Source organism: Sphingomonas sp. Ant20, assembly GCF_000783375.1.
Classification (GTDB): Bacteria; Pseudomonadota; Alphaproteobacteria; order Sphingomonadales; family Sphingomonadaceae; genus Sphingomonas; species Sphingomonas aerolata.
The window spans coordinates 1-57,671 of record NZ_JRVI01000087.1; the positions used below are offsets into that span (position 1 = coordinate 1).

A 57,671-nucleotide genomic window follows, 5' to 3' on the forward strand; every position below is an offset into this window, starting at 1 on the left:
GCGGCAAGGTCGGACATCGCGCGTCACTGCCCAGTCGTGGAGCAGCGCGGCCACCGCCCCCGTGGCGCAACCGGCGCGCTCCGAACCGGACAGGATCTCCAGCGCGTTGCGCACGCCGGCGAGGGCGGCCTCGGTCGCCGCCTGACCCGGTGTCGAGGGCAACGGCCCCACGGCCGCGGTCAGCTGGGCGAGATAGCCGCGTTCGATCGCGAACCCGGTCGCTGCGGTTTCGAGCCAGGGCAGCGAACCCAACTGTGCGCCGCGCAGCAAGGCGTCGTCGATCATCCCGGGGTGCCGTCCATAGACGTCGCAGAACGCGTGCACCGCATCTGACAGGTTGCGCTGGGCGGGGGCGGATTGGATCAGCCGCGTCGCGTGAGGGTGCGCGACAGCACCGTCGACGGCGCCAAGGCGCGCGACGACGTCCCAGGCGCCGGGCCGTGTTTCGTCAATGGATGCCGTCGTCGAAGCCATTAGTCCCCGGTCATGTCTGGGATGCCCGCGCACCATATCCGTGCGGACGTCCGGTCGCAGGTCCTTGCACGCGACCTGTAAAGACGGCGTGCACATGACGTTAACCGGCTGCTAACCATCCGCAGGCGGGTCCGGTCGGCTTGGGCTTGACGACTTGGCCGCGGGCGAGCGCATCACGCGGGGTTTACGGCTTTACGGGGGCGGGACGCGCCGCGATACGCGCGCGGCACCGGCGCCGCGCTGGAGCCCGTCCATCGGAGACTATAGGATGCGTACATGGTTGCTTGGGCTTGCACTTGCTTCGGTCGGAACCGCCGCGATGGCTGCTGACGGCGCGTCCGCGCAAACGGCAGGCGGCGCCGACGGCGTTGCAACGCCGAGCGATCCGGCAGCGGCTCCCGTGGCAGCTGCAGCCCCGGCCGGCGATCTGACGCTGGCGCGGGTGTTCGGCAATCCCGACCTGTCGGGCCCGCAGCCGCGCGCGGTACGGCTGTCGCCCGACGGCGCGCTGTTGACCTCGCTGCGCAACCGGGCGGACGAGAAGGAGCGGTTCGACCTGTGGGCGGTCGACACCGCCACGGGCCAGGAGCGGATGCTCGTCGATTCGAAGAGCGTCGCACCGGCGCCGAGCTGAGCGAAGCCGAGAAGATGCAGCGCGAGCGCGCGCGGATCGCCGGGTCGAAGGGTATCGTCGCCTATGACTGGGCGCCCGATGGCAAGTCGATCCTCGTACCGCTCGACGGCGACCTGTACATCGCGACGCTCGACGGCAAGGTCCGGCGGCTGACTGATACACCGGGTGGCCAGCTCAACCCCGTGATCAGCCCCAAGGGCGGGTTCGTGTCCTATGTCCGCGACCAGAATCTCGTCGTTCAGCCGCTGGCGGGTGGCGAGGCGCGCGCGGTCACCAAGGGCGGGGGCGGCACCGTCCATTTCGGCGAGGCGGAGTTCGTCGCGCAGGAGGAAATGGATCGCCGCACGGGCTATTGGTGGTCGCCCGACGAGCGCTATGTCGCGGTCGAGCGGTTCGACGAGGCGCCGGTGCGCATCTTCACGCGTGCCTCGATCGGCGCGACGGGGACCAAGGTCTATGATCAGCGCTATCCCGCCGCGGGCACGCCCAACGCACTGGTCGACCTGTACGTGATGAAGCCCGACGGGTCGGGCCAGGTGAAGGTCGATCTGGGCACCAATCCCGACATCTATCTGGCGCGGGTCGACTGGACGCCCGACGGGACGATGTTGCTCGTCCAGCGCCAGAGCCGCGACCAGAAGCTGCTCGAGATGCTGCGCGTCGACCCGGCAACGGGCAAGTCGACGATCCTGTTCACGGAGAAGTCGGGGGTGAAGAGCTGGCTGAACCTGTCGGACGCCTACCGCGTGCTGAAGGACGGCAGCCTGATCTGGCGGTCGGAGCGCAGCGGCTATGGCCATCTCTACCGGTTCGCGGCAGGCCGCTGGACGCAGCTGACCAAGGGCGATTGGGTCGTGACCGGGCTGGTCGGCGTCGACCAGGCCAAGGGGCGGTTGTTCTTCACGGGCAACAAGGACGACGTGCTGGAGCAGCAGCTCTATTCGGTCGATATCGCCAAGCCGAACGCGATCACCAAGCTGACCGAGAGCGGCTGGTGGAACAGCGCGTCGATGGACGGTGCCGGCACGCGGTTCATCGTCTCGCGCTCGAACCCGTCACAGCCGACCCAGGTCTATCTGGCGGATGCGACCGGCAAGCGGATTTCGTGGATCAACGAGAATGCGGTGAAGGAGGGGCATCCCTATCATCCCTATGCCGCCAGCCATCAGCAGACCAAGTTCGGCACGCTGAAGGCCAAGGACGGCACGACGCTCTATTACGAGATGATCACCCCGCCGATCGAGCCGGGCAAGAAATATCCCGTCTTCTTCCAGCATTATGGCGGCCCGGGCACCGGCCAGCAGGTCACGCGCGGCTGGCAGGGGCCGCTGCCGCAATATCTGGTCGATCAGGCTGGATCTTCTTCCAGATCGACAATCGCGGCTCGTACAACCGCGGCAAGAAGTTCGAGGACGCGATCTATCATGCGATGGGCACGGTCGAGGTCGAGGACCAGCTGGCCGGGGCGGAGTATCTGAAGACGCTGCCGTTCGTCGAGCCGAGCAAGATCGCGACCTATGGCTGGTCCTATGGCGGGTACATGTCGCTGAAGATGCTGGAGAAGACGCCGGGGGTCTATGCTGCCGCAGTGTCGGGCGCGCCGGTCACCGACTGGCAGCTCTACGACACGCATTATACCGAGCGCTATCTGGGCGATCCCAAGACCGATCCGGCGAGCTATGCGACGTCGGCCGCGGTCGAGGATGCGGCGCTGATCAAGGATCCGCTGCTGCTGATCCACGGCATGGCGGACGATAACGTGTTCCTCGACAATTCGACCAAGGTCGCGGCCAAGATGCAGGCGACCGCGACACCGTTCGAGATGATGTTCTACCCGGGCTATACGCACCGCGTTGCGGGGCCGGGGATCAGCGAGCATGTCTGGGGGACGATCCTCAACTTCCTCGACCGGACGGTGAAGGACAAACCGGTTACCGGCGAAGGGACGAGCTTGCCTGCGACGAAATAAAGTTATCTGGCAGGGTGCGTCGGAGACGTATACGGACGCGCCCGAATGAAAATCAGCAATGTCGCGATCGTTTCGCGGCGGCATCAAGGGACGACATAATGGGTTATCGGATCGTGGTTGCAGGGGCGACCGGCAATGTCGGGCGCGAAATGCTCAACATCCTGGCGGAGCGTGAATTTCCGGCGGACGAGATCGCCTGCGTCGCATCGTCGCGCAGCCAGGGCGAGATGGTCGATTTCGGTGACACCGGCAAGCAGATCAAATGCCAGAATATCGAGAATTTCGACCCCACCGGCTGGGACATGGCGCTGTTCGCGATCGGGTCGGAGGCGACCGCGGTCTATGCGCCGAAGTTCGCCGCGGCGGGCTGCACCGTGATCGACAATTCGTCGCTGTACCGGATGGATCCGGACGTGCCGCTGATCGTGCCCGAAGTGAATGCGGACGCGATCGACGGCTACAAGGTCCGCAACATCATCGCCAACCCGAACTGCTCGACCGCGCAGATGGTCGTCGCGCTCAAGCCGCTGCATGACGCGGCCAAGATCAAGCGCGTCGTCGTCGCGACCTATCAGTCGGTGTCGGGCGCGGGCAAGCAGGGCATGGACGAGCTGTTCGAGCAGAGCCGCAACATCTTCGTCGGCGACCCGGCCGAGGCCAAGAAGTTCACCAAGCAGATCGCGTTCAACGTGATCCCGCACATCGACAGCTTCCTCGACGACGGATCGACCAAGGAAGAGTGGAAGATGGTGGTCGAGACCAAGAAGATCCTCGACCCGAAGATCAAGGTCACCGCGACCTGCGTCCGGGTGCCGGTTTTCGTCGGTCATTCGGAAGCGATCAACATCGAGTTCGAGAACGAGATCTCGGCCGAGGAGGCGCAGAACATCCTGCGCGAGGCGCCCGGGGTCATGCTGATCGATAAGCGCGAGGATGGCGGCTACATCACGCCGATCGAATGCGTCGGCGAGTTCGCGACCTTCATCAGCCGCGTGCGCGAGGATTCGACCGTCGAGAACGGCATCAACCTGTGGTGCGTGTCGGACAATCTGCGCAAGGGCGCGGCGCTGAACGCGGTGCAGATCGCCGAGCTGCTCGGGCGACGGCATCTGAAGAAGGACGCGTAAGGGACTGATCTGGGGGGAGGCTGTGCCGCCCTCCCGTCATCCCGGGCTCGACCCGGGACCCAGGGCCACGGCTGTCGCCCTTGATACTCTGGGTCCCGGGTCGAGCCCGGGATGACGAAGAGGGTCGGTGGCGATCAGTGCCCAATATACCGTCCCGGCCTATGCCAGGCGATCAGGATCAGGCTGATCGCCGCCGCGCTGAGTACCGACCAGAGAAGCTGGCCCGTGCTCACCACGGGAATCGCCGCGGCGAGGATCACCACGTCGAGCGCGATCTGTGTGCGGCCCGCATTCCAGCCGCGCGTGCGCTGCAGCCACAGCGTCACGACCCCGGTGCCGCCGACCCCGGCCTGATGCCGCGCGAGGACGAGGATGCCGAGCCCGATCACCGTGCCGCCGACGATCGCGGCAAAGAACGGGTGCATCTGATCGACGTGCATCGATCCGCCCGCGAAGGTCGAGAAGGCGGCGATCCCGGCATTCACCAGCATCGTCTTGATCGCGAAACGGCGGCCCATCGCGTAATGCGCGAACAGGAAGAAGGGCAGGTTGATCAGCGTGAACAGGACGCCGGTCGGCAAGGGCACCAGATAGGACAGCAGCAGCGCGATCCCGGCGATCCCGCCGGTGACAAGCCCTGCCGCCTTCAGGAAGACCAGCCCGATCACCAGCAGGATACAGCCGATGACGAGCGCGTAGAAATCCTCCGCGATGCTGTGCGGGCGTCCCAGGGGAAGGGTGGCTGAGGGGAAGGTGGCGTCGGCAGATGGCGGCATTGCGGGTCCTTGGTCGGGCCCTTCGCGCATCCTCAATGGATCGTTCGACGCAATCCTTGTCCCTTAGCTAAAGGAGTTTGCGCGTCACACTACCCCTTTTTGTGATGGCGTCGTGCGGCGGGGCCATAACGATGGGCGCTCGTCATCCTGACGAAAGTCAGGATCCAGGATACCAAGCGCCGCATCCGTGGCTCTGGATCCTGACTTTCGTCAGGATGACGTAGCGGTGGGTCGCGGATACTCCTCGGAGCGCGTCTCTTCGTGCCGGTTGACAGCACGGTGTCGTGTGTCGGACGGGGGCAGCAACATCCTAAGATTATAGGGATCTGGATCCGTGGCACATTCCCCGACCGAGACGCAGTATTTCGAGAGCTTCGACGGCACGCGGATTGCGTGGCGCGAGGTCGGCGAGGGGCGACCGGTGGTGCTGATCCACGGCTATTTCTCCGACGCGAACACCAACTGGATCCGATACGGCCATGCCGCCAAGATCGCGGCCAAGGGGTTCCGCGTGATCATGCCCGACCTGCGCGCGCACGGCGAGAGCGGCAAGCCGCATGGGCTGGAATTCTACCCCGCGGATGCGCTGACGCTCGACGGCCATGCGCTGGTCGATCATCTCGGGCTGACCGATTATGATCTTGGCGGCTATTCGCTGGGCGCGCGGACGACGTCGCGAATGCTGGCGACGGGCGCGACCCCCGGGCGCGTGATATTTTCGGGGATGGGGCTCGCGGGGCTGACCGAGACGTCGCGGCGCGCGGGGCATTTCCGCAATATCCTCACCAATTTGGGCAAGCATGTCCAGGGTACGCCCGAGTGGCTGGCCGAGGCGTTTCTGAAGACCACGGGCGGCGATCCGGTCGCATTGCTCGGGATCCTAGAGACCTTTGCGGATACACCGATCGAGGCGGTCAAGGCGATCGAGCAGCCGGCGCTGGTGGTGTGCGGCGCGGAGGACGAGGATAACGGGTCGGCACCGGACCTCGCCGCGGTGCTGCCGCATGGCCAGTATGTCGCGACGCCGGGCGGGCATATGAGCGCGGTGGTGAAGCCCGAGCTTGGCCAGGCGATCGCGGACTTTCTTGCTGCATAGCGCCCGGTCATCCTGACGAACGTCAGGACCCGGAGCCAAGCAGCGCCGCCCCCCGTGACCCTGGGTCCTGACTTTCGTCAGCATGACGGGAGGGGGCATGGCTGGCGGGTTGACCATCCGGCGGCGGATCATCCATCAGGGCCTCACGATAAGGGGATGATGATGGTTCGGTTCAGCGTTTCGATGTTTGCTCTCGCCGGCGCGCTGTGCGCCGTGCCGTCGGTGGCCGGTGCCCAGGCCACCGCTGCCGCGTCCAGCCCGACCGCCGCGCAGGCGGATGCGTTCGTCGCCGAGGCGGAAAAGATATTTGCGGCCAAGTCGGTCGACGCAGCGCGCGTGGCGTGGGTGAACGCGACCTACATCACCGACGATACCGATGCGCTCGCGGCGAAGTCGGGGGCGGAGATGACCGATCTCGGCGTCAAATACGCGCTGGGTGCGGCAAAATACGCCAATGTCCCGGGCCTGTCGGTCGACACGAAGCGCAAGCTCGACCTGCTCCGCGGGGGGCTGACGCTGCCCGCGCCGACGCGGCCGGGCGCATCGGACGAGCTGTCGATGCTGACGACGAAGATGTCGTCCTCCTACGGCAAGGGCATGGGGACGCTCGACGGCAAGCCGATCAACGGCTCCGACATCGAGGCGGCGATGGGCGAGAGCCGCGATCCCGCCAAGCTGCAGGAGATGTGGACGAGCTGGAACGACGCGGTCGGTGCGCCGATGCGCGGCGACTATGCCAAGATGACCGCGATCTCGAACGAGGGCGCGCGCGAGCTCGGCTACAAGGATGTGGGCGCGCTCTGGCGGTCGGGCTACGACATGAGCCCCGAGCAGTTCGCCGCGCTGACCGACAAGATCTGGAAAGAGGTCGAGCCGCTCTACATGTCGCTGCACACCTATACGCGGTGGAAGCTCAACGAGAAATATGGCGATGCGGTCCAGGCGAAGACCGGGCCGATCCGCAGCGATCTGCTCGGCAATATGTGGGCGCAGGAATGGGGCAATATCTATGACATCGTCGCCCCCAAGGGGGCTGGCGATCTCGGCTTCGACACGGGCGAGCTGCTGAAGGCCAAGGGCTATGACGCGGTAAAGATGGTGAAGCAGGGTGAAGGCTTCTACTCGTCGCTGGGCTTTGCGCCGCTCCCCGAGACCTTCTGGAAGCGGTCGCAAATCACCAAGCCCGCGGACCGCGACGTGATCTGTCATGCCTCGGCCTGGGATATCGACAACCAGGACGATATCCGCATCAAGATGTGCACCAAGGTGAATGCGGACGACTTCGTCACGATCCACCATGAGCTCGGCCACAATTACTATCAGCGCGCGTACAAGGCGCAGCCGATGCTGTACAAGAATGGCGCGAACGATGGCTTCCATGAGGCGATCGGGGATACCGTCGCGCTCTCGATCACGCCGGATTATCTGGTGAAGATCGGACTGCTCGATCAGGCGCGGGTGCCGAGCGCGGACAAGGATATCGGCCTGTTGCTGCGTCAGGCGATGGACAAGGTCGCGTTCCTGCCGTTCGGGTTGCTGATCGACAAATGGCGCTGGGGCGTGTTCTCGGGACAGATTCCGACGACCGGCTATCAGGCGGCGTGGGACCAGATGCGGCTGCAATATCAGGGGATCAAGCCGCCGGTCGCGCGCGACGAGACGAAGTTCGACGCGGGCGCGAAATACCATATCCCGGCGGCGGTGCCCTACACGCGCTACTTCCTCGCGCGCGTGCTGCAGTTCCAGTTCTACAAGGCGGCGTGTGAGCAGTCGGGGTGGACGGGGCCGCTGCATCGCTGCTCGTTCTACGGCAACAAGGCGGTAGGCACGAAGCTGAACGCGATGCTGAGCATGGGGCAATCCAAGCCCTGGCCCGACGCGCTGCAGGTGTTCACGGGCAGCCGCGAGATGTCGGGCGCGGCGCTGGTCGAGTATTTCAGGCCGCTGAAGGCGTGGCTCGACGTGCAGAACAAGGGCAAGCCGACCGGCTGGTGAGCTTCAGGAAATTGGCGGCGATCCTGTTTCCCCGCGAAGGCGGGGATCCACGGCTGCAAGCGCGCTTTGGGTCTAGCTGGGCCCCCGCATCCGCGGGGGCCCAGTGGGGGCCAGGGACGATTATTCCGGGATCGTTCCTTCGTCGGCAATCCCGGCTTCGAACGACTTAGACGAATCCGTACCGTCCGCCTGATGCGCGTGTTTGCCAGCGGGTTTGGGCGTCTTCGGCGTGCTGCCGCGCAACGTCAGCAGCGCGGCGGCAGCGCCAAGTACCGCGACGCCGCCCGCGATCGCGGCGGCACCCCATTTGCCGCCGACCTTGTCGATCGGCTTGGCAACGGGCGGCGGCGTCTTGCGCGCCGATATCGGTCGCGGCGTGCTGCGCTTGGTCGAGCGCGGCTTGGGGGCGGGTTTGGGCTTGCGGGAGACGGGGACCGCCTTTTCGGGTGTCGGCTTGTCGAGTGCCGGCGCGGCCGGCGCAACCACGGGCTTGGCAGGCTTGGGTGCACTGCTTGCGCGGCGCGCGGCGGCGCGTGACGACGGGCTTCTTGGCGTCCGTTTCAGGCGGGTCGGTGTCGGCCACGGCTATGCTCCCTCACAAAATGATCCCGCGGGCGTAACGCATCGGCATGCGATGCGCTCCGAAAATCGCGCGGCAGGCCTTACCGGAACGGCGGCTCGTCGAACGCCCGCAGCTTGCGGCTGTGGAGCTTGGCACCCTCCTGGCGAAGCTGCTCACAGGTTTCGATCCCGATCCGCAGATGCTCGCTGATCGCGCGTTCGTAGAAGCGGTTGGCCTGACCCGGCAGCTTCAGCTCGCCGTGGAGCGGCTTGTCCGAGACGCAGAGCAACGTGCCGTAGGGAACGCGGAAGCGATAGCCCTGCGCGGCGATCGTCGCCGATTCCATGTCGATGCCGACCGCGCGCGACAGCGAGAACCGCAGCGCCGATTTCGAATAGCGCAGCTCCCAGTTGCGGTCGTCGGTGGTGACGATCGTCCCCGTACGCAGCCGGCGCTTCAGGTCCTCGCCCGACTGGCCCGAGACGATCTCGGCGGCCTTGGCCATCGCCACCTGGACTTCGGCGATCGCGGGGACGGGAATCTCGGGCGGGAGCACGTCGTCCAGCACATGGTCGTCACGCAGATAGGCATGCGCGAGCACATAGTCGCCGATCCGCTGGCTGGGTCGCAGACCGCCGCAATGCCCAATCATCAGCCAGGCCTCGGGACGCAGCACCGCAAGATGGTCGCAGATCGTCTTGGCGTTGGACGGGCCGACGCCGATGTTGACGAGCGTGATCCCGGTGCGGTCGTCCGCCATCAGGTGATAAGCGGGCATCTGATGCCGCCGCCATGCGCTGTCCGAGATGATCTTGTCGATATCGTCCCCTGACGTGATCGTGATCCCGCCTGCGCCCGACAGCGTCGTGAAGCGGCTGCCTTCGCCAAGCTGGGTACCCGCCCAGCGAACGAATTCATCGACATAGCGGTGATAGTTCGTAAACAATACGAAGCGCTGCGCGTGTTCGGCGGGTGTGCCCATGTAATGGCGCAGCCGTGCGAGACTGAAATCGGTGCGCAAGCCATCGAACAGCGCGAGCGGGCGGGTGTCGTCCTGCGCGACCCACAGTCCGTCGGCGATCTCGTCACCGATATGCGCGAGCTCGGTGGCGGGAAAGAACCGTGCGAGCTCGGTCGCGGAGACTTCGTCGAGGCTCAGCGCGTGGCCGGGATCGATGACGTACGGGAAGGGGATCTCCTGCCGCCCTTCGACGGCTTCGACCTCCACGTCATAGTCCTCGATCAGCAGGGTGAGCTGTTCGGTCAGATAATCGGCGAAGATCGCGGGTTTGGTCGCGCTGATCCGGTATTCTCCGGGATTCACCATCCGCCCGAAGGAGCGGAGCGGGGTCGGGCGGTCAATGCCGCCTTTGTAGATCAGCCGGATTTCGGGATAGGCGAACGAGCCATCGCTGCGGCTTGCCGGATCGGGCACGGTGCCGTCGGCGATATACGCACTCATGGCGGACTGGAGCCGCGCGACGGAGGCGCGGTAGAGGCGGTCGAGTTCGGCGACCAGGTCGGATGCGATTGTCATCGCCCAGTGTTACGCGGGCGAGATTACGGAGGCAAGACTGGCGCGCGTGCGGCGCCAGCTCCGTCATTCCCGCGTGCGCGGGGATGACGGAGCGCGACGCGATCAGATCTCGCTAAGCAGGTACTCGGCGGAGCTCACCTTGAACTCACCGGGGGCCTCGACGTTGAGCTGCTCAACGACGCCGTCATTGACGATCATCGAATAACGCTGGCTGCGCGTGCCCATGCCGAAGCCCGAGCCGTCCATCGTCAGTCCGACCGCCTTGGCGAAATCGCAATTGCCGTCCGCGAGCAGCGTAATGTCGCCGGCACCGGCCGACTTGCCCCATGCATCCATCACGAACGCGTCATTGACCGATGTGCAGGCGACCTCGTCGATGCTCTTGGCCTTCAGCGCGGCTTCCTTTTCAACGAAGCCCGGCAGGTGCTTGGCAGAGCAGGTCGGGGTGAAGGCGCCGGGGACCGCGAAGAGCGCGACCCTGCGGCCCGCGAAGAAGGTCTCGGACTCGACCTGATCGGGGCCGTCCGCGGTGGCCTTGACGAGAGTGGTGTTGGGAAGCCGGTCGCCGACGCTGATCGTCATGGAAATTCTCCTGTCGCCGCGAGATCGTCCCGGGCGGACGGTACCTCGTATGGGAGGCGCGCGATTTCAAGCGTGGCGGCGGAGCCGTCGCGACGCTATGGTCTAGGGCATGGACAAGACGGCTTTTCTTTCCGGGCAACTCCTTCTGGCAATGCCGGGGATGAGCGATCCGCGGTTCGCCCGTGCGGTCATTGCAATGTGCAGTCATGATGAAAACGGCGCGCTCGGGATTGGCCTTGGGGCCACCGTCGACGGGCTTGGCTTCCACGACCTGCTCGACCAGTTCGAGATCGCACCCGGTGACGCGCCCAACGCCCCGGTGCATTTCGGCGGCCCGGTCGAACCCCGTCGCGGCTTCGTCATCCACTCGTGCGACTGGGGGGGGCAGGACACTATCGAGGTCGCAGGCCTCTGGGCCTTGTCGAGCACGATCGACGTGCTCCGCGCGATCGCGGAGGGGAAGGGACCGTCGCGATGGGTCGTCGCGCTCGGCTATGCGGGATGGGACAGCGGACAGATCGAGGGCGAACTCGCGCGTCCCGGCTGGTTCAACGTCGCCGGCGCCGCCGATCTGGTGTTCGACACGAACGCGGATGAGCGCTGGAGCAGGGCGTTCGAGCGGGCCGGCGTCGACCCGCGGCTGCTGGTGGCGGATACCGGTACGGCCTGACCAACGAGGCGCGCATCCGCGGGTCAAGATGACATTCTAGCGCGGCGAGGACCGTCCCGGGCGTCATATAAAGATATCTTTATATTTGATTTGGGCGGTCCGTTCCTCTATGCGGCCCTGCATCCGGCACGGGCATGAGGCCCGCCGATCAAAGATTTCCAGGAGATATCCTCGTGGCCACCACGCTCGCGCCCCAGAAGACGGACGGCAAGACCGATTACGTCGTCGCCGACATCAGCCTTGCCGATTTCGGCCGCGCCGAGATCAACATCGCCGAAACCGAGATGCCGGGCCTGATGTCGCTCCGCGAGGAATTCGGCGCAGCGCAGCCGCTCAAGGGCGCGCGCATCACCGGTTCGCTGCACATGACGATCCAGACCGCGGTGCTGATCGAGACGCTGACCGCACTCGGCGCCGACGTCCGCTGGGCGACGTGCAACATTTTCTCGACGCAGGACCATGCCGCCGCCGCGATCGCCGCGTCGGGCGTGCCGGTGTTCGCGATCAAGGGCGAGACGCTCGCCGACTACTGGAACTATGTCGGCGACATCTTCTCGTGGGATCGCGACGTCGAGGGCCAGACCGCCAACATCATCCTCGATGACGGTGGCGACGCGACGATGTTCGCACTCTGGGGCGCCAAGCTCGAAGCCGGCCACACGATGCCCGAGCCCGAGAATGAGGAAGAGGTCGAGATGCAGCGTGCGCTCAAGGCGTATGTCGCAAAGAACCCTGGCTATCTGACCGAGACCGTGAAGAACCTGAAGGGCGTTTCGGAAGAGACCACCACCGGCGTTCACCGCCTGTACGAGATCGCCAAGAAGGGCGAGCTGCCGTTCCCCGCGATCAACGTCAACGACTCGGTCACCAAGTCGAAGTTCGACAACCTCTACGGCTGCAAGGAATCGCTGGTCGACGCGATCCGTCGCGCGACCGACGTCATGCTCGCGGGCAAGGTCGCCTGCGTCGCCGGTTTCGGTGACGTCGGCAAGGGTTCGGCCCAGTCGCTCCGCAACGGCGGCGCACGCGTGATGGTTACCGAAGTCGATCCAATCTGCGCACTGCAGGCGGCGATGGAGGGCTTCGAGGTCGTGACGATGGAAGACGCCGTGAAGCGCGCGGACATCTTCTGCACCGCGACCGGCAACGCCGACGTCATCACCGCCGATCACATGAAGGCGATGAAGCCGATGTCGATCGTCTGCAACATCGGTCACTTCGACTCGGAGATCCAGATCGCCGCGCTGTCGAACTATGACTGGACCGAAGTGAAGCCCGGCACCGACCTGGTGAAGTTCCCGGACGGCAAGCAGATCATCATCCTGGCGAAGGGTCGCCTCGTGAACCTGGGTTGCGCCACCGGCCATCCGTCGTTCGTGATGTCGGCCTCGTTCACCAACCAGACGCTCGCGCAGATCGAGCTCTGGACCAAGGGCGAGAACTACAAGAACGAAGTCTATGTCCTGCCGAAGCATCTCGACGAGAAGGTCGCAGCGCTGCATCTCGAAAAGCTGGGCGTGAAGTTGTCGCAGCTTACCCCGAAGCAGGCCGGTTACATCGGCGTGCCCGTCGAAGGCCCGTTCAAGCCGGATCACTATCGCTACTGATCGCCCAGGCAATCTGAAGCGGAAAAAGGCCGCGTCTACCGAAGGGTGGACGCGGCCTTTTTCTTTTGGATCTAACTGTTGCGCGGCGACTGATATGCCAGTCTTTCCGTTACATCTCGGTCGCTTGCGGTGCTTTCCTGACGTCCGGCTTCAACGCCGGGGCTGTGGCCGCCGCTGGCGTGGCGGGCGTCTTGCGCCGCACACCGTCGAGTTCCTGTGGCGCATCCGCCGGGGATGCAGCCTTGTCCGCTGCCGCGGGGGCCGCGCGCAGCGTCTGTCGCGCGCGCATGCACTGCGACGGATCGGGCCGGCGGACCTGCTGGCAGTTCCACAGCGCCTTTTCGTAATCGGCCGAGCGATCGCGCAGATAGCTGAACGTGATCGCCGCGCTCTGTGCCGGCGTCAGCGGCGTGGACGTTGCGGCCTTGGTTTTGTCGGCCCATGCCATGAACCGGCAAAAGGCGCGATCGCCGCACGCGATCGTCGCAAGCGTCGGGTAGGCGTTGGGGAGAACGCCCGGCGAGAAGGTCATCAGCACCGTATCGCCCTCGGCCGTCGCGAAGGGCGTCGAGGCGGCGTTCGCGCCGTCACCGGCGACCGCATCGTCGCCCAACACGAAGCCGAGCGCGGCGGATGCTTCGGCAATCGCGGCATCGGCTTCGGACAGCGCGGCGGCGGTGCGGTGCGCCTCCGAAATGGGCGCGAGCTGCGCGATGACCGGCTCGCCCTGCTCGAGCGCACGCCGGAAGGCTGGGGGCGTGCCCCACCAGCCCGACCAGCGGAAGAACAGGTGCGACCCGACCGCGACGATCTTGTCGAGGCTCGACTGCCAATAGGGAACGACCCAGTCGGTGTGGTAATGCGTGGCATAGCCGACCGGTCGATAGACATTGCCCGACAGCGCGGCGGCCGCGACGCTGTGCGCCCGGCGCCATGCGTCCTCGGAGGGCTTCCAACGAAGCAGCGCGCCGTCGCAACTGAAGCTGAACTGGCAACCCGTCGCCCGCGTCTCACCTTCGAACACCACCCCGCAGACGGTTTTCGGGAAGGCGGGATGCCGTAGACGGTTGAGCACGACCTGCGCGACGGCGCGTTCGCCGACCGTGTCGTCCCCCGCCTCGTACAGCGTGCCGGCGGCGAGGCAGTCGGTCGCGCGTGCGAGGTCGTCGGCGGCGCCGGCGAAGCGGAACGGCCGTGCAGCTGGGTTCGGATCGGTCGAGAACGGCACCGTGGCGTTGAACGCTCGCGCATCCTCGGGCGCGAGGTCGACGAACCGGACCGGCTCGACCGGGGGCAGCTCTGCCTGGGGCACGACGCGCTGCTTCGGCATCGCGGCGCGCGCCGGGTGGGGCAGCGCCGGGGGATTGGTCACGACGAGCGTCGGTCCGACGATCGCCGCAGCCGCGATCGCGAGTACCGACACGCGCAGATAAACGGCGCCACGCGCATCGGTCATCGTCGTCACTGCTCCGGAAGGAAGTCCGGCACGGACAGATAGCGCTCGCCGGTATCATAGTTGAAGCCGAGGACGCGGACGTCGTCGGGAAGATCAGGGAGCTTCTGCAGGATCGCGGCCAGCGTCGCGCCCGAACTGATCCCGACCAGCATGCCCTCTTCGGCCGCCGATCGGCGTGCCATGTCCTTGGCGACCGCGGCATCGACCTCGATCACGCCGTCGATCGCCTGGGTGTGGAGATTGGCGGGGATGAAGCCTGCGCCGATGCCCTGGATCGGATGCGGGCCCGGCTGGCCACCGGCGATCACGGGCGAGGCGGCGGGCTCGACCGCATAGACCTTCAACTCGGGCCAGTGCGCCTTCAGCGCCTCGGCGACGCCCGTGATGTGGCCGCCGGTGCCGACGCCCGTGATGATCACGTCGATCGGCGTATCCCGGAAATCTTCGAGGATTTCTTGTGCCGTCGTGCGGACATGCACGTCGATGTTCGCAGGATTTTCGAACTGCTGCGGCATCCAGGCGCCGAGCGTTTCGGCGACGCGCTCGCGCGCGCGTTCGATCGCGCCCTTCATGCCCTTCTCGCGCGGGGTGAGGTCGAAGGTCGCACCATAAGCGAGCATCAGACGCCGACGCTCGACGCTCATGCTCTCTGGCATCACGAGGATCAGCTTATAGCCCTTGACCGCTGCCACCATCGCCAGGCCGACGCCGGTGTTGCCGCTGGTCGGCTCGATGATCGTGCCGCCGGGCTTGAGGTCGCCGGCCTTTTTCGGCGGCCTCGATCATCGCCAGCGCGATACGGTCCTTGATCGAACCACCCGGGTTCGACCGTTCGGATTTCACCCAGACTTCGGAATCGGGGAAGAGCTTCGACAGGCGGACGTGCGGCGTGTTGCCGATCGTGTCCAGGATCGAGGAGGCTTTCATGGCTTGGCTTCTCCGTGCTGTGGTTCGGTCTCTAGGATCTCGGGGGGATCAAAGGTCTTCGCCGCCCCGAGTTCCGGGAACAGGCGCGCCCAGCCGATCGTGACGGCAATAGCACCAACCCCGCCGAACACCACTGCGCCGACGGGGCCGAGCAGCGACGCCATCACCCCGCTTTCGAATTCGCCGAGCTCGTTCGAGGCCGAGATCGTCAGCTGCGACACCGCGCTGACGCGGCCGCGCATCACGTCGGGCGTGTGCAGCTGGATCAGCGACTGGCGGACATAGACCGAGATCATGTCCGCCCCACCCGCGACGATCAGCGCGACGAAGCTGAGGACGAAGGCGGGGTGGATGGGGAACCCCGCAATCGTGCTGGGGGTGAGCCCGATCAGCTCGACGATCGGCGTCGCGACCCCGAAGGTGAGGATCGCGATGCCGAACACGATCACCGCGACCAGCATCTTGACCCCGACATTGCGGCTCATCGGCCGAATCGAGAACCAGATCGCGGTGACCGCGGCACCGATCCCCATGCCCGCGGCGAGCACGCCGAGCCCCTGCGACCCGACATGCAGGATATCGCGGGCATAGACCGGCAACAGCGACGTGGCACCCGCCAGCAGCACTGCGAACAGGTCGAGCGTGATCGTCGCGAGCACGAGCCGGTTGCGGCGGACATAGGTAAACCCCTCGATGATCCGCGCGAGGGGGCGATGGTCGGTCTGCGCGGCGGGCTGTGCCACCGGGCCGATCAGGAACATGAACACCAGCGCGACGAGGAAGAGCAGCGTCGCCACGCCGTACGCGACCTCGGGATGGATCGCGTAGAGCAGCCCGCCGACGCTGGGGCCTGCGATCGTTCCGACCTGCCACGCGATCGAACTGATCGCGATCGCGGTGGGGAGCACCGCCCGCGGAACCAGATTCGGCGCCAGGGCCGAATAGGCTGGGCCGGAAAATGCGCGCGCGACGCCGAAGGCGACGGCCGCGGCGAACAACGCCCCGAGCGTGAGATGGCCGGACCATGTCAGCAGCCAGAGCGTCGCGGCGGTGAGCACCAGCAGCGTGGTCGTGCCGCGGACGATCCAGCGCCGGTCGAAGCTGTCCGCGACGAGCCCGGTGATCGGGGTCAGCAGGAACAGCGGCACGAACTGCGCAAAGCCGATCATCCCGAGCATGAACGCCGCCTGGCGGATGTCCATCGTTTCGCGCGCCAGGTTGTAGACCTGCCAGCCGATGACGATCGACATCGCGCTGACCGCGATCGTGCCGGCGAACCGCGACAGCCAATAGGCGCGAAAATTGGCGATCCGGAAGGGATGCTGATGCGGGTCGATCGTCGGGTTCATTGTCCCGGGCTTTAGGGGGTCGAGCGCGTGAAGGGCAACCGGAGCTTTGCTTGGGTTGGGGATAGGGGCGGGGGCGACGGCCCGCGTGTCGGGCACGACGGATCGAAGCTCGCGGGACAGTCGCAGAATCGCATACCCCAGACGGGAATTGATGTTCGGCCCCGTCCGCGCCTATAGGCTGCGGCAACTCCCCTACGGAAAACGAGGTTTCCCACATCGTGGCCAAAGCCCCCCCAGCACGTGCAATCGCCGAGCCCCCGATCACCAACCGTGAACGGCCGGCCGAACCCAAGCCCTATGAGGCCAGCAAGGACGAGCTGCTCGCCTTCTACAAGCAGATGCTGCTGATCCGGCGTTTCGAGGAAAAGGCGGGCCAGCTTTACGGTCTCGGCCTGATCGGCGGCTTCTGCCATCTGTACATCGGCCAGGAAGCCGTTGCGGTCGGCCTGCAGTCCGCGCTCGACGGCGAGACCGATTCGGTCATCACCGGCTATCGCGACCACGGCCACATGCTCGCCTACGGGATCGACCCGAAGGTGATCATGGCCGAGCTGACCGGGCGCGGCTCGGGCATCTCGAAGGGCAAGGGCGGGTCGATGCACATGTTCTCGACCGAGCATAAATTCTACGGCGGGCACGGCATCGTCGGTGCTCAGGTGTCGCTGGGCACCGGCCTCGCGTTCAAGCATAAATATTCGAACGACGGCGGCATCTGCATGGCCTATTTCGGCGACGGCGCCGCAAACCAGGGCCAGGTGTATGAGAGCTTCAACATGGCCGAGCTGTGGAAGCTCCCGATCATCTTCGTGATCGAGAACAACCAGTACGCCATGGGCACGAGCGTCAATCGCGCCTCGGCCGAGGACCAGCTCTATCGCCGCGGCGAATCGTTCCGCATTCCCGGCATCCAGGTCGACGGCATGGACGTGCTGGCGTGCCGCGGGGCCGCTGAAGAGGCAATCGCCTGGGTCCGCGCGGGCAAGGGCCCGGTCATCCTCGAGATGAAGACCTATCGCTATCGTGGCCACTCGATGTCCGATCCGGCGAAATACCGTACGCGGGATGAGGTCCAGGCGGTCCGCGACAAGTCCGACCCGATCGATCACATCAAGAAGCTGCTCGACGAGCAGGGCGTGACCGAGGCGGACCTGAAGTCCATCGAACAAGAGATCAGGAAGACCGTGAACGAAGCCGCCGATTTCGCCGAGCAGACCCCCGAGCCGGATGTCGCCGAGCTCTACACCGACGTTCTGGTGGAGTCGTACTGATGGCGATCGAGATCAAGATGCCCGCGCTCTCCCCGACGATGGAAGAGGGCACGCTCGCGAAGTGGCTCGTCAAGGAAGGCGATAGCGTCAAGTCCGGCGACATCATGGCCGAGATCGAGACCGACAAGGCGACGATGGAGTTCGAGGCGGTCGACGAAGGCACGATCGGCAAGATCATGGTTGCCGAAGGTACCGACAATGTGAAGGTCGGCACCGTCATCGCGACGCTGCTCGAAGAGGGCGAAAGCGCTGACAGCGCGCCGACCGAGGCACGCGCGGGCGAGGCCGCCAACGCCGCACCGAAGGAAACGCCGTCGGACGACAAGGCGCCGCCGGTTCCCGAAGGCGCGTCGCCTGCCAAGGCCGAGAGCGGGACGCAGCAGCTCGTCGCGTCGGCGGAGAAGGTCGGCAAGACCGATCCGGCGATCCCGGAGGGTACCGAGATGGTCAAGACGACCGTCCGCGAGGCGCTACGCGATGCGATGGCCGAGGAAATGCGCGAGGACGACCGCGTCTTCGTGATGGGCGAGGAAGTCGCGCAGTATCAGGGCGCGTACAAGGTCACGCAGGGGCTGCTCGACGAGTTTGGCGAGCGTCGCGTGATCGACACGCCGATTACCGAATACGGCTTTGCCGGCATCGGTGCAGGCGCGGCGATGGGTGGCCTCCGCCCGATCGTCGAGTTCATGACCTTCAACTTCGCGTTGCAGGCGATCGATCACATCATCAACTCGGCGGCCAAGACCAACTACATGTCGGGTGGCCAGATGCGTTGCCCGATCGTGTTTCGTGGTCCCAACGGCGCGGCGTCGCGCGTGGGTGCGCAGCATTCGCACAACTTCGCGGCATGGTATGCGAGCGTCCCCGGCCTGATCGTGATCGCGCCCTATGACGCGGCGGATGCCAAGGGCCTGCTGAAGGCGGCGATCCGTACCGACGATCCGGTCGTGTTCCTCGAGAACGAGCTGATGTACGGCCGCAGCTTCGACGTTCCCAAGCTCGACGACCATGTCCTGCCGATCGGCAAGGCGCGCATCGTCCGCGAGGGCAAGGACGTGACGATCGTGAGCTATTCGATCGGCGTGGGCATCAGCCTCGAAGCCGCCGAGAAGCTCGCCGAGGAGGGCATCGAGGCGGAGGTCATCGACCTGCGCACGCTGCGCCCGCTCGACACCGACACGGTGCTGAAAAGCCTCGCCAAGACCAACCGCATGATCATCGTCGAGGAAAACTGGGCAACCTGCTCGATCGCGTCCGAGATCGTGTCGGTGGTGATGGAGCACGGCTTCGACGACCTCGACGCGCCAGTGCTGCGCGTGACCAACGAAGACGTGCCGATGCCCTATGCGGCGAACCTCGAAAAGCTGATGCTGGTCGATGTCGCCAAGGTCGTCGATGCGGCGAAGAAGGTGACGTACCGGTAATCGGTGAGCTGTTGCTGATCGCTCCGACCGGGTTCACCGGTCGGAGCGATCATGCTGCGTAGGTCGAGCACAGACTCGGCGTGACTCCTGCAACGGCGGCCAGGGTCTGGTCGTTGCGTTCTCGCACATTGTACACCGCTTCGGCGCGCAGGACCGGAGCGCCGAAAAATCGCTGCGAGACGAGCGGCTGATATTTGTAGGTCACCTCGATGAAGATCAGCGCGGTTCCGGCGGCCGCCGTAATCTTGCGACTGGCCAGTCCCATATATTGCAGGCTTGCATCGGCCTTGCCCTTGTCCTGCAGGCCATAAGCCGGCTGCGAGGCACTGGTGTTCAGCGCCCCCGTGCACCGCTGCCAACGGATCCACTGCCCCGCCTTCGTGCCGGTCTGACCATTGGGTTCGACGCTCGAGATCACGACGCGGCCGTTATCGGCAAAGTCGATATCGGTCCCTAACAACTTCGGGCTGAGGAGGACCTCGTTGACATCGGCCTCGTTGATCGAATCCCGCACGCGGGCGACGTTGTCGGACGCGGTCGTGGCGATCTGGTTGACGCGCATCTTGGCGATCGACATGTGCGTCAGTTCGGCACCGGCGAGACCCAGTGTCAGAAGGAACGGCGCAACGATCGCGAATTCGATCATTGCGAGGCCGCGCGTGTCGGCAAGAACCCCTGGCCTTGCGGTGCTGTCGATCCTCGTCATGGCTTGGTACATACGACCGTCGGTGCCGCACGCGAGGTAAAGGGCTGGTTACGTACCAGCGTCGTTTCCGTAACTGTCCGGGTGCGCGTCCAGCCCATCAGCGGTCCGACCGGCGTCAGATTGGGGTATCTCACCGTCGCCGTGTAGAAGATGACGTCGTCCGCGCTACCGACACCGTCATCGCCCGGCGTCGCGTCGTAAATGCCATTGTTGTTCGCATCTTCGAAACAGTCCCCGAGATTGAACGTGCCCCGCGGGTCCGTGTCCGACGTGATCTTCTCGGGCTTGCCGACATTCGAGAAGTTGTAATAGCGGCGCGTCGACACGGTGACATATTCTGCCGGGACGACGGCGCGGACCTCGGCCTTGATCGTTGCGCTCACGTTGGCAGCGGTCGTGTTGCCGACCGTGGTCAGCCGTGATGCCTTTGCGAGCGCGCCCTGTACCATGGCCTCGACATAATTCTGATACCCGACCTCCAGGATCATCATCAGCAACCCGATCAGTAACGGTACGATCAGAGCGAATTCGACGATCGTTGCGCCCGCGACATCTGCCGCAATGCGCCGCCTTGCCGGCGCTAATTGCGCGATCACTGGCTCACCCGTAGCGATCCGACCTTGGTGCCGATTTCCTTGAACTTCTGGATGAGCGCGGCGGAGGTGGTGATGCCCGACGCATGGAGGGCTGTGTCGCGCAATCCCGCATGTCGTTGGTCAGCGTGGTCGAAAACGCAATGACGTACAGCTGGATACCCTGCGCCCTGGCAGCATTGCAGGCCATGCGAAATCGCTGGAGATGGCGCGACAGCTGCGCTGCGGCGAGCTGGGTGGTATTGCCCGTCGTCGTTCCCAGCACGCGCTTGTCGCGCTCCTCCGCGCCATAGGTCGTATAGACGTCCAGGTAAGGCGACAGGTCGCCGTCGGTCATGAAGATCATGAACTTCCTGACCGAGAAGCCGCGAAGCTTTCTTGGATTGTCCGGATCGCTCTGATTGTTCGTTTCGGGCGTTGCCGATGCGAAGATGCCGTCCGACGAGATAAACCGGGCGCCCCATATCATGCCGATATCATGATAGGTGCCGCCAAGCGGTTGCAGATCATTAAGGTATCTCATGAAGCCAGCCTTGTCGCCGTAATATTCCTTCAGGCGGCTGGCCTCGCTGGCGCAGTATTTCGGGTCGGTATAGATGGCGCGCCGGTCGGGATCGAATTCCGTCTCGGGCCACCACGGCGCCCAACGGCTGGCGTCCGAGTTCGGCAACCGGTTGATGTCGAGGTCCCACGCGTCCGACGGTGCCGTCGTCAGCGATCCGCCGTCGATGGTCGTGTTGTTGGTCTGGCGCTCCTCGATGCACCCGGCCCATTTCGATGTCGCCGTGCTGGGCGATCCGCCAGGCGTCGGTACCGATGCGCCCGTCTTGAACGTCGCGGTGTTCAGCGTCGCCTGCTGGTAGGTCCAGTAGTTCGAGCAGACCCCCCAATAGCTTGAATAGCTGCCGTCATACGCGTTGCACCAGTTCAGCGAGCTGTAGACAGGTCCGCCGGTTCGGGCCCGCGTCTGATAGGGTGCGCTGTTGCGGATATAGCTCGCATCCTTGGCATAGACGAGCCTGCCGACATTGACCGTCGCATTATAGGGCACAAAGCCATAGCGAAGCCTCAGGTTGTTGTTGTGCAGCTGGTTCTGTGCAGACTCCAGGGTGTCGTAGAGGGACTCGGACGCATCGCGCAGCGCCTGCATCTTCGATCCGGATTGTTCGATCTCGCCGCAGGCGTCATTGGGGCGGCTCGTCGGGCAGTTCATCGATCCCGACATGTCGAGGACGAGCACGACGTCCGTGCGACGAAATCCTGCGTCGCCGCGCAGGTGATCGACAGGGGCAAGGTGTTGAACCCGAAGATCTTCATCACCGTGGTCGGTATCGCGGTCGTCGCGGTGATCCGGACGGTACCAACGGCGGGAACGGTGACCACGGGAGTGAACGGGGTCGTGTCGAAGGCCCCGCTGGGGAAGTTGAAGTTAAAATAGTTTCTGGCTTCGGTTTCGACGTCGCTCGTCAGCGTCGGGCCCGCCAGCAGGCGCCGCGCCGCCAGCGAGCCCGCGTCGCAGGCCTGCTGCAGCCGGTCACGCGCGACATAGGCGCGTGACATGTCCAGCCCGGACCCGACCATGGCCAGCAGCGGCATGATCGCGAAGGCGACGATCACCAAAGTGTTGCCTTTGACGTTCCGTCGCAGACGCGCGAGGAACGTCAGCGCTGCAAATTTCGGGGCAATCGTCTTGGCCATGGATGTCCCAGTGGATCTTGATCGCGCACCCATGCCCGGCAATCCGGTAAGCCCGGCTCAAGAGATATGGTTAACGAGAGCGGGGGCGTGCCCTGCGGCGCGTTCGCAGCTATGGCGGCGCGATGGTCGACCCTGCCAACTTACCCAATCCCGAGCGCGCGCTTGCCCTGAGCTACGCCCCGGCCCTCGACCCGGCCCGGGCTCGAGGCGCTGTTCGCGCTCGATACGGCGCTCGGCACGATCCTCAAAACGACGCGCGAGCCGATCGTCGGGCAGATGCGGCTGACCTGGTGGTATGAGGCGCTCGGCCGGCTCGACACCGCGCCGCCGCCGGCCGAGCCCGTGTTGCAGGCGCTCGCACGCCATGTCGTGCCGCAGGTCGGCAGCGCCACGCTCGCGACGATCGCCGAGGGGTGGGAGGCACTGCTTGAAACGCCGCTCGACGATGCAGCGGTCGAACGCTTTGCCCGCCTGCGCGGCGGACAGCTGTTCGCGGCGGCGGCATCTTGCTGGCGGTGTCGGACGATCGCATCGCGGCGGCGGGCGAGGGATGGGCGCTTGCGGATCTGTCGCTGCGGCTGTCGAATCCGCAACGCGCGGCAGGCGTGGCTGCGATCGCGCGCGGGCGGCTCGACATGGCGCTCCACGGTCGCTGGCCACGACGCGCACGAGCGCTTGGCGCACTAGCATTGCTGGCGCGGGCCGATCTTACCGCGCCGGAGCAACCGGCCGGCAGCCCGAAGCGGGTCGGCCGCCTGCTGCTGCACAGACTGGTCGGATACTGACCGGTTCGTTTGAGATCGGCGCGCGGCGGGATTAGCCTTGCGCCTGGACGGGGGACGTCCGGGGGTGGGGGAGACCGGGGATGTGGCGATACCTGACGGGTGGCGCGGCGCTGATCGCGCTGATCGGTGCGGCGATACTGGGTTTTGGCGGCAAGGTGCGATCCGGGCCAGTGCTGGCGCCACAACCGACCGCGCAGGCGCAGACCAAGGCACAGGCGGATGGCGGGACCGATCCTTTGCCGAGCATGGCACCGCGTGCGACCGATGCAACGCGCGAACAGCGGCGATTTCAACGGTATGACAAGGATCGCGACGGCGCGGTGACACGCGACGAATATCTGGTCGCGCGGCGCAAGGCCTATACGAAGCTCGACGTCGATGGCGACGGGCGGCTGTCGTTCGACGAATGGGCGGTCAAGGCGACGACCAAGTTCGCCGGTGCGGATGCGGACAAATCGGGCGCGATGACCGCGCCCGAATTCGCCACCACCGCGGTCAGGCGGAAGCCGTCGTCTCGGGCTGCCTGTCCGCCGGTTCCGCCGTCGTCTGAGGAGAGTTGAGCCACGCCGCCAGCGCCGCGCGGCCACGATCGGTGTACATCCGCTTGCGATCGGTCTTTTTAGTGCGGCCGGGGATCGGCGGGAACAGCCCGAAATTGACGTTCATCGGCTGATAGGTCTCGGCCTCCGCCCCACCGGTGATGTGGCCGAGCAACGCGCCGAGCGCGGTCGCAAAGGGTGGCGGCGTCAGCGTCTGGCCGGTCAGTTCGGCGGCGGCGAACCGGCCCGCGAGCAGGCCGATGCCGCAGCTTTCAATATAGCCCTCGCAGCCCGTGATCTGCCCGGCGAAGCGGATGTTCGGCCGCGATTTCAGCCGCAGCGTCGCGTCGAGCAGCTCGGGCGAGCGGATGAAGGTGTTGCGGTGCAGGCCACCCAGCCGTGCGAACTCGGCATTCTCCAGGCCGGGGATCGTGCGGAACAGCCGGACCTGATCGGCATGCTTCAGCTTGGTCTGGAAGCCGACGATGTTCCACAGCGTGCCCTGCGCATTGTCCTGGCGCAGCTGGACGACCGCATAGGGCCAGCGCCCGGTCTTGGGATTGTCGAGCCCGACGGGCTTCATCGGGCCATAGCGCAGCGTGTCGACGCCGCGCTCCGCCATCACCTCGATCGGCATGCAGCCATCGAAATAGGGCGTGTCCTTCTCCCAGTCCTTGAACGGCGTCTTCTCGCCATCGACCAAGCCCTGATGGAAGGCGAGATACTGGTCCTTGTCCATCGGGCAGTTGATGTAATCTTTGCCCTCGCCCTTGTCCCAGCGCGAGGCGAACCACGCCGTCTCCATGTCGATCGAGTCGCGGTGGACGATCGGGGCAAGCGCGTCGAAAAAGGCGAGCGCCTCGCGGCCGGTTTCGGCGCCGATCCCGGCGGCGAGCGAGGCGGCGGTGAGCGGGCCGGTGGCGATGATCGTCGGGCCGTCGGGCAGCGCGTCGATACGTTCGCGGACGAGCGTGATGTTCGGATGCTGGTCGATCGCCTCCGTCACGCTGTTCGAGAAATTGTCGCGGTCGACCGCGAGCGCGGAGCCCGCGGGGACGCGGTGGATATCGGCCTGGCGCATGATCAGCGAGCCGAGCGTCCGGAGTTCCTGGTGGAGCAGGCCGACTGCGTTGCTCTCCGCATCGTCCGAGCGGAAGCTGTTCGAGCAGACGAGCTCGGCGAGGCCGTCGGTCTGGTGCGCGGGCGTGGCTTCGCCGCTGCCGCGCATTTCGGAGAGGCGGACCTTGAGGCCGGCTTCGGCAAGCTGCCAGGCGGCTTCGGATCCGGCGAGGCCGCCGCCGATAACATGGATGTCGTGGGTCATTCCCGCCAGATAGCGCCGGACGCTTGCCGTGTCAGCGGTCCAATCCCACTTCGTTCTTATGAAGATCTTCACGATCGGCTATGAAGCCACCACGATGACGGACTTTCTTGCGGCGCTGACGCGGGCCGGGGTCGAGCGGGTGATCGACGTCCGCGCGCTGCCGCTGTCGCGTCGGCCGGGATTTTCAAAGACGTCGCTTGCGGCATCGTTGCGCGAGGCGGGGATCGATTACACGCATCTGAAGGCGCTCGGGACGCCGAAGCGCGGGCGCGACGCGGCCAAGAAGGGTGACGTCGCAACGCTGACCGCGGTGTATGACGAACAGCTGGAACTGCCCGAGGCGCAGGCGCAGGCGGCGATCATGCTCGCGCTCGCGGCGGAGAAGCCGAGCGCGCTGCTGTGTTACGAGCGCGACCCCTGCCATTGCCACCGGACCCTGCTGTTGCAGGCGGTGGGCGAGGGGGCCGAGGTGGTGGACCTGTTTACGTGATTTTCGGGAACCTCATTTATTCGCCATCCTGACGAAAGTCAGGATCTAGAGCCAGGAACGGCGCGGTTTAGTAACTCTGGATCCTGACTTTCGTCAGGATGACGGGGTTGTGGAGGAAGAGTGGCAGACCGTGTTGCAATGCAGCACCTGATCCGCTAGCAGGCCCGCATTCGCTTGGACCCGGTGCAATTCCGGGTGGCTATTCCGGCCGCCGATCCGCCGGACAACGCAACGACGCCATTTTGAACACCCGCGACCGACAGGGTCGCCGCGGTTCGTGCGTCCTATGCGGACACATCCATGACAATTTCTGCTTTTTCTCGTTACCGCGCCGAGTGGTATAGCGGCCCGACGGCCGCGCGGCGTGACATTCTCGCCGGCATGGTGGGTACTTTCGCGCTGATCCCCGAGGTCATCGCCTTTTCCTTCGTCGCCGGCATCGATCCCGAGGTCGGCCTGTTCGCCTCGTTCGTGATCGGCATCGTCATCTCCTTTGCGGGCGGTCGCCCCGCGATGATATCGGGGGCTGCGGGGTCCGTCGCGCTGGTCGCCGCCGCGCTCGTTCATGCGCACGGGCTGCAATATCTCCTCGTCGCGACGATCCTCGCGGGCATGCTGCAGATCGCGTTCGGGCTCGCCAAGCTCGATGTGCTGATGCGGTTCGTCTCGCGCTCGGTCCATGCGGGGTTCGTCAACGCACTCGCGATCCTGATCTTCTCGGCTCAGGTGCCGCAGATGGTGGGGGTCAGCTGGCAAGCCTATGCGATGATCGCGGGCGGGCTTGCGATCATCTATCTCGTGCCGCGGGTCTCGAGTGCGATCCCGTCGCCGCTGATCTGCATCGTCGTGCTGACCGCAATCGCGATGTGGTTTCCGATGCCGCTGAAGACGGTCGGCGATCTCGGGCGGCTGCCCGATTCGCTGCCGTCGTTCGGCTTGCCCGACGTGCCGCTCAGCTGGGATACGCTGCGCATCGTTGCCCCCTATGCGCTTGCGATGGCGGCGGTTGGGCTGCTCGAATCGATGATGACCGCCAATGTCGTCGACGAGCTGACCGAGACGCGCAGCTCGAAGGCGCGCGAATGCACCGGGCTCGGGCTCGCCAACATCGCCGCGGGCGCGTTCGGCGGGATCGCCGGGTGCGGGATGATCGGCCAGACGGTCGGCAATGTCCGCTATGGCGGCACCGGACGGCTTTCGACGATGGTCGCCGGCGTGTTCCTGCTCGTCGTGATGGTGCCGTTGCGTCCCTGGGTCGCGCAGGTGCCGGTCGCGGCGCTGGTCGCGATCATGATCATGGTGTCGATCAGCACCTTCTCCTGGGGGTCGCTGCGCGATCTGGTGCGGCATCCCAAGGTGTCGAGCGTCGTCATGCTGGCGACGGTCGTCGTCACCGTTGCGACCCACGACCTGTCGCTCGGCGTCGGGGGTGGGCGTGCTACTGAGCGGCGTGTTCTTCGCGTGGAAGGTCACGCGGATGATGGACGTGGCGGTCGAGTACGACGCGGCGAGCGATACGCGCATCTACAGCGTGACGGGGCAGGTGTTCTTTGCCAGCGCGGATATCTTCGCGGACCGTTTCGACCTGCGCGAGGAGGCCAAGCATGTGCGGATCGACCTGACGGGGGCGCATCTCTGGGACGTCACCGCGGTCGGCGTGCTCGACGATGTGGTCGCCAAGCTGCGGCGGCATGGTGCGGTGGTCGAGGTCGTCGGGCTGAACCAGGCGAGTGCGGTGCTCGTCGACCGACATGCGCCGTTGATGCGCGATCTGGCGGCGTGATCGGGTAGCGGGGGCGGATAAATGACGGTCGTCGTTGCCGCCCCCTCCGTCAGGCTCTGCCTGCCACCTCCCCCGGGCGGGGGAGGATGGTCACGGCTTCAGCCGGCTACGGGCAGCTTAACCTGGCCGGCATCGTCGCGTTCGAGCGGGCTGTAGGACAGCACCGTCTCGAGCAGCAGTGGACCGTTATAGATGTGCGGGAAGAGCTGGCCGCCGCGCGACTCTTCCCATGTCACGTCGTCGCCGATCGCTTCGAGATCGACTGCGGCGACGTACAGGTCGGACTGGCCGGTGAAATGCTTGTCGACCGTCTCGGTCAGCTGCGCCGCGGTCGACAGGTGGATATAGCCATCGGCCAGATCGACCGGCGCGCCCGCGAAGCTGCCGCTTTCCAGCGACGCCAGCTGCTCGCCCGTCAGCACCTTGTAGGCGATAGGGTCGCGGCTCATTCGCCGTCCCCCTGGCCTTCGGTCGGATCGCCCGCCGCCGTGTCCTCGCCGATCGTCGCGCCGGTGTCGGGCGCCAGCTCTGGCGTTGCGTCAGCCAGGTTCACTTCGGCGTCTTCCTCGGTCTCCTCGATCCGCGCGGCCGAGACCACATGCTCGCCCTTCGCCACGTCGAACAGCTTCACGCCCGCCGAGTTGCGGCTGATGACGCGCAGTGACGCGAGCGTCGTGCGGATCAGCTTGGCCTGGTTGGTCACCAGCATCAGCTGATGGCCCTTGGCCGCGGCGAAGCTCGCCACGACCTGACCGTTGCGCGCGATGTTGTCGATGTTGGTGATACCCTGACCACCACGCCCCGTGCGACGATAGTCGTACGCGCTCGACAGCTTGCCATAGCCGTTCTCGCAGACCGTCAGGATGAACTGCTCGCGGTCCTTGAGATCGTTGTAGCGCTCGTCGCCCATCCCGTGATCGCCCTCGCGCTCGCCCTTCCAGGGGGCGAATTTGAGATACGTCTCGCGCTCTTCGGGCGTCGCGCCGACGCGGTGGAGGACCGACAGCGAGATGACCTCGTCGTCGCCCTTTAGCGTCACGCCGCGCACACCTGTCGAGGTGCGGCTCTGGAACTCGCGGACGTCGTCGCCGGCAAAGCGGATCGCTTTTCCGAGCCGCGTCGCGAGCAGGACATCGTCATGCTCGGTGAGCAACGCGACGCCGATCAGCTTGTCCTCGGAGCCTTCTTCAAAACGCATCGCGATCTTGCCGTTCGACGGCACGTTGGTGAACGCGTCCATCGCGTTGCGGCGCACCAGCCCGCGCTGCGTCGCGAACATCACGTGCAGACGGCTCCACTCGCCCAGATCCTCCGGCAGCGGGAGCACGGTCGAGATCGTCTCGCCCGGCGCCAGCGGCAGCAGGTTGATCATCGGGCGCCCTCGGGTTGCTGGACCACCCTCGGGCAGGCGCCAGACCTTGTAGCGATAGACCTTGCCGAGGTTCGAGAAGAACAGCACCGGCGTGTGCGTCGAGGTGACGAACAGCTCGGTGACGACATCCTCGTCCTTGGTCGACATGCCCGCGCGGCCCTTGCCGCCGCGTGCCTGAGCGCGGAACGTGTCGAGGCTGGTGCGCTTGATATAGCCCTGCATGGTCACGGTGACGACCATGTCCTCGCGCTCGATCAGATCCTCGTCGTCGATGCCGTTGGCGGCAGCGGCGATCTCGGACCGGCGCGGGGTCGCGAATTCGTCGCGGATCGCGATCAGCTCGCCGCGCATCACCTCGTACAGCTTGGCGCGGTCGGCGAGGATGTGGAGCAGTTCGGCGATCGATGCCGCGAGCGTCTTCAGCTCGTCGCCGATCTCGTCGCGGCCGAGCGCGGTGAGGCGGTGCAGGCGAAGATCGAGGATCGCGCGGACCTGCGGCTCGGACAGCTTGTAGATGCCCTCCTGCTGCTTGTCCTCGACCGCCTCGACCAACGCGATGTACGGCGCGATCTCAGCGACCGGCCATTCGCGCGCGAGCAGCTTGCCGCGTGCTTCGGCGGGGCTCGACGATCCGCGGATGATGCGGACGACTTCGTCGAGATTGGTGACCGCGATGACGAGGCCGAGCAACAGATGCGCGCGCTCGCGGGCCTTGGCGAGCTCGAACTTCGAGCGGCGCGTGATGACCTGTTCGCGGAACGTGATGAACGCGCCGATGATGTCGCGCAGGTTCAGCAGCTCGGGGCGGCCGCCGCGGATCGCGAGCATGTTGGCGGGGAAGCTCGACTGCGCAGGCGTGTGCCGCCAGAGCTGGTTGAGTACCACGTCGGGGGTCGCGTCGCGCTTCAGGTCGATGACGATGCGCACGCCCATGCGGCTCGATTCGTCGCGAATGTCGCTGACGCCTTCGATGCGCTTGTCCTTGGCGGCTTCCGCGATCTTCTCGACCAGGCCGTTCTTGCCGGTCTGGAACGGGATCTCGGTCAGGACGATCGAACGGCGATCACCCTTGCCCTCTTCGACGACGTGGCGCGAGCGGACGATGATCGAGCCGCGGCCGGTCTCGTAGGCGGACTTGGCGCCTGCGCGGCCGAGGATGATCGCGCCGGTCGGGAAATCGGGACCGGGGACGATCTCGAACAGTTCCTCGGTCGTGATCGCGCCATTGTCCATATAGGCGAGGCACGCGGCGATCACTTCGCCGAGGTTATGCGGCGGGATGTTGGTCGCCATGCCGACCGCGATGCCGCCGGCGCCGTTGACGAGCAGATTGGGGAAGCGCGCCGGCAGCACCGACGCTCGCGCTCCGAGCCGTCATAGTTGGGCGTGAAGTCGACCGTGTCCTTGTCGAGATCGCCAAGCAGCGCGTTGGCGACCTTGCCGAGGCGTGCCTCGGTGTAGCGCATCGCCGCGGGTGGATCGGGATCCATCGAGCCGAAGTTGCCCTGACCGTCGATCAGCGGCACGCGCATCGACCAGTCCTGGGTCATGCGGGCCAACGCGTCGTAGATCGAGCTGTCGCCGTGCGGGTGATATTTACCCATCACGTCACCGACGATACGCGCCGACTTGCGATAGGGCTTGCCCGCGACGAAGCCGCTTTCGTGCGCGCCATAGAGGATGCGGCGATGAACGGGTTTCAGGCCGTCACGGACGTCGGGGAGCGCGCGCGCGACGATCACGCTCATCGCATAGTCGAGATAGCTCGACTTCATCTCGTCGACGATCGAGATGGTGGCAATGCCGGCTGGCTCGCCGCCGGTGGGTTCGGCGAGCATGGTCTCGTCGGTCAAATCTGAAGGCTTTCGGCTTGTTTCGGTACGATGACACACCTTAGCCGAGGGGGGACCACCTTACTACCCCCGCGCACGCGTACGCGCGGGGAGAGGAGAGGTTTCATCGGTATTTGCGGGTGATTGCCGGTTGTCGGCACGATGCGTTTTACCATCGTTCGCCGGGGTGACGGACTTCAAGGCGGGCGAAGGCCCGGGTCAGGGGGTAATCTCGACCCCGTCCCAGGCGAACAGCTTCCCGCTGTCGGGCGCACGGAGGCCGTCGATCACGTCGAGCAGCTGGACCGCCGCCCGGTCCGGCTTGAACAGCGTGCCGGGCGTCACATTGCCCTGGAACGGCTGCGACAGGCCGGTGTCGACCGTGCCTGGATGCAGCCCGACGACGATGCCGCTCGAATTGCGCCGCTTGTCCTCGATCGCGATCGTCCGGACGAGCTGGTTGAGTGCCGCCTTCGACGCGCGATAGCCGTACCAGCCGCCGAGCTTGTTGTCGCCGATGCTGCCGACCCGCGCCGACAGGACCGCGAACACGATCCGCCCCGCCTTGGGCATCGTCGGCAGGAAATGCTTGGCGACCAAAGCGGGACCGATCGCGTTGATCGCGAAGTTGTGCGCCATCCATGCCGGATCGAGATCGCGTATCGCCTTTTCAGGCCCCTTGTCGCCCGCATGGAGCAGGCCCGTCGCTACGATCACGAGCGTCGGCGATCCGACCTTCGTTGCAGCCGCGACAATGCTCGCTTCATCCTCCAGGTCCAGATGGCGATCACCATCGGCCGACCGCGAGAAGCCGTGGACGGCATCGAATGTGCCCTCGTCGCGCAGCGCCTCTTCCAGCGCTTTGCCGATCCCGCCCGAGGCGCCGATGACGACAGCGCTGCTCATCGGCGAACGAACCGCCACTGCGCGTCGGTACTGCCAGCCGCGTCATAGGCATAGCCGTCGGTGTCGAAGCCCTTCATCCCCTCGATTTCGTCGATGCGGTGCTCGAGCATCCAGCGCGCCGCCATCCCTCGCGCCTTCTTGGCGTGGAAGCTGACGAATTTCTGGGCCTCCCCCTCGCGGAAATCGAACGCGACGACGCGGATCCCGGCGGGCAGCTTGCCATCGGCCGCCGCCCAATATTCCTGGCTGGCGAGATTGAGGATCGTCCCCGAGCCTTCGGCCTCGACGTCCTCGGCCAGAAGCTTTGCGATCCGATCGCGCCACCAGTCGGTCAGCTTCTTCTGACGGGGCGCCCAGCGAGTCCCCATTTCGAGCCGATAGGGGCGCATCGCGTCGAGCGGTCGGAGCAGGCCGTAGAGCCCGGAGAGCATACGCAGATGATCCTGCGCATAGTCCACCGCCGCCTCGTCGAGCGTCTTCGCGTCGAGCCCGGTATAGACGTCGCCCGCGAACGCGAACAGCGCGGGGCGTTCGGGCAGCGTGTCGAAATCGCCGAACCGGTCGGCATTGAGCTTCGCGAGCGCCGGCGAGATGTGCATCAGCTCGCTCAGCCGCTTCTGCGTCAGATGCGCCGCCGCATGCGCGAGCGTCGTCGCCTCGTCGGCGAACCGCGGCTGGGTGGGGGTGACGGAGGGCAGGGCGGTCTCATAGTCGAGCGTCTTGGCGGGCGAGAGGACGGCGATCATGCGGGTCACCTAGCCGTGCAACCCGGCGCGTTCAATCGGCGTTCAGTGCGCGGGACACATAAGGCGTGTCTTCACCCTGATTCCCGCTGCTTGCTTGAACGCAATCGGCCACACCCATATAGCGTCGCGCCAAGTCGCAGATACGCACGAGGAGAGTTCCCGCATGAAGACCATTTCGAAACTCGCACTGGCCGCGGTGCTCGCCACCGGGGTGAGCGGCATGGCACTTAGCGTTCCGGCCATGGCCAAAGACAAGAAGGAAGAGGCCAAGGGCGGTCTCAAGCTGAGCCCCGAGGTCCTGAAGGCGGCGCAGGTCGCACAGCCCGCGATCGCCGCGAAGGATTTTGCCACCGCAGAGCCCGCGCTCGCGCAGATCGACGCAGCCGCGAAGACCGACGACGACAAATATATCGGCGCCGCGCTGCGCTATGATCTTGAGCAGCAGAAGCTGGCCGCCGCACAGGCCGCCAACCCCAATGCTCCGATCAACGAGACGGTCCTGGCCGGGCCGCTCGACGTGCTGATCGCCAATCCGAGCACGCCTGCCGACATGCGCGGGCGCTATACCTATCGTCGCGGCGCGCTCGCGTTCAACGGCAAGCAGTATCCGGTCGCGATCCAGTATTTCCAGAAGGCCAAGGCGCTCGGCTTCACCGATCCCAACCTCGACCTCCAGATCGTCAAGGCGAAGATGGAAAGCGGCGACGTGAAGAGCGGCCTCGCCGATCTCGACGCGTCGGTGACGGCATCGACCGCGGCCGGCCAGAAGGCACCCGAGGATTTCTATCGCTATGCGATCAGCAAGGCCAATGCCGCCAAGCTGAAGCCCGAGACGTTCGCCTGGTTGCAGAAATATGCGGTCGCCTATCCGTCGCCCAAGACGTGGCGCGACGTGATCGTGACGTTCGGTCTCCAGCAGAACGGCGTTGTCACGCTCGACGAGACGCAGAAGATCGACCTGTTCCGGCTGATGCGCCAGACCAAGTCGCTGGCTGATCAGAACGACTATCTTGAATATGCCGACAGCGTGAACCGTCGCGGTCTGCCGAGCGAGGCGCAGGCCGTGCTCAAGGAAGGCATGGCTGCGGGCAAGATCCCCGCGACCAACACCATGGCGAAGACCCTGTTGGCGGATACCGGCACCGCGATCCGCAACGACGGCCCCCTGTCCGGGCTCGAGAAGAAGGCGGCGAGCAACGCCGATGGCAAGCTGGCTGCCGGCACCGCTGACGCCTATCTGGGTCAGGACAATTACGCCAAGGCGATCGAACTCTATCGCCTCGCGCTCAGCAAGGGCGGCGTGAATGCCGACGACGTCAACCTGCATCTCGGCATCGCGCAGGCGAAGTCGGGCGACAAGGCTGGTGCGGCAACCTCGTTCGCAGCGGTGAAGACCACGCCGCGTCTGGAGACGGCGCAGCTCTGGACGGCCTGGATGAACGCTCCCGCCGCCTGAGCGGGTGGCAGAAATGGAAAAGGGGGCGGCAGCGATGCCGTCCCCTTTTTTTGTGCCCCGCGTCGGAGGGGTCGCCGCGGATGCAGCGTTGAGCTTGAGTCTAGTCGAGCGTGACGGGAATGCCCGACAGCGCCTTGGCGGTGCGGATCGTCAGCGAGGTCTTCACGCTGGCGACATTGGGGGCGGGGGTAAGGTGCGTGGTCAGGATTTCCTGGAAACTCTTCAGGTCGGCGGCGACGATCTTCAGGATGAAGTCGATCTCGCCGTTGAGCATGTGGCACTCGCGGATCTCGGGGATGTCGGCGATGTGCGTTTCGAACGCGGCGAGGTCGTGCTCGGCCTGGCTGCGCAAACTGACCATCGCGAAGACGGTGATCGGGAAGCCAAGGCGGCCGGCGTCGAGATCGGCATGATAGCCGCGGATCGCGCCCGCTTCTTCCAGCGCTCGGACGCGGCGCAGGCATGGCGGCGCGGTCAGCCCGACCTGGTCTGCTAGGTCGACATTGGTCATCCGACCGTCGGCCTGCAGAAGCGACAGGATCTGACGATCGATCCGGTCAAAACTCATTACGTGTAACTCCCATGAAACGCGTCAAACACGGCGATCGACCCTCCATAGCGATAAGATTGTTGCGGCGAAACGCAATTGTCCCACATCGCCACGGCATAACCATGCACGCCAATTCTGTTGTTCCTTCCAAGGCCGCCTCAGGGTATGACACCTTGATGACGCAGGCGGTGCAGCGTCCATTCGGGGAACTCCGTGCGCTTCGACGACAGCCTGAAGACCGTGCTATCTGCCGACATGGCCACGGATTTCGGTGCTCAATCGGCGTGGCGTCAGATGGTCGACCTGATCGGACGCGGGCGTAGCCCGGCCGATGCTGAGTCGCTGGCCCGGTTGCAGGCGCTGCGCAAGCTGGTCCCCGACACGGTTCGCGCGGCAAGCGCGCGCGCGCTGGCGTTTGCGAAGCCCGATGTCGCACTGGTAAGGTTCTTTGCCGAAGACACCTTGGCGATCGCCGCCCCCGTGTTGCGGACCGCGATGCTGCCTGCGGATGACTGGCTTGCTCTGCTGCCTCAGCTGACGCCGGCGGGCCGATCCGTTCTGCGGCATCGGAAAGATCTGCCCGACCCCGTCTGTCGCGGTCTTGAGAGTTTCGGATCGACTGATTTCGTCCTCGCGCATCATCCGGCGCCGTCCGACGTTGCTCCCGCAATCAACCCCGGCGGGCCGGCGGAGCCTCCGGCCGATGACGCCGTGCCCGCACCGGTCGTCGAGGCTCCAGCGGAATCGCCGTCCTGTCCGACCATGCCGCACACCGCGTCGCCCTTTGTCACGCTCGGCGCGATCGCGCGCGGTCTGCCGGTCGTGGCCGAAGCGCTGCGTCACGCGGCGGTACCGGCGACCGACGCCGCGCCCGAGCCCGTCGCGAAGCCCGAGCGGTTCGAGATTTCGGACCTCGTCAAACGAATCGACGCGTTCAATCGCGACCGGATCGTGCCTGACGCGACGGACTTTGCCGCGGAGGTTGCCGACAGCTTCCGCTACGAAACCGATCCGACGGGCGTGATCCGCTGGGTCGACGGCGTGTCGCGCACGGCGCTGGTTGGCGCCTCGCTGGCCTATGCCGCCGTTCAGGGTGAGGTTCAGATCGACGGAGTCGCGGCAGGCGCCTACCGGCGGCGCTCCGCCTTCGACGCGGCGCGGCTCCAGATCGGCGGTTTGTCGAGCGCTGCCGGTGCATGGCGTATTTCGGGTGTCCCGGCCTTCGATCCCGCATCGGGGCGGTTTACCGGGTTTCGCGGCACCGCCCGCCGGCCGCGGCGCGATGAGGTTGCGTCGCTCGGTGAGCCGTTGGCCGCGCCCAAGTCGCCGGTTTCCGATTCGTTGCGGCAACTGGTGCACGAACTGCGCACGCCGACCAATGCGATTGCGGGCTTCGCCGAACTGATCGAGACCGAATTGCTCGGCCCGGTCCCTGCAACCTATCGCGAACGCGCGGCGATGATCCGGAGCCAGGCGTCCGAACTGCTGGCCGCGATCGAGGATCTGGATACCGCGGCACGGATCGAAGGCGATGCGCTCGAGCTGCGCCCGACGATCGTGCCCGTCCTGCCGTTGCTCGACGGCGTGGTGCGTGACCTCGCACCGCTAGCGGCGTTGCGCGGCGCCCAGGTCGTCATCGATCCGTCGGCGGCCCATTGCGACATCGCCGGTGACGACCTTGCGGTCGAACGGCTGGTGGGGCGCCTGCTGGCGACCCTCGTATCGGCCTGCAGCGCGGACGAGATGCTGATGGTCGCGGTCCTGTGCTGCGGCGATACGGTGGCGCTGCGCTTCGATCGGCCTCGTGCGATGGCGGTGCACGACACGAACATCCTGCTGAGCATCGACAACGACCGCGGTCACGAGCGCGATGGTGCCCCGTTGCTGGGCACCGGATTTGCGCTGCGGCTGGCGCAGAATTTTGCGGTCGAACTGGGTGGGCACATGGCGTTCGAGTCCGAACACATCATCCTCACGCTACCCGCCGTTGCGGCCGAACGGATGGAGCGCGTTCTCGACCGGTTTCGGTGAACGACGCGCGGTACAGGCTGGCTTCACCGCCGGAGCCCATCGTCTGGCGTCCGGGTTTCGGACCGCGCTACACGCTGTTCGTCGATGTCGAGGAGCAGTTCGACTGGAATGCGCCATTCGAGCGCTCGGGACATTCGACAAGTGCAATGGCGGCATTCCCCGAGGCGCATGCGCGGTTCCGCGAGCAGGGCGTCGCGCTGACCTGTCTGGTCGATTATCCGATCGTCGACGACCCCGCCGCCGTCGAGATCCTGCGCGACGTCGGTGCCGATGGCCGGTCTGAGATCGGCGCGCAGCTGCACCCCTGGGTCAACCCGCCCTTTGGTGAGCCGCTGACCCCGGCGATGAGCTTTGCGGGCAATCTTCCCGAAGGCCTCGAAGCCGCGAAGCTCCGCTTTCTCACCGATGCGATCGCCACGGCGTTCGGTCGACGCCCGCGCGCGTATCGCGCCGGTCGCTACGGGGTTGGCCCGGACACGGTCGCGACGCTCACGGCGCTCGGCTATCGCCTCGATAGCTCGGTCCGGCCCGGCTATGACTATTCGGCCGAAGGAGGACCCGACTTTTCGTCGAGCGACTCGCGTCCCTGCCGCCGGGGCGCGCTTCTCAGCGTGCCGTTGTCGACGCTGTACGTCGGCGCGCTGCGTGGCCACGGTGCGGGACTGTACCGCGCGCTGGGGCGAGTGCCCTATGCGCGCGGTGTCGCGTCGCGACTGGGCCTGTTGTCGCGGATTGCTTTGACGCCAGAGGACATGCCGATCGGCGCCGCGCTGGAGGCGGTGACGATCGCGGTGGGCGAGGGGGTCGAACTGCTCAACTTTGCGTTCCATTCACCGTCGCTCGTCCCCGGCAATACGCCCTATGTCCGCGACGCCGCCGATCTGCGCGCGTTCCATGACTGGTGGTCGGCGATGCTGACCCGGCTCGACCGGCTTGGCGTGCGCAATGCGTCGCTCGACGAAATCCTGGAGAATGCCCGGTGACGACGCCCCCTTCGCGCTGTGGCTGGGCGGGGCACGATCCGCTGATGTGCGCCTATCACGACACCGACTGGGGCGTTCCCGAACGCGACGGACGCGCGCTGTGGGAAAAGCTGATGCTCGACGGTTTCCAGGCGGGACTTGCCTGGATCACCGTGTTGCGCAAGCGCGAGGCGTTTCGCGCCGCCTTTGCCGGGTTCGACCCGGAACAGGTCGCGCGCTTCGACGAGGCAGACATCGCCCGGCTGATGGGGAACGCCGGCATCATCCGGTCGCGTGCCAAGATCGAGTCGACGATCGGCGGCGCGCGCGCGGTCCTCGCGATGCGCGACGCGGATCTGAATTTCGCGACCTATTGCTGGTCGTTTACCGATGGCAAGGTACTGATCGGCGACGGTGCCAAGCTGGTCACGCAATCACCGCTATCGGCCCAAATCGCAGCCGATCTCAAAAGTCGCGGGTTCAAGTTCGTCGGTCCGACGATCGTCTATGCCTGGATGCAGGCGGTCGGGATCGTCAATGATCACGAAACCAAGTGCTTCCGACGCGCGGAGCTCGGCGGCTAGGACGCGACAGGTCGGCGCGGTCAGAACGCGCGACGGTGCTTTCCGCCATAGCGACGGCCGATATAGTCGCCGATGTGCGCGACCTCTATCGCCGCTTCGCGCACTGCGCCGTTCTGGCAAGGCATCGGGTCGCTGGCCGGTTCGGCGGCGCGGCGCTGGACCGTGGCGCAAAGCTCCTCGATGTCGGCGCGCGACAGGATGTTCTTCTCGCGCAACAGGCAGATCAGGCTTTGCAGGATGACGAGGTTCTTGTCCTCGGGATCGGCTTCGAGCCGTAGCGGCGTCGTCACTGTCTCTCTCCTTATGTTTATCCAGTGATGATATGCTCATGAGGTTCAGGCGCAAGGATTGATTTTCGCTGTGTTGCAAAGGCTTGCCGGTAACGGGTGACGCATCGCCCAACGCACCCTATCTGGTGGGGATGTACAAACCGAAAGCCGGTCTTCCGACCCGCCAGCAGATCCTGGACTTCATCGCGTCGTCGGACGTCCCCGCGGGCAAACGCGAGATCGCCAAGGGCTTCGGCCTGAGTGCGCAGGACAAGATCGGACTGAAGGCGTTGCTGAAGGACATGGCGGACGAGGGGTTGATCGACAGCGCCCCCGGCCGCGCGTTTCACAAGATGGGCGGCGTGCCCAAGGTCACCGTGCTGCGGATCGCCAACGTCGACGATGCCGGCAATGTTTGGGCGGTCCCCGAGCGCTGGGAGGCCGAGGGCGTGTCACCGCCGCGGCTGCGCGTGCGCGAACGCAAGCGCGGTGCGCTGGGGGTCGGCGAGCGGATCCTCGCGCGGACCGAGGAAGCCGGCAATGGCTGGACCGCGCATCCGATGAAGGTGCTTGCGCCCGCGTCCGAGCAGGTGCTCGGCGTACTGCGCGAGGAGGCGGGGCGGCTGTGGCTGACCGGCGTCGACAAGCGCGAGCGGCGTGAGTTCGCGGTTGCCGATGCCGGCGGCGCCGCGCCGGGCGATCTGGTGCTGGCCGAACTGGCGGGCAAGCCGCCGCGGATCGCCGCGCGGGTCGTCAACAAGCTGGGCGACCCGTTCGCCGCGCGCAGTTTCTCGCTGATCGCGATCCACAAGCATGGCATCCCCGACGTCTTCGCGGTCGAGGCGATCGACGAGGCCAAGCGCGTCGCACAACTTCCGCTCGGCGACGACCGCGAGGATCTGCGCCACCTGCCGATCGTGGCGATCGACCCGGAGGATGCACGCGATCACGACGACGCGGTCTGGGCGCAGGCGGACGAGGATCCGGCCAATGCCGGTGGCTGGAAGGCGATCGTCGCGATCGCCGATGTCAGCTTCTATGTCCGACCCAAATCCGAGATCGACCGCGAGGCGCGGCGGCGCGGAAATTCGGTCTATTTCCCCGACCGCGTCGTGCCGATGCTGCCCGAGATCCTGTCGGCGGACGTCTGTTCGCTGAAGGAAGGCGAGGATCGCGCTGCGCTCGCCTGTCACCTGGTGATCGGCAAGGATGGGTCGCTCAAGTCGTGGCGCTTCACCCGCGCGGTGGTGCGGATCGCGGCGAATCTCGCCTATGAGAAGGCGCAGGCCGCGATCGACGGGACGCTGGCGCTCGACATGACCGAGACGGTGCTGAAGCCGCTCTGGGGATGCTGGGCGTCGCTGGCAAAGGCCCGCGATGCGCGCGCGCCGCTCGACCTCGACCTCCCCGAGCGGCGGGTGGTGCTCGACGAAAAGGGGCGGATCATGTCGGTCGCACCGCGCGAACGGCTCGATGCGCACCGGCTGATCGAGGACTACATGATCGCGGCCAACGTCGCCGCGGCCAAGGCGTTGGAGGGCAAGAAGGCGCCGGTGATGTACCGCGACCACGAGCCGCCGAGCCGCGAGAAGCTGATGGCGCTGAAGGATTATCTCGAGACGTTCGGGGTGCCCTTCGCGCTGGGGCAGGTCATCCGGCCAGCGACGTTCAACCATGTGCTCGAGCGGATCGGCGACGCCGACTTCCGGCCGCAGGTGATGGAGCAGGTGCTGCGCACGCAGACCCAGGCCTATTACAGCCCCGCCAATCACGGGCATTTCGGGCTGGGGCTCGGCAGCTACGCGCACTTCACCTCGCCGATCCGCCGTTATGCCGATCTGATCGTGCATCGATCGCTGGTCGCGGCCTATGGCCTGGGGGCAGGCGGTCTGCCTGCCGAGGATGCAGCCGGGATGGAGGCGATCGGCGAGACGATCAGCCGACTCGAACGCCGCGCGATGGAGGCCGAGCGCGACACGATCGACCGCTATGTCGCCTCGTTCCTGTCCGAGCGCGTCGGTCAGATCATGGAAGTGCGGATTACCGGCGTCACCAATTTCGGATTCTTCGCGACCGTCGAGGGAATCGGCGGCGACGGGCTGATGCCGGTGCGCGACCTTGGCGGCGAGTATTTCCGTTTCGACGAGGCGGCGCGGACGCTGGTCGGCGAGGATAGCGGCGACGTCTATGCGCAGGGGCAGATGCTCGACCTCAACCTCGCCGAGGCGAACCCGGTATCGGGCGCGCTGCGCTTCGAAATGCCCGAGGGGAAAGGGGCCGCGGGACCAGCACGCGCGCGCAAGCCGGGCCGCGAGATCAAGCGGCGCGGGCGTCCGGCGAACATCCGGCACCAGGGAAAGCGACGCTGATTGTGATCCCGTTGCCACAGATGATGCGGAAGCTTTGGCATAAGCCCGGCGAGGTGCTAACGGCGCGCGCATGACGACCGAATTGTCCCGCATCCGCAACTTCTCCATCATCGCGCATATCGACCATGGCAAGTCGACGCTCGCCGATCGACTGATCCAGCAAACCGGCGGTCTGACCGCGCGCGAAATGTCCGAGCAGGTGCTCGACAACATGGACATCGAGAAGGAACGCGGGATCACGATCAAGGCGCAGACCGTGCGCCTGGCTTACCGCGCGAAGGACGGCGAGGATTACGTCCTCAACCTGATGGACACGCCGGGGCATGTCGACTTCGCCTATGAAGTGAGCCGCAGCCTCGCCGCGTGCGAGGGCGCGCTGCTCGTGGTCGACGCGGCGCAGGGCGTCGAGGCGCAGACGCTCGCCAACGTCTATCAGTCGATCGAACATGATCACGAGATCGTGCCGGTCATCAACAAGATCGATCTGCCCGCCGCCGAACCCGAGAAGGTCCGCAAGGAAATCGAGGACGTGATCGGCATCGACGCGTCCGGCGCGGTGCTCGCATCGGCCAAGTCGGGCATCGGTATCGAGGACATCCTCGAGGCGATCGTCACGAAGATCCCGCCGCCCAAGGGCGATCCGGAGGCACCGCTGAAGGCCATGCTGGTCGACAGCTGGTACGATCCGTATCTCGGCGTCGTCATCCTCGTCCGCGTGATCGACGGCGTCCTGAAGAAGGGCCAGCAGATCAAGTTCATGCAGACCGGCACGATGCATCTGGTCGACCGGGTTGGCTGTTTCCGCCCCAAGATCGAGCAGCTGATCGAGCTCGGCACGGGCGAGATGGGCTTCATCACCGCGCAGATCAAAGAGGTCGCGCAGACCCGCGTCGGCGACACGATCACCGATGCGAAGCGGCCTGCGCTTGAGGCGCTGGCGGGCTTCAAGGAAGTCCAGCCGGTGGTGTTTTGCGGCATGTTCCCGGTCGACGCCGCCGAGTTCGAGAAGCTGCGCGAGAGCATCAGCAAGCTGCGCCTCAACGACGCGAGCTTCTCGTTCGAGATGGAGACGTCGGCGGCCTTGGGCTTCGGCTTCCGCTGCGGGTTCTTGGGCCTGCTTCATCTGGAGATCATCCAGGAGCGGCTGACGCGCGAATATGACCTCGACCTCATCACCACCGCGCCGTCGGTGGTGTACGAGATCGAGCTGACCCACCCCGATCCCGCGGGCACGACGCATATCGAGCTGCACAACCCCGCCGACATGCCCGAGCCGAACAAGATCGCAACGATCAGCGAGCCGTGGATCGAGGCCACGATCTACGTCCCCGACGAATATCTCGGCAGCGTGCTCAAGCTCTGCCAGGACCGCCGCGGCATTCAGAAGAACCTGACCTATGTCGGCGGCCGCGCGCAGGCGACCTACGAACTTCCGCTGAACGAGGTCGTGTTCGATTTCTACGACCGGCTGAAGTCGATGTCGAAGGGCTATGCGAGCTTCGACTATCACCAGATCGGCTATCGCGAGGGCGACCTCGTCAAGATGGGCATCCTGGTCAACGAGGAGCCGGTCGACGCTCTGAGCATGATCGTCCACCGCGGCACCGCCGAGGTACGGGGTCGCGGCATGGTCGAGCGGCTGAAGGACCTGATCCCGCGTCACCTGTTCAAGATCCCGATCCAGGCAGCGATCGGCGGCAAGGTGATCGCACGCGAGACGATCAGCGCGATGCGCAAGGACGTGACCGCCAAATGCTATGGCGGCGATGCGAGCCGCAAGAAGAAGCTTCTGGAAAAGCAGAAGAAGGGCAAGCTGAAGATGCGCGAATATGGGTCGGTCAGCATCCCGCAGGAGGCATTCATCGCCGCGCTGCGGATGGGCGACGACTCCTGATCGGGTGTTCTCTTTCGGGCTGACGTGACGGATTTGTCATCGTCCCGATCGTTCGCGGGCATGAATGGTGGTGCATGGCGCGCGATCCTGGGGTCGGATAGCGTTGGTCATGGCACTGCATCCTGTTTTCTACGACGCTAGCGGGCGGCGTCGTCGCCGTTTCGCATTGGGTGTCATCGCCTTCGTAGCGCTCGTTTTATTGTCGGTGGCGGTGTTCGCCGTGTCGATCGGCGCGGTCCCGGCGGCACCGTTGCTGCCGTTCGAGCCCGAGCATCCCGGGCTTCACCGCTTGCCCGCACCGCATAGCGGCGTGATCGGACGGGCGCAGCGCAGCATCGATTATTACGGCAAGGCGCTGTTCGGTGGCCCCACCGCGGGCGCGGCAAGGCGGGTGCGAAGGGGGGCGTCGGACAGGCACCGCGCGCGACCAACCCGCGGCTGGCCATCGCCTTTTACGTGCCCTGGGACGGATCGAGCGTGGCGAGCCTTGCCCGGCATGTCGAACAACTCGACTGGGTCATTCCCGGCTGGGTGTCGGTGACCGGGGCCGACCACCGGATCACCGTGTTCCGCGATGTCGCGGGCCGCGCGGTGCTCAATCGCGCGATCCACCGCCCGGTGATCCTGCCCATGGTTCAGAACGCCAAGGACGGCGACTGGGACGGCGCGGGCAGCGCCGCGCTGTTTGCGGATGTGACCGCCCGGCGCGCCTTCCTCGATCGGCTGGTCCCGTTCCTCGCAGCGAACCATGCAGGCGGCGCCTTTTTCGATTTCGAGAGCCTGCCCGCGGGGGCGCAGGCGAACTACCGCCTATTCCTTGCCGAGGCGAAAGCGCGGTTCTCACCGCGCGGCTGGGTCGTCGCGATCGCCGCGCCGGTCGGGAACGCCGACTGGAACATGCGCGCCTATGCGCGCGTGACCGACAAGATCTTCCTGATGGCCTATGACGAGCACGAGACGAGCGGCCCGGCCGGGCCGATCGCATCGCAGCGCTGGTTCGCGCGGTCGGTCGCGGATGCCGCGCGCGGCGTCGCCCCCTCAAAGCTGGTCGTCGCGTTCGGCTCCTATGCCTATGACTGGCATGACCGTGGCGGCGATGCGCTGGGCGTCGAGGAGGCGTGGCAGGCCGCATCCGATTCGGGCACCGTTCCGACGTTCGACAAGGGCAGCGGCACCAGCAGCTTCGCCTATGCCGATGGCGGGACCCGGCATCAGGTATGGCTGCTCGATGCGGCGAGCGCGTATAACGAGCTGGCCTTTCTTCAAAAGGCGGGGGTTCAAAGCTTTGCGCTGTGGCGGCTTGGGTCGGAGGATCCGGCGCTCTGGTCGATCTTCGGGCGCGACCATCGCCGATTGCCGACCTGCGTGCGATCAACACGACCCCGGCCGGGACGAATGTCGATATCGAGGGCAATGGCGAGATCCTGAAGATCGGGTCGACGCCGGTGTCCGGGCTGCGCGATACGGTCGCGGCAGCCGATGGGACGATCGCGGACGTCCGCTTCACGCGCATGCCCTCGCCCTACGTCGTCCAGCGTACGGGCTACAGCCCGCGGGCGCTTGCGCTCACTTTCGACGATGGGCCCGACGCCGAATGGACGCCGCAGATCCTCGACATCCTCAAGCGCAAGCACGTGCCGGCGACGTTCTTCGTGGTGGGCGAGAATGCGCTGACGCAGCGGAGCCTGCTCGAACGCATGGTGGCCGAAGGGCATGAGGTCGGCAGCCACACCTATACGCACCCCAATCTGGCCACCGTATCGGGGCGGCAGGTCGGGTTCGAGCTCAACACGACGCAGCGGCTGTTCCAGGCGTTCACCGGGCGATCGCTCCGCCTGTTCCGCGCGCCCTATTTCGGCGATGCCGAGCCGAGCACCGCGGACGAGATCAAGCCGGCGCTCGAGGCGCAGCAGCGTGGCTATGTGTCGGTAGGCCTGCACGTCGATCCCGACGACTGGAAGCGTCCGGGTACCGCGGCGATCATCGACCGCACGATCGCACAGGTCGTGGAAGGATCGCCCGAACGCAGCGCCAACATTATCCTGCTGCACGATGCGGGGGGCAACCGCGCGCAGACCGTCGCGGCGCTGCCGGTGATCATCGACCGGCTGCAGGCGATGGGCTATCATTTCGTGCCCGTCTCCGCGCTGGCCGGGCTGACGCGCGATGCGGCGATGCCGGTGATATCGTCGAGCGACCGGGTCGCGGCGGTCGCGGATCTTGCGCTGTTCAGCACGCTGGGTGGACTGGTAATCGGCCTGCGCTGGATCTTCGGGATCGCGATCACGATCGGCATCCTTCGCGCGCTCGCGCTGTCGGCGCTGGCACTGATCCAGGCACGCCGCGAATTGCGGACGGTGTTCCCGGCGATCGATCCGGCTCGATTCGTCACGGTGATGATCCCGGCGTTCAATGAGGAACGCGTGATCGTCCGCGCGGTCGAGGGCGTGCTGGCCTCGACCGACGTCGTGGTCGAGGTGATTGTGATCGATGACGGGTCGAGCGATGGCACGAGCCAGGCCGTCGCCACCGCCTTTGCCGGCGACGCGCGGGTGCGGCTCATGACTCTGGCGAACGGCGGCAAGGCGCGTGCGCTGAACCGCGGGCTGGCCGCGGCGCGGGGCGATATCGTGATCGCGCTCGACGCCGATACGCAGTTCGAGCCGCTGACGATCGCGCGGCTGGCGCGGTGGTTCGACGACCCGGCGCTGGGGGCGGTTGCGGGCAATGCGAAGGTCGGCAACCGGGTCAATCTGATCACCCGCTGGCAAGCGCTCGAATATATCACCGCCCAGAACCTCGAACGGCGCGCGCTCGCGCGGCTGAACGCGATGACGGTCGTGCCGGGCGCGGTCGGCGCGTGGCGACTGGCGGCAATTCGCGCGGTCGGCGGCTATCCCGATGATACGCTGGCCGAGGATCAGGATCTGACGATCGCGATCCAGCGCGCAGGGTGGACGGTCCAGTATGACCAGTTCGCGATCGCGTGGACCGAAGCCCCCGAGACGCTGCGCGCGCTTGCCAAGCAGCGGTTCCGCTGGGCGTTCGGGACGCTCCAGTGCCTGTGGAAGCACCGGTCGGCGATCGGCCGCAGCCAGCCGCGCGGGCTTGGCTGGGTCGGGCTGCCCCAGGCGATCGTGTTCCAGATCCTGCTGGCGGCGATCTCGCCGATCATCGACCTCGCGCTGCTCGTCAGTGTCGCGACGACCTACGTCGCGGTGTCGGCGCATGGCTGGGCACAGAGCAGCCATGATCTGCAGACCATGCTGACCTATTGGCTGGTCTTCACCGCGATCGACCTGCTCGCGGCGACGATCGCGTTCGCACTCGAGCGGCGCGAGCGGTGGAGGCTGCTCTGGCTGCTGATTCCGCAGCGGATCGGCTATCGCCAGGTCATGTACTATGTCGTGCTCAAGGCGCTCGCCCAGGCTTTGCGGGGGCCGATGGTCGGCTGGGGCAAGCTGGCCCGGACGGGGCGCGTGACGGCGCCCTCCGGGGCGGAATGAACCCCATGTCCGTTGTGGCGTTCAGCGGGCGGCATACTATAGCGCCGTGGTGATTGGCGGGCTCGAGGGGACATGATGAAGTATCCGGTATTGCTCGCCATGCTGGCCGTCGGCGGCGTCGCGACGGGCGCCGACGCCGCGCAGCGCGCGGCACCGCTCGTGCTGGCGGCGGCGAGCCTGCAGGAATCGATGACCGCGGCCGCCGATGCGTGGGCGGCGAAGGGGCATGTGCGACCGACGATCTCGTTTGCGGCCTCGTCGGCGCTGGCACGGCAGGTCGAGGCCGGCGCGACAGCGGACCTGTTCGTGTCCGCGGATGAGGACTGGATGAACGAGCTGGCAAAGCGCCGCCTGATCGTCCCTGCGTCGCGCGTGACGTTCCTGGGAAACCGGCTGGTCGTCGCGGCGGCGTCGGGGACGACGGTGCGGATCCCGTCACGCCCGCCTGCAGCGCTCGTGCGGGTCCTGACCGCAGGGCCACTCGCGATGGCGGATACGCCCGTCCCTGCGGGGCGGTACGGCCAGGAGGCGCTGGAGGCGCTCGGCGTATGGAAACAGGTCGCGCCGCGCGTCGTGCGCGCCGAAACGTCCGCGCGACGTTGGCGCTCGTCGAACGCGGCGCGGCACCCCTGGGGATCGTTTATGCGACCGACGCCAAGGCATCGACGCGTGTCAGGATCGCAGGCGTATTTCCCGCATCGACGCATCCCGCCATCACCTATCCGATCGCCCGGTTGTCGACGTCGCGCAATCCGGAGGCCGAGGCGTTCCGCCGGTTCCTGACGTCGCGTCAGGGCAAGGCGATCTTCGTGCGTTACGGCTTTTCGGCGCGCTGAGTGACGGATGGGTTCGTCCTGACACCGGCGGAATGGGGGATCGTCGGTCTGTCGCTGAAGGTCGGCGCCGTCGCCATGCTGATCACATTGCCGATCGCGTTCGGCTTTGCCTGGCTGCTGGCGCGCGTACGGTTTCCCGGGCGGATCCTCGTCGATGCGGTGATCCACCTGCCGCTCGTCGTGCCGCCGGTCGTGACGGGGTGGCTGCTGCTGCTCGCCTTTGCGCCGAACGGGCCGGTCGGTGGGTGGCTGCAGTCGTGGTTCGGGGTCAGCGTGTTGTTCCGCTGGACCGGTGCGGCGATCGCAGCGGGGGTCATGGCGCTGCCCTTGATGGTGCGTGCGATGCGGCTGTCGATCGAGGCGGTCGATGCACGGCTTGAGAGTGCGGCGCGGACGCTGGGCGCGGGGCCGTGGCGGGTATTCTGGACGGTCACGCTGCCGCTGAGCGTACCGGGCGTGCTCGCGGGCGCGGTGCTGGGCTTTGCGCGATCGATCGGCGAGTTCGGGGCGACGATCACCTTCGTCTCCAATGTGCCGGGCGAGACGCAGACGCTGCCGCTGGCGATCTACTCGGCGCTTCAGCAGCCGGGCGCGGAGATGCTGGTATGGCGGCTCTCGGCGATTTCCGTCGCGTTGTCGCTGATCGCACTGGTCGCGTCCGAGCTCCTGACGCGGCGCGCGGGCAGGGGGCTTCATGTCCTTTGAGATCAACGTCCGCAAGCGTCTGGGCGATGCCGAGGTCGCACTGACGATGGCGGCGGGGGACGGCGCGACCGTGCTGTTCGGACCGTCCGGCGTCGGCAAGACCAGCATCCTGAAGATGGTCGCCGGGCTGCTCACGCCCGACAATGGCCGGATCGTCGTCGATGGCGTCACGCTGTTCGGGGAGGGCATTAACCTGCCACCGGAACACCGCCGTGCGGGCTATGTGTTTCAGGAAGCGCGGCTTTTTCCGCATCTGAAGGTGCGGGCGAACCTGCTTTACGGCGCCGGCCGAGACACGTCGGGGTTCGAGGAGCGGATCGGCTTCCTGGGGATCGGGCATCTGCTCGACCGCTGGCCGCGGTCGCTCTCGGGGGGCGAAGCGCAGCGCGTGGCGATCGGACGGGCATTGCTCAGCAACCCGCGCTTCCTGTTGCTCGACGAGCCGTTGGCGTCGCTCGACCGACCGCGCCGCGAGGAGATCGTCCGCGTGATCGAGCATCTGCGCGATACGATGCGCCTGCCGATCCTGATGGTGACCCACGACCCCGACGAGGCCGCACGAATCGGCACCCGCGTCGTACGGATGTAGCGCAGGCATGAAAAAGGCGGCCCGGGAAAACCCGGACCGCCCTTTTCCGTAGTTCGGTAAAGCGTTTAGCGCTTCGAGAACTGGAAGCTACGACGGGCTTTCGCCTTGCCGTACTTCTTGCGCTCGACGACGCGGCTGTCGCGCGTCAGGAAGCCTGCAGCCTTGACCGATGCACGCAGCACCGGCTCGAAGCGGGTCAGCGCCTGGCTGATGCCATGCTTGACCGCGCCGGCCTGGCCCGAAAGGCCGCCGCCCTTGACGGTGCAGACTACGTCATACTGACCTTCGCGCTCGGTGATACCGAACACCTGGTTGATGACGAGACGCAGCGTCGGACGTGCGAAATACACTTCCTGGTCACGACCGTTGATCGTGATCTTGCCGGTGCCGGGCTTGACCCAGACGCGGGCAACGGCGTCCTTGCGACGGCCGGTCGCATAGGCGCGGCCCTGCTTGTCGAGGATCTGCTCGCGGAGCGGCATCGGCTCGCGGACCGGCTCGTTCGAGACGGGCGCTGCGATGTCGCCTTGCTGGTCGGCAGCGACTGTGCGGCCGGAGCAGCCGGTGCGGGCTGGTTGGTCAGGCTCGCGAGATCGGCGAGCGACTGGCGGTTGTCGGTCATTTACGCACCCACCTTGTTCTTGCGATTCATGCTGGCGATGTCGAGAACCTCGGGGTTCTGTGCCTCATGCGGATGCTCGGTACCCTTGAAGATACGCAGGTTGCGCATCTGCTCACGGCCAAGCGGGCCGCGCGGGATCATGCGCTCAACGGCCTTTTCGAGAACGCGCTCCGGGAAGCGGCCGTCGAGAACCTTGGCGGCAGTGATGCCCTTGATGCCGCCGGCATAACCGGTGTGCTTGTAATAGACCTTCTTCGCGGCCTTGTTGCCGGTGAAGCGGATCTTGTCGGCGTTGATCACGACGACGTTGTCACCGCAATCGACATGCGGGGTGAACGACGTCTTGTGCTTGCCGCGCAGGACGTTGGCGATGATCGACGCTGCGCGACCGACCACCAGATCCTCGGCATCGACGATATGCCATTTCTTCTCCACCTCGTGCGGCTTGGCCGACTTGGTGGTCTTCATGAGCGCCTTCATGGGGCTGAGACCTTTGCTGAAACGATATGCGCCGCCACGACGGACGGCGCTAACGAGGCGGCAATGGCGAAAAGAGGTGTTTAAGTCAAGCTTTCCGCCGGTTTCATGGCGGGTATTATAATACCTTGGGCGGATTGCCGAGGCGATGCGCGGCAAATACCATGGCGATCAGCAACAGCGCCGCGTTGGCTTGGTGTGCGACGGCGACAGGGATGGCGACACCGGTCATGAGCGTTGCGATCCCCAGAAAGACCTGAAGCGTGACGAGCCCGACCACCCAGAAGCCGGCGCGCGAACCATGCTGCGTCGCGCGGACCGCGAGCCAGACGAGCCCGGCGGCGGTGGCGAAGGCGAGCCACCGGTGAATGAACTGGACGACAATCGGGTTGTCGACGGCGTTGATCCAGCCGGGTGACAGCATCGGGACGCCGCCCGGGAACAGGCTGTCGCCCATCAGCGGCCAACTCGAAAAGGCGTAGCCTGCGTTGAGCCCTGCGGTGAACGCGCCATAGACAAGCTGGACGAACAGCAACGCGAACGCGGTGACCGCGATCGGCACGAGGCGGGCCGGGGCCGCAAGCTTCGAGCGGTGGAGTGCGAGGAGGTCCAGCGCCGTCCAGACGATGCCGGCGAGCGTGACGAGCGCGGTCATCAGATGGACTGCGAGACGAATGTGGCTGACGTCGGTGCGGACGGACAGCCCGGACTTCACCATCCACCAGCCGACAGCGCCCTGAAGCGCGCCGAGCGCCAGCAGCGCGCCGAGTCGCCAGCCATAGCCGACCGGGATTGCCCGGCGCAGCGCGAACCACAAGAGCGGGATCGCGAACGCCGCGCCGATCGTCCGTGCCAGCGCGCGGTGGAGATATTCCCAGAAGAAGATCGCCTTGAACCCGTCGAGCGTCATGCCGCTGTTGAGCTGGCTATATTCGGGGATCTGTCTGTAGTTCGCGAATTCCGCCTGCCACTGCGCAAGCGTGAGTGGCGGAATGATGCCGGTGATCGGCTTCCATTCGGTGATCGAGAGCCCCGAATTGGTAAGCCGCGTTATGCCCCCCACGATAACGATGCCGACGATCATCGCCGCAACGAGAAGAAGCCAGGTCGCGACCGCTCGCGGGCGCGCTGTGGACAGGAAGGCGGCACTGGCTGGAGCATCGCACGGCTCTACGCCTGTCTGACTGGGGCGTCGAGTATCAGGGGTTATCGGCCGCCGGGTTTCTGCTGGCCCGAGACACACGCGCGATGCGTTGGGAACGAGCGCGAGCGCAGGATTGATCACGACGTCGATCGAGCGTCCTTTTCCTGAAAAAAAAGCGAGCGGACGACGGGCGTTCGGCCGAATGTGATGTTGTATCCTTTCCTGAGATGGACTATCTAATCGGAACGATGTCGACGACCGCCCACCACCATACCCATGCGCATCCGTCCTGGATCGCAGGCCTGGATCGCTATGCGATCGGGCTGTCGGGTCTGTGCATGGTGCACTGTCTGGCAACGTCGGTGCTGGTTGCGCTGATGTCGACCGCGGGCGGCGTGCTGCTCGATCCCATCTTCCACGAAGTCGGACTGACGATCGCGATCCTATTCGGTGCGGTCGCACTGGGGCGCGGGATCCTTCATCATGGCTATGCGATGCCGGCGGCGATGGGTGCGTTCGGGCTCGGGATCATGGCGGGGGCGATGACGCTGCCGCATGATTCGGGAAGCGGTGAGACGCTCTGGACGATCATCGGCGTCGCGTTGCTCGCGTTCGGGCACGATCTGAACCGTCGCGCCGAAAGCTGAGCCGGGCCGCACGATCGCCCCGGCGCGGTCGCTGCTTGTCGCCGGTCCTGCGGCACCCTAGATTCACGGCATAATGGCAACGCACTCGCATTCACATCATGAGCCGCAAGGCGCCGACCTCAACGTTGCCGCGCAGGCGACGCTGGAAAAATCGGGAGAGCAGTGGACGACGATGCGCGCCAGCGTGTTTTCCGCGCTGGCTGGCTTCGACAAGCCGGCCTCGGCCTATGACATCGCGGAAGCCGTGTCGAAGGCGGAGGGGCGGCGCGTCGCTGCCAACAGCGTTTACCGAATTCTCGACCTCTTCGTGGGTGCGAACCTGGCGCGACGGGTCGAGAGTGCGAACGCGTACGTCGCCAATGCCCATCCCGATTGCCTTCACGACTGCATCTTCCTGGTATGTGATTCGTGCGGGCAGACGACGCATATCGACAATGACGTGATCACTCGCGGTGTGCGGAATGCGGCTATTTCGGCCGGTTTCGTGCCTGTCCGCCCGGTCATCGAAGTCCGCGGCCGGTGTGCCGCATGCGAGGCGCAGCGCTGATCGGGGAAGGCTGCCAGCGCCATGACGGGGTAACCAATCTGGCGTCGCTGCGTAGAAATATCCGCGGATGGCGGGGTTTCGTTCGGTAACAATCGACACCAAACCTGTGCTGCGATAAGCCGGCGGGATGGCAGATACTCCTGTAACCCCGTTGCTCGACACGGTTTCGACCCCCGATGACCTGCGCAAGCTGAAACCCGACCAGCTTCGCCAGCTTGCCGATGAACTGCGGACCGAGACGATCTCGGCCGTCGGGACGACCGGTGGCCACCTCGGATCGGGGCTCGGCGTCGTCGAACTGACGACCGCGATTCATTATGTGTTCGATACGCCGCGCGACCGTTTGGTCTGGGACGTCGGGCATCAATGCTATCCGCACAAGATCCTGACGGGCCGCCGCGACCGGATCCGGACGTTGCGCCAGGGTGGCGGCCTCAGCGGCTTCACCAAGCGGAGCGAGAGCGAATACGACCCGTTCGGCGCTGCGCATTCCTCGACATCGATCTCGGCCGCGCTCGGCTTCGCGGTCGCCAACAAGATCGGCGGGCACGCCGGGCAAGGGCATTGCCGTTATCGGCGACGGCGCGATGTCGGCGGGCATGGCCTATGAGGCGATGAACAATGCCGAGCAGGCGGGTAATCGCCTCGTCGTGATCCTGAACGACAATGACATGTCGATCGCGCCGCCGGTTGGCGGTCTGTCGGCCTATCTCAGCCGGATCGTGTCGAGCCGCGAATTCCTGGGCATTCGCGAGCTTGCCAAGAAGCTCGCTCGGCGCCTGCCGCGGCCGTTCCACAACGCCGCGCGGAAGACCGACGAGTTCGCCCGCGGCATGACGATGGGCGGTACGCTGTTCGAGGAACTCGGCTTTTATTATGTCGGGCCGATCGACGGTCATAATCTCGAGCATCTGATCCCCGTGCTCGAGAATGTGCGCGACGCGGAGGAGGGCCCGATCCTCGTCCATGTCGTGACCAAGAAGGGCAAGGGCTATGCGCCCGCCGAGGCCGCGGCCGACAAATATCACGGCGTGCAGAAGTTCGACGTGATCTCGGGCGTGCAGACCAAGGCGCCGCCGGGACCGCCGCAATATCAGAACGTGTTCGGTGCGCAGCTCGTCGCCGAGGCCGCCAAGGACGACCGGATCTGTGCGATCACCGCGGCGATGCCGTCGGGCACCGGCCTCGATGCCTTCGCCAAGGCCTATCCCGATCGCTTCTTCGATGTCGGCATCGCCGAACAGCACGGCGTGACCTTCGCGGCGGGGCTTGCCGCGCAGGGGATGCGGCCGTTCTGCGCGATCTATTCGACGTTCCTGCAGCGGGCCTATGACCAGGTCGTCCATGACGTCGCGATCCAGAACCTGCCGGTGCGCTTTGCGATCGATCGCGCCGGGCTGGTCGGAGCGGATGGCGCGACGCATGCCGGATCGTTCGACGTGACCTATCTCGCGACGCTGCCGAATTTCGTCGTGATGGCGGCGGCGGACGAAGCCGAGCTGGTCCATATGACACACACCGCGGCGCAGTATGACACCGGCCCGATCGCGGTGCGCTACCCGCGCGGCAACGGCACGGGCGTCGCCTTGCCTGCCACGCCCGAACTGCTCGAGATCGGCAAGGGCCGGATCGTTCGCGAGGGCAAGGCCGTGGCGATCCTGTCGCTCGGCACGCGGCTCGAGGAAGCGTTGAAGGCCGCCGATGTGCTCGAGGCCAAGGGGCTGTCGACCACCGTTGCCGATCTGCGATTCGCCAAGCCGCTCGACGTCGAGATGATCCGCAAGCTGCTCACCACGCACGAGGTCGCGGTCACGATCGAGGAGGGCGCGGTCGGCGGTTTCGGCGCGCATGTGCTGACGCTGGCCAGCGACGAGGGGCTGATCGACGGCGGGCTGAAGCTGCGCACGCTGCGTCTGCCGGATCTCTTCCAGGATCAGGACAAGCCCGACGCGCAATATGCCGAGGCCGGGCTCGATTCGGCGGCGCTGGTGGAAACCGTGCTCAAGGCGCTGCGCCATAATTCGGGCGGGGTTGCCGAAGCGCGCGCATGAGCGGGCCGACCAAGGCCATCGTGATCATTGCGCTCGCGGTGATCGTGATGGTGTCGCTGAACATCGCCATGTGGCGGCGGATGCGCGCCGGGTTGCCCGCGGCGCGTGCCGCGGACGAGCAGGATCAGCAGTCGCAGGTGCCGGCAGACGACACACTGCGCGGCTGATCCGGAACGACTGCCGGACGCGCGCCCTGCCTATCTGCCCAGATAGTGGGAGTGGGCCGCGTCGGTTGCGCTGACGGCGAGGATCGATCGCGCCTGGCTCGGCGGCAGCGCTTGCCCGTGACCGTCGCCACTCGCGGCGATCACCCGCTCGAGCAGATCCTGTCCCTCGCGCCACCAGCCGATACCGCTCGCGGCATTGAGATGCCCCTGCGGGCCGGCATCGACGAAATGACTACCCCAGTCGGCGGCCATGCTGTGCGCGCGGTCGGGCGTGACCCAGGGATCGTCGCTGCTCGCGACGACGATCGAGGGGAAGGGCAGGGGGCCGCGCGGGGTCGGTGAAAAGCCCTTGAGCTCGGCCTGGGCGCCGCCCCGGTCGACATCGGCGGGCGCGACGAGCAATGCCCCCGCGACGGGCCATCCATAGGGTTGCGGACTGAGTTCGGCCCACCACGCGACAGCAAGGCACCCCAGGCTGTGGGCGGCGAGGATGACGGGCGCCTGCGCGCGCCGGATCGCCTCGTCGAGCCGCGTGACCCAGGCGTTGCGATGCGGCGTGTTCCACATCCCCAGTTCGACACGGACGGTGTCCGGCCGGGCATCTTCCCACAGGGTCTGCCAGTGTGACGGGCCGGAGCCACCGAGCCCGGGGACCGTCAGGATGGTCGGTTGAACGCTATCATATGGTGCAAAAGAACCCACGACGCTTCTCCTTCTCCATTCCCCCGGAGCCCGGGGGTGGGATCGTGATCGGTCGACGCTCTAGGGGACGTCGGCCGATCACGATCCTGTCCGCAAGATAATCCTACCAGTTCAGTGGGCAATGGACATTGCGGCGAAAGGAAGGCAGCTTGCGATGATCGGACGCCGGGGCGATAGGCTGGGCGTATGGCAAAGCAACGCGCGGATCAGATGCTGGTCGACAGGGGACTGGTCGAGTCGCGGACGCGCGCGCAGGCGCTGATCATGGCGGGGCTGGTCTTTGCCGGCACGCGCAAGGTCGACAAACCGGGGCAGACGCTCGCAGAAGACGTCGTCCTCGACGTGCGCGGCCGCGATCACCCCTGGGTGTCGCGCGGCGGGATCAAGCTCGCGCACGGGCTCTCACATTTCGGCTGGACGGTCACGGACGCGGTGGCGATCGACGTCGGCTCGTCGACCGGCGGGTTTACCGACGTGCTGCTCAGCAACGGGGTCGCTCGCGTGTATGCCGTCGACAGCGGGACCAACCAGCTTGCGTGGAAACTCCGCCAGGACCCGCGCGTGATCGTCCATGAACAGACCAGCGCGCGCATCCTGACCGACGCGCATATCCCCGAGCCGGTCGACCTGATCGTCTGCGATGCGAGCTTTATCGGGCTGGCCAAGGTGCTCGAGCGCCCGATCGGGTTCGCACGTCCCGGCGCGCGGTTGCTCGCGCTCGTCAAGCCGCAGTTCGAGGCGGGGCGCGAAGAGGTCGGAAAGGGCGGCGTGATCCGCGATCCGGCCGTCCATGCGCGCGTCTGCGGCGAGGTCGCGGCCTGGCTCGAGGCACAGGCTGGCAGGTCGAGGGCGTCGTCGAGAGCCCGATCACCGGCCCCGAGGGCAATATCGAGTTCCTGATCGCCGCGCATGCGGTCGCCGCGCCACGCGGCTGAGGTTTCGAAGACTGTCCGCGCCGGACCCGGATCGGCCGTCGCAGAATGACGCACTTCCCGATCGGTCCATGCATGTTGCGGTTTACGGCAGGGCGTTCCCGCGGCAGGACTAAGCCGATCAGTCTTGAAAGGACGTATGTGGGAGGCATCGCTTCGAAGGGCCAGCTGAGGATGTCGTTCCTGCGCTGGGCGATCGTGACCGTTCCGTTGATCGTCCTGCTGGGCTTTCTGGCCGGACGCGCCGTCCCGGTGGGGAGCGAAAGTGCCTGGTACACCAGCCTGGTGAAGCCCGCGCTCACCCCGCCAGGCTGGGTGTTTCCGGTCGCCTGGTCGACGCTCTACGTGCTGCTCGGCCTGGCTCTCGCAATGATCCTCAATGCGCGCGGCGCGCGGGGGCGAGGGCGCGCGATCGCCTTGTTTGCCGCACAGTTCGTGTTGAATCTTGCCTGGACGCCATTGTTCTTCGGCGCGCACCGAATCGGGGCGTCGGTGCTTGTCATCGTCGCGATGCTGCTGCTCTCGATCGCCGCGACATTCCTGTTCGCGCGCATCCGGCGCGGGGCGGCGTGGCTGATGGTGCCCTATATGGTGTGGATCAGCTTTGCGGGAATGCTCACATACGGTATAGGCCGGCTCAACCCCGATGCCGAAACCCTTGTGCCGACGACGCGTACCTCCCAGATGTTGTGACGGGGCGCGCGGCGCAAGTTACTAGCAGGATGATGATGATGCAGTCCGAAAACCGGATGTTCGACGATTTCGTGAAGGTCCTCAACGGCGCCGCAGGAACCTTTGCCGGTGTCGGCCGCGAAGCGCAGTCTGGAGTTCGCGAGCGTGCCCGTGAATGGCTCGGCGGCCTCGATTTCGTGAGCCGCGAAGAGTTCGACGCGGTCAAGTCGATGGCGGCTGCGGCGCGTGACGAAAATGACGCGCTGAAGGCCCGGCTCGACGCTCTCGAAGCAAAAATGCAGGTCGGCGTCTGACTTTTCCACAGATTTCTGGGCATTCGGATCGAACGGGGTTGTCGGAGCATTTTTGCCCCGGCACCCTTTGTCGCGTGACAGGGAGTGCCAGGACGTAATGATGCTCGACCACGCCGACCATGACCAAGACGATGCTGCGCCCATCGACATGCTCGAAGCCTATTATGCTGCGCATGGATGGGAACATGAACGTCACGACGACGAGATCGTCGCGACCGTAAAGGGCAGCTGGACGACGTACGAGCTGCGCGCCTTGTGGCGCGAGGACGACAGCGTGCTGCAGTTCCTGGCGTTTCCGGACATCAAGGTGCCCGACGAACGGCGTCAGGCGGTCTACGAGACGATCGGGCTCGCCAACGAGCAGCTCTGGATCGGCCATTTCGAACTCTGGTCGACGAGTGGGATCCTGCTGTTCCGCCACGCGGCGATGGTCGATGGCGGCGAGGATGGGACGATGTCGCTGTCGGCCGCCGAACTCCTTGTCGAGTCGGCGATCGAGGAGTGCGAGCGCTTTTATCCAGTGTTCCAGTTCGTTCTGTGGGGCGGGAAAACGCCGGCGGACGCGCTTGCCTCGGCATTGATCGAAACCCAGGGCGAGGCGTGATCGCGCCCGTTTTCTTGGGCGCGGCGTGCCGATGACCGGGCGGATCCTGATGATCGGCTGTGGCAATATGGGCGGGGCGATGCTGGCCCGCTGGCTTGCCGACGGCCTTTCCCCTGACAGCGTGACCGTCGTCAGCCCCAGTATGCGCGTGATGCCACCCGGTGTGCACGTCGTCGCCGCGGTGCCCGACCCCGACGACTTTTCCGCTGAAACCGTCATGCTCGCGCTGAAGCCGCAGCAGCTTGGCGCGCTGAAGACGCCTGTGTTCGCGCGCTATGCGCCAAAACTGCTGATTTCGATCCTTGCAGGGGTCGAGATCGCCGCACTCGACCGTCTGTCCCAGGCGCAGGCGGTGGTTCGAGCGATGCCCAACCTGCCGGTTGCAATCGGCCGCGGCGTGGTTGCGCTGCACGGCGCGACGGATGACGGCGCGGCGCGTGCGACCGCGGAGGCGTTGATGACGCCGCTCGGTCTCGTCGAGTGGATCGCCGCAGAGGCGCAGTTCGATGCCGTTACCGCGCTGGCGGGATGCGGGCCGGGATTCGTGTTCCGTTTTGCCGACGCGCTGGCCAAGGCGGGGCAGGCGCTCGGCCTGCCGGCGGATCAGGCGGCTCGGCTCGCGATCGCGACGCTAGAGGGCTCAGCGCGGATGGCCGGCGCCGCGGACGTTCGCCGGCGGTGTTGGCGGACCGGGTCGCGAGCCCGGGTGGATCGACACGCGAAGGGCTGAACGTGCTCGACGACGGCGATGCACTGGTCTCCCTGATGTCCCGCACGCTGACGGCGTCGGCACGGCGGAATGCGGAGATGGCGG

The 57,671-nt window shown here is 66.0% G+C and carries 47 protein-coding genes, 9 pseudogenes and 1 other annotated feature (1 of these 57 running past the window's edge); of the genes and pseudogenes, 33 read left to right on the forward strand and 23 right to left on the reverse strand.

The genetic code is table 11. From position 1 onward, the window contains the following. The coding region (locus NI18_RS12210) for a hypothetical protein (protein ID WP_037530104.1) at positions 1-474 on the reverse strand (474 nt) is incomplete at its 3' end. Positions 475-742: 268 nt separating this feature from the next. Between NI18_RS12210 and NI18_RS12215 the strand changes: the two are divergent. Together NI18_RS12215 and NI18_RS12220 are read left to right on the forward strand one after the other, a co-directional pair. Further along, positions 743-3,077 (forward strand): annotated as a pseudogene (locus NI18_RS12215) (DPP IV N-terminal domain-containing protein). 98 nt (positions 3,078-3,175) lie between these two features. Continuing rightward, positions 3,176-4,204, forward strand: coding sequence for an aspartate-semialdehyde dehydrogenase (locus NI18_RS12220; protein ID WP_031439890.1), 1,029 nt, complete (start codon positions 3,176-3,178; stop codon positions 4,202-4,204). 134 nt (positions 4,205-4,338) lie between these two features. Here NI18_RS12220 and NI18_RS12225 read toward each other — a convergent pair whose 3' ends face one another. Then, a complete protein-coding gene (locus NI18_RS12225; RefSeq protein WP_037530106.1) occupies positions 4,339-4,980 on the reverse strand; it encodes a YitT family protein in 642 nt (213 codons plus the stop codon). A gap of 334 nt (positions 4,981-5,314) precedes the next feature. On the opposite strand from NI18_RS12225, the gene NI18_RS12230 reads away from it, so the two are divergent. Both NI18_RS12230 and NI18_RS12235 read left to right on the forward strand, forming a co-directional pair. Beyond that, the gene (locus tag NI18_RS12230) at positions 5,315-6,076 is read left to right on the forward strand and encodes an alpha/beta fold hydrolase (RefSeq protein ID WP_037530108.1); all 762 of its coding nucleotides are present in this window, start codon (positions 5,315-5,317) and stop codon (positions 6,074-6,076) included. Positions 6,077-6,238: 162 nt separating this feature from the next. Next, complete coding sequence (locus NI18_RS12235; protein ID WP_037530147.1) at positions 6,239-8,071, forward strand: M2 family metallopeptidase; 1,833 nt, start codon at positions 6,239-6,241, stop codon at positions 8,069-8,071. 120 nt (positions 8,072-8,191) lie between these two features. Here NI18_RS12235 and NI18_RS12240 read toward each other — a convergent pair whose 3' ends face one another. The 3 genes from NI18_RS12240 to NI18_RS12250 form a co-directional block, all read right to left on the reverse strand. Next, positions 8,192-8,557, reverse strand: coding sequence for a hypothetical protein (locus NI18_RS12240; RefSeq protein WP_052149172.1), 366 nt, complete (start codon positions 8,555-8,557; stop codon positions 8,192-8,194). A 176-nt stretch (positions 8,558-8,733) separates the two neighbouring features. Further along, on the reverse strand, positions 8,734-10,170 hold the full coding sequence (locus NI18_RS12245; protein ID WP_037530110.1) for an AMP nucleosidase: 1,437 nt from the start codon (positions 10,168-10,170) through the stop codon (positions 8,734-8,736). A 102-nt stretch (positions 10,171-10,272) separates the two neighbouring features. Next, positions 10,273-10,752 carry a peroxiredoxin gene (locus NI18_RS12250; RefSeq protein WP_037530112.1) on the reverse strand — a complete coding sequence of 160 codons (480 nt, stop codon included), beginning with the start codon at positions 10,750-10,752 and terminating at the stop codon, positions 10,273-10,275. Between the two features lie 109 nt (positions 10,753-10,861). On the opposite strand from NI18_RS12250, the gene NI18_RS12255 reads away from it, so the two are divergent. Beyond that, the gene (locus tag NI18_RS12255) at positions 10,862-11,422 is read left to right on the forward strand and encodes a YqgE/AlgH family protein (protein WP_037530114.1); all 561 of its coding nucleotides are present in this window, start codon (positions 10,862-10,864) and stop codon (positions 11,420-11,422) included. A gap of 173 nt (positions 11,423-11,595) precedes the next feature. Beyond that, a complete protein-coding gene (gene ahcY / locus NI18_RS12260; RefSeq protein ID WP_037530116.1) occupies positions 11,596-13,029 on the forward strand; it encodes an adenosylhomocysteinase in 1,434 nt (477 codons plus the stop codon). Positions 13,030-13,138: 109 nt separating this feature from the next. Here the strand turns inward: ahcY and NI18_RS12265 are convergent, their stop codons facing one another. From NI18_RS12265 to NI18_RS12275, 3 genes and pseudogenes are all read right to left on the reverse strand, one after another. Continuing rightward, positions 13,139-14,485, reverse strand: a complete 1,347-nt coding sequence (locus tag NI18_RS12265) for a cell wall hydrolase (protein ID WP_052149176.1) — start codon at positions 14,483-14,485, stop codon at positions 13,139-13,141. A gap of 5 nt (positions 14,486-14,490) precedes the next feature. Beyond that, positions 14,491-15,412: pseudogene (gene cysK, locus NI18_RS12270) on the reverse strand (cysteine synthase A). Further along, positions 15,409-16,761, reverse strand: a complete 1,353-nt coding sequence (locus tag NI18_RS12275) for an MFS transporter (RefSeq protein WP_031439898.1) — start codon at positions 16,759-16,761, stop codon at positions 15,409-15,411. Before NI18_RS12275 ends, cysK begins: the two are co-directional and overlap by 4 nt. 218 nt (positions 16,762-16,979) lie before the next feature. On the opposite strand from NI18_RS12275, the gene pdhA reads away from it, so the two are divergent. Together pdhA and NI18_RS12285 are read left to right on the forward strand one after the other, a co-directional pair. Then, the gene (gene pdhA, locus NI18_RS12280) at positions 16,980-18,029 is read left to right on the forward strand and encodes a pyruvate dehydrogenase (acetyl-transferring) E1 component subunit alpha (RefSeq protein ID WP_031394777.1); all 1,050 of its coding nucleotides are present in this window, start codon (positions 16,980-16,982) and stop codon (positions 18,027-18,029) included. Then, positions 18,029-19,453 carry a pyruvate dehydrogenase complex E1 component subunit beta gene (locus NI18_RS12285; protein WP_031439899.1) on the forward strand — a complete coding sequence of 475 codons (1,425 nt, stop codon included), beginning with the start codon at positions 18,029-18,031 and terminating at the stop codon, positions 19,451-19,453. The genes pdhA and NI18_RS12285 overlap by 1 nt, the downstream gene beginning before the upstream one ends. Positions 19,454-19,502: 49 nt before the next feature. On the opposite strand, the gene NI18_RS12290 is transcribed toward NI18_RS12285, so the two are convergent. The 4 genes from NI18_RS12290 to NI18_RS12305 are packed head-to-tail and all read right to left on the reverse strand — an operon-like array spanning position 19,503 to position 22,450. After that, entirely contained in the window at positions 19,503-20,099 is a 597-nt protein-coding gene (locus NI18_RS12290; RefSeq protein ID WP_052380859.1) for a TadE/TadG family type IV pilus assembly protein, read from the reverse strand. Between the two features lie 56 nt (positions 20,100-20,155). After that, positions 20,156-20,755, reverse strand: a complete 600-nt coding sequence (locus tag NI18_RS12295; protein WP_042466695.1) for a TadE/TadG family type IV pilus assembly protein — start codon at positions 20,753-20,755, stop codon at positions 20,156-20,158. A 4-nt stretch (positions 20,756-20,759) separates the two neighbouring features. Beyond that, positions 20,760-21,992: a hypothetical protein gene (locus NI18_RS12300; RefSeq protein ID WP_037530118.1), complete on the reverse strand. Its 1,233-nt coding sequence runs from the start codon at positions 21,990-21,992 to the stop codon at positions 20,760-20,762. Further along, positions 21,962-22,450, reverse strand: a complete 489-nt coding sequence (locus NI18_RS12305; protein WP_037530119.1) for a TadE/TadG family type IV pilus assembly protein — start codon at positions 22,448-22,450, stop codon at positions 21,962-21,964. The genes NI18_RS12300 and NI18_RS12305 overlap by 31 nt, the downstream gene beginning before the upstream one ends. A gap of 276 nt (positions 22,451-22,726) precedes the next feature. Between NI18_RS12305 and NI18_RS27030 the strand changes: the two genes are divergently transcribed. Both NI18_RS27030 and NI18_RS12315 read left to right on the forward strand, forming a co-directional pair. After that, a complete protein-coding gene (locus NI18_RS27030; RefSeq protein ID WP_306286394.1) occupies positions 22,727-23,137 on the forward strand; it encodes a hypothetical protein in 411 nt (136 codons plus the stop codon). A 178-nt stretch (positions 23,138-23,315) separates the two neighbouring features. Then, positions 23,316-23,795, forward strand: coding sequence for an EF-hand domain-containing protein (locus NI18_RS12315; protein ID WP_031439903.1), 480 nt, complete (start codon positions 23,316-23,318; stop codon positions 23,793-23,795). Here NI18_RS12315 and trmFO read toward each other — a convergent pair. After that, entirely contained in the window at positions 23,731-25,098 is a 1,368-nt protein-coding gene (gene trmFO / locus NI18_RS12320) for a methylenetetrahydrofolate--tRNA-(uracil(54)-C(5))-methyltransferase (FADH(2)-oxidizing) TrmFO (protein ID WP_031439904.1), read from the reverse strand. The two genes, NI18_RS12315 and trmFO, sit on opposite strands and share 65 nt — an antisense overlap. 58 nt (positions 25,099-25,156) lie before the next feature. On the opposite strand from trmFO, the gene NI18_RS12325 reads away from it, so the two are divergent. Beyond that, entirely contained in the window at positions 25,157-25,588 is a 432-nt protein-coding gene (locus NI18_RS12325; RefSeq protein ID WP_031439905.1) for a DUF488 domain-containing protein, read from the forward strand. A gap of 173 nt (positions 25,589-25,761) precedes the next feature. Continuing rightward, positions 25,762-25,817 (forward strand) — a sequence feature (sul1 is cis-regulatory element that is thought to sense ions involved in sulfur or methionine metabolism; They are found in Alphaproteobacteria). A 71-nt stretch (positions 25,818-25,888) separates the two neighbouring features. Then, positions 25,889-27,371 (forward strand): annotated as a pseudogene (locus NI18_RS12330) (SulP family inorganic anion transporter). A gap of 98 nt (positions 27,372-27,469) precedes the next feature. Here the strand turns inward: NI18_RS12330 and NI18_RS12335 are convergent. From NI18_RS12335 to yaaA, 4 genes and pseudogenes are all read right to left on the reverse strand, one after another. Continuing rightward, positions 27,470-27,820 carry a DUF952 domain-containing protein gene (locus NI18_RS12335; RefSeq protein WP_031439907.1) on the reverse strand — a complete coding sequence of 117 codons (351 nt, stop codon included), beginning with the start codon at positions 27,818-27,820 and terminating at the stop codon, positions 27,470-27,472. Continuing rightward, positions 27,817-30,596, reverse strand: a pseudogene (gene gyrA, locus NI18_RS12340) (DNA gyrase subunit A). The gene NI18_RS12335 and the pseudogene gyrA overlap by 4 nt, the downstream one beginning before the upstream one ends. 198 nt (positions 30,597-30,794) lie before the next feature. Then, positions 30,795-31,481, reverse strand: a complete 687-nt coding sequence (locus NI18_RS12345; RefSeq protein WP_037530121.1) for an SDR family NAD(P)-dependent oxidoreductase — start codon at positions 31,479-31,481, stop codon at positions 30,795-30,797. Beyond that, positions 31,478-32,227: a peroxide stress protein YaaA gene (gene yaaA, locus NI18_RS12350; RefSeq protein ID WP_031439910.1), complete on the reverse strand. Its 750-nt coding sequence runs from the start codon at positions 32,225-32,227 to the stop codon at positions 31,478-31,480. Before yaaA ends, NI18_RS12345 begins: the two co-directional genes overlap by 4 nt. Positions 32,228-32,390: 163 nt before the next feature. Here yaaA and NI18_RS12355 point away from each other — a divergent pair, with 163 nt between their 5' ends. Continuing rightward, positions 32,391-33,683 carry a hypothetical protein gene (locus tag NI18_RS12355; protein ID WP_031439911.1) on the forward strand — a complete coding sequence of 431 codons (1,293 nt, stop codon included), beginning with the start codon at positions 32,391-32,393 and terminating at the stop codon, positions 33,681-33,683. Between the two features lie 100 nt (positions 33,684-33,783). On the opposite strand, the gene NI18_RS12360 is transcribed toward NI18_RS12355, so the two are convergent. Beyond that, positions 33,784-34,251, reverse strand: coding sequence for an Lrp/AsnC family transcriptional regulator (locus NI18_RS12360; protein ID WP_031393257.1), 468 nt, complete (start codon positions 34,249-34,251; stop codon positions 33,784-33,786). A 195-nt stretch (positions 34,252-34,446) separates the two neighbouring features. On the opposite strand from NI18_RS12360, the gene NI18_RS12365 reads away from it, so the two are divergent. Genes NI18_RS12365 through NI18_RS12375 form a run of 3 tightly spaced genes read left to right on the forward strand, consistent with a single transcriptional unit; the run spans position 34,447 to position 37,810 of the window. Continuing rightward, the gene (locus NI18_RS12365; protein ID WP_037530123.1) at positions 34,447-36,264 is read left to right on the forward strand and encodes a histidine kinase dimerization/phospho-acceptor domain-containing protein; all 1,818 of its coding nucleotides are present in this window, start codon (positions 34,447-34,449) and stop codon (positions 36,262-36,264) included. Next, a complete protein-coding gene (locus tag NI18_RS12370; protein ID WP_037530125.1) occupies positions 36,261-37,247 on the forward strand; it encodes a polysaccharide deacetylase family protein in 987 nt (328 codons plus the stop codon). The genes NI18_RS12365 and NI18_RS12370 overlap by 4 nt, the downstream gene beginning before the upstream one ends. Next, complete coding sequence (locus NI18_RS12375; protein WP_037530127.1) at positions 37,244-37,810, forward strand: DNA-3-methyladenine glycosylase I; 567 nt, start codon at positions 37,244-37,246, stop codon at positions 37,808-37,810. Before NI18_RS12370 ends, NI18_RS12375 begins: the two co-directional genes overlap by 4 nt. A gap of 20 nt (positions 37,811-37,830) precedes the next feature. Here the strand turns inward: NI18_RS12375 and NI18_RS12380 are convergent, their stop codons facing one another. After that, entirely contained in the window at positions 37,831-38,100 is a 270-nt protein-coding gene (locus NI18_RS12380; protein WP_031439915.1) for a hypothetical protein, read from the reverse strand. 131 nt (positions 38,101-38,231) lie between these two features. On the opposite strand from NI18_RS12380, the gene NI18_RS12385 reads away from it, so the two are divergent. From NI18_RS12385 to NI18_RS12410, 8 genes and pseudogenes are all read left to right on the forward strand, one after another. Then, on the forward strand, positions 38,232-40,448 hold the full coding sequence (locus NI18_RS12385; RefSeq protein WP_037530129.1) for a VacB/RNase II family 3'-5' exoribonuclease: 2,217 nt from the start codon (positions 38,232-38,234) through the stop codon (positions 40,446-40,448). Positions 40,449-40,518: 70 nt separating this feature from the next. Next, on the forward strand, positions 40,519-42,342 hold the full coding sequence (gene lepA, locus NI18_RS12390; RefSeq protein WP_037530131.1) for a translation elongation factor 4: 1,824 nt from the start codon (positions 40,519-40,521) through the stop codon (positions 42,340-42,342). Positions 42,343-42,451: 109 nt separating this feature from the next. Further along, positions 42,452-42,883: a hypothetical protein gene (locus NI18_RS25695; protein WP_128082205.1), complete on the forward strand. Its 432-nt coding sequence runs from the start codon at positions 42,452-42,454 to the stop codon at positions 42,881-42,883. Then, a complete protein-coding gene (locus NI18_RS27035) occupies positions 42,820-43,770 on the forward strand; it encodes a glycosyl hydrolase family 18 protein (protein ID WP_306286395.1) in 951 nt (316 codons plus the stop codon). The genes NI18_RS25695 and NI18_RS27035 overlap by 64 nt, the downstream gene beginning before the upstream one ends. An 83-nt stretch (positions 43,771-43,853) precedes the next feature. After that, on the forward strand, positions 43,854-45,848 hold the full coding sequence (locus tag NI18_RS12395) for a polysaccharide deacetylase family protein (protein WP_306286396.1): 1,995 nt from the start codon (positions 43,854-43,856) through the stop codon (positions 45,846-45,848). Between the two features lie 99 nt (positions 45,849-45,947). After that, positions 45,948-46,684, forward strand: a pseudogene (modA, locus tag NI18_RS12400) (molybdate ABC transporter substrate-binding protein). Further along, positions 46,685-47,389, forward strand: a complete 705-nt coding sequence (modB, locus tag NI18_RS12405) for a molybdate ABC transporter permease subunit (RefSeq protein ID WP_037530133.1) — start codon at positions 46,685-46,687, stop codon at positions 47,387-47,389. After that, positions 47,379-47,978: an ATP-binding cassette domain-containing protein gene (locus NI18_RS12410; protein ID WP_031439319.1), complete on the forward strand. Its 600-nt coding sequence runs from the start codon at positions 47,379-47,381 to the stop codon at positions 47,976-47,978. Before modB ends, NI18_RS12410 begins: the two co-directional genes overlap by 11 nt. Positions 47,979-48,043: 65 nt before the next feature. Here NI18_RS12410 and rpsI read toward each other — a convergent pair. From rpsI to NI18_RS12425, 3 genes and pseudogenes are all read right to left on the reverse strand, one after another. Beyond that, positions 48,044-48,600, reverse strand: a pseudogene (gene rpsI / locus NI18_RS12415) (30S ribosomal protein S9). Then, positions 48,601-49,080 (reverse strand): 50S ribosomal protein L13, encoded by a 480-nt coding sequence (gene rplM, locus NI18_RS12420; RefSeq protein WP_037530138.1) that lies wholly within the window; start codon positions 49,078-49,080, stop codon positions 48,601-48,603. It abuts the pseudogene before it with no gap. 115 nt (positions 49,081-49,195) lie between these two features. Then, entirely contained in the window at positions 49,196-50,215 is a 1,020-nt protein-coding gene (locus NI18_RS12425) for a COX15/CtaA family protein (protein WP_037530155.1), read from the reverse strand. A 254-nt stretch (positions 50,216-50,469) separates the two neighbouring features. Here NI18_RS12425 and NI18_RS12430 point away from each other — a divergent pair, with 254 nt between their 5' ends. The 4 genes and pseudogenes from NI18_RS12430 (at position 50,470) to NI18_RS25065 (ending at position 53,633) form a co-directional block, all read left to right on the forward strand. After that, a complete protein-coding gene (locus tag NI18_RS12430; protein WP_042466454.1) occupies positions 50,470-50,868 on the forward strand; it encodes a MerC domain-containing protein in 399 nt (132 codons plus the stop codon). Positions 50,869-50,941: 73 nt separating this feature from the next. Then, positions 50,942-51,415, forward strand: coding sequence for a transcriptional repressor (locus NI18_RS12435; protein WP_031439322.1), 474 nt, complete (start codon positions 50,942-50,944; stop codon positions 51,413-51,415). A 127-nt stretch (positions 51,416-51,542) separates the two neighbouring features. Beyond that, positions 51,543-53,466: pseudogene (dxs, locus tag NI18_RS12440) on the forward strand (1-deoxy-D-xylulose-5-phosphate synthase). Beyond that, on the forward strand, positions 53,463-53,633 hold the full coding sequence (locus NI18_RS25065) for a hypothetical protein (protein WP_157840526.1): 171 nt from the start codon (positions 53,463-53,465) through the stop codon (positions 53,631-53,633). The pseudogene dxs and the gene NI18_RS25065 overlap by 4 nt, the downstream one beginning before the upstream one ends. Positions 53,634-53,663: 30 nt before the next feature. Here the strand turns inward: NI18_RS25065 and NI18_RS12445 are convergent, their stop codons facing one another. Continuing rightward, the gene (locus tag NI18_RS12445; protein ID WP_031439324.1) at positions 53,664-54,335 is read right to left on the reverse strand and encodes an alpha/beta hydrolase; all 672 of its coding nucleotides are present in this window, start codon (positions 54,333-54,335) and stop codon (positions 53,664-53,666) included. Positions 54,336-54,521: 186 nt separating this feature from the next. Between NI18_RS12445 and NI18_RS12450 the strand changes: the two are divergent. The 5 genes and pseudogenes from NI18_RS12450 to proC all read left to right on the forward strand — a co-directional run. Next, a pseudogene (locus NI18_RS12450) lies at positions 54,522-55,270 on the forward strand (TlyA family RNA methyltransferase). A gap of 171 nt (positions 55,271-55,441) precedes the next feature. Then, complete coding sequence (locus NI18_RS12455; protein ID WP_031395658.1) at positions 55,442-55,960, forward strand: TspO/MBR family protein; 519 nt, start codon at positions 55,442-55,444, stop codon at positions 55,958-55,960. Between the two features lie 38 nt (positions 55,961-55,998). Next, a complete protein-coding gene (locus NI18_RS12460) occupies positions 55,999-56,253 on the forward strand; it encodes an accessory factor UbiK family protein (protein ID WP_031395657.1) in 255 nt (84 codons plus the stop codon). 100 nt (positions 56,254-56,353) lie between these two features. Then, on the forward strand, positions 56,354-56,857 hold the full coding sequence (locus tag NI18_RS12465) for a YbjN domain-containing protein (RefSeq protein ID WP_081874093.1): 504 nt from the start codon (positions 56,354-56,356) through the stop codon (positions 56,855-56,857). Between the two features lie 31 nt (positions 56,858-56,888). Next, a pseudogene (gene proC / locus NI18_RS12470) lies at positions 56,889-57,671 on the forward strand (pyrroline-5-carboxylate reductase); it runs 32 nt beyond the window's last position.

What these genes read in the sequence shown, in the direction of transcription:
- NI18_RS12275 (WP_031439898.1), bottom strand. Translation starts at nt 16,761, where the DNA reads ATGAACCCGACGATCGACCCGCATCAGCATCCCTTCCGGATCGCCAAT.
- lepA (WP_037530131.1), top strand. Translation starts at nt 40,519, where the DNA reads ATGACGACCGAATTGTCCCGCATCCGCAACTTCTCCATCATCGCGCAT.
- NI18_RS12355 (WP_031439911.1), top strand. Translation starts at nt 32,391, where the DNA reads ATGAAGACCATTTCGAAACTCGCACTGGCCGCGGTGCTCGCCACCGGG.
- NI18_RS12345 (WP_037530121.1), bottom strand. Translation starts at nt 31,481, where the DNA reads ATGAGCAGCGCTGTCGTCATCGGCGCCTCGGGCGGGATCGGCAAAGCG.
- NI18_RS12325 (WP_031439905.1), top strand. Translation starts at nt 25,157, where the DNA reads ATGAAGATCTTCACGATCGGCTATGAAGCCACCACGATGACGGACTTT.
- NI18_RS25695 (WP_128082205.1), top strand. Translation starts at nt 42,452, where the DNA reads ATGGCACTGCATCCTGTTTTCTACGACGCTAGCGGGCGGCGTCGTCGC.
- rplM (WP_037530138.1), bottom strand. Translation starts at nt 49,080, where the DNA reads ATGAAGGCGCTCATGAAGACCACCAAGTCGGCCAAGCCGCACGAGGTG.
- NI18_RS12220 (WP_031439890.1), top strand. Translation starts at nt 3,176, where the DNA reads ATGGGTTATCGGATCGTGGTTGCAGGGGCGACCGGCAATGTCGGGCGC.
- NI18_RS12455 (WP_031395658.1), top strand. Translation starts at nt 55,442, where the DNA reads ATGTCGTTCCTGCGCTGGGCGATCGTGACCGTTCCGTTGATCGTCCTG.
- NI18_RS12305 (WP_037530119.1), bottom strand. Translation starts at nt 22,450, where the DNA reads ATGGCCAAGACGATTGCCCCGAAATTTGCAGCGCTGACGTTCCTCGCG.
- NI18_RS12465 (WP_081874093.1), top strand. Translation starts at nt 56,354, where the DNA reads ATGCTCGACCACGCCGACCATGACCAAGACGATGCTGCGCCCATCGAC.
- NI18_RS12360 (WP_031393257.1), bottom strand. Translation starts at nt 34,251, where the DNA reads ATGAGTTTTGACCGGATCGATCGTCAGATCCTGTCGCTTCTGCAGGCC.
- NI18_RS12435 (WP_031439322.1), top strand. Translation starts at nt 50,942, where the DNA reads ATGGCAACGCACTCGCATTCACATCATGAGCCGCAAGGCGCCGACCTC.
- NI18_RS12245 (WP_037530110.1), bottom strand. Translation starts at nt 10,170, where the DNA reads ATGACAATCGCATCCGACCTGGTCGCCGAACTCGACCGCCTCTACCGC.
- NI18_RS12255 (WP_037530114.1), top strand. Translation starts at nt 10,862, where the DNA reads ATGGACAAGACGGCTTTTCTTTCCGGGCAACTCCTTCTGGCAATGCCG.
- NI18_RS12235 (WP_037530147.1), top strand. Translation starts at nt 6,239, where the DNA reads ATGGTTCGGTTCAGCGTTTCGATGTTTGCTCTCGCCGGCGCGCTGTGC.
- NI18_RS12285 (WP_031439899.1), top strand. Translation starts at nt 18,029, where the DNA reads ATGGCGATCGAGATCAAGATGCCCGCGCTCTCCCCGACGATGGAAGAG.
- NI18_RS12335 (WP_031439907.1), bottom strand. Translation starts at nt 27,820, where the DNA reads ATGAGCCGCGACCCTATCGCCTACAAGGTGCTGACGGGCGAGCAGCTG.
- yaaA (WP_031439910.1), bottom strand. Translation starts at nt 32,227, where the DNA reads ATGATCGCCGTCCTCTCGCCCGCCAAGACGCTCGACTATGAGACCGCC.
- NI18_RS12250 (WP_037530112.1), bottom strand. Translation starts at nt 10,752, where the DNA reads ATGACGATCAGCGTCGGCGACCGGCTTCCCAACACCACTCTCGTCAAG.
- NI18_RS12430 (WP_042466454.1), top strand. Translation starts at nt 50,470, where the DNA reads ATGTCGACGACCGCCCACCACCATACCCATGCGCATCCGTCCTGGATC.
- NI18_RS12395 (WP_306286396.1), top strand. Translation starts at nt 43,854, where the DNA reads ATGCCCTCGCCCTACGTCGTCCAGCGTACGGGCTACAGCCCGCGGGCG.
- NI18_RS25065 (WP_157840526.1), top strand. Translation starts at nt 53,463, where the DNA reads ATGAGCGGGCCGACCAAGGCCATCGTGATCATTGCGCTCGCGGTGATC.
- NI18_RS12460 (WP_031395657.1), top strand. Translation starts at nt 55,999, where the DNA reads ATGCAGTCCGAAAACCGGATGTTCGACGATTTCGTGAAGGTCCTCAAC.
- trmFO (WP_031439904.1), bottom strand. Translation starts at nt 25,098, where the DNA reads ATGACCCACGACATCCATGTTATCGGCGGCGGCCTCGCCGGATCCGAA.
- NI18_RS12385 (WP_037530129.1), top strand. Translation starts at nt 38,232, where the DNA reads ATGTACAAACCGAAAGCCGGTCTTCCGACCCGCCAGCAGATCCTGGAC.
- NI18_RS12315 (WP_031439903.1), top strand. Translation starts at nt 23,316, where the DNA reads ATGTGGCGATACCTGACGGGTGGCGCGGCGCTGATCGCGCTGATCGGT.
- NI18_RS12225 (WP_037530106.1), bottom strand. Translation starts at nt 4,980, where the DNA reads ATGCCGCCATCTGCCGACGCCACCTTCCCCTCAGCCACCCTTCCCCTG.
- NI18_RS12410 (WP_031439319.1), top strand. Translation starts at nt 47,379, where the DNA reads ATGTCCTTTGAGATCAACGTCCGCAAGCGTCTGGGCGATGCCGAGGTC.
- NI18_RS12290 (WP_052380859.1), bottom strand. Translation starts at nt 20,099, where the DNA reads ATGATCGAATTCGCGATCGTTGCGCCGTTCCTTCTGACACTGGGTCTC.
- NI18_RS27030 (WP_306286394.1), top strand. Translation starts at nt 22,727, where the DNA reads ATGCGGCTGACCTGGTGGTATGAGGCGCTCGGCCGGCTCGACACCGCG.
- NI18_RS12265 (WP_052149176.1), bottom strand. Translation starts at nt 14,485, where the DNA reads ATGACCGATGCGCGTGGCGCCGTTTATCTGCGCGTGTCGGTACTCGCG.